Genomic DNA, 55,080 nt, shown 5'->3' with positions numbered 1-55,080 from the left:
CCTCCACCTCCACCTCCACCTCCACCTCCACCTCCACCTCCACCTCCACCTCCACCTCCACGCCCGCCGCCCCCCCCTCAACGTTTGGCTGTTGAGTTCCCCTGGATATCTCGGTAGCCGGAATCCAGCTGGCCGAGGGAATATGGGCTGCGACTGGCTTCTATGTGCTCTATCACGGTTTCATACGAAACGGGGATGGGGCGTCGGGAAAGCGTGAAACTGCATGAGCTGCTGCCGGTTTCAAAGACACCTTGTTAAGGTGCAAGATGAAACCGGAGGTGGTTCATGGAGAGAAGAAGTACATTCAGCCGAGAGTTCAAGCTCGAGGCTGTCAAGCTAGTCACTGAGCGCGGGGTGACCGTGGCCCAGGCGGCCAAGGAACTGGACGTACACCAAACGTGCTGCTGAAATGGGTTCGAGTTGCTTGAGGCGCTGAAGAGGGCTGTCCCGGGGAATGGCCGGCAGATGGTCCATTACGCCGGCATTGCCAAACTGCGCAATGAAGTGGCCAAGCTCAAGATGGAGTGCGATATCTTGAAAAAAGCCGCAGCCTACTTTGCGAAGGAGTCGATGTGAAGTTCGTTTCGTGACGATGCATCGAACGGTCTGGCTGGTCAATCTCTTGTGCGATGCGATTAGTGTCTCGAGAGGTGGCTTCTACGCTTGCCTGGTGCGCCCCAGCAGTCGGCGCAGCCTTGACGACGAGAAGCTGAGCGCTCGGGTCCGCCAGAGCTTCGTGCGCAGCGACCTCTCCTACGGTACCAGGCGTTTGTGGCGCGATGTACTGCAGCACGGCCAACTCTGTGGCCTGCACCGCATGGAGCGGCTCATGTGCGAGCAGCCTCTTCGTGCGCGTCCTGGGCGTCCGAGCCTGCCCAAGGCCGGGAGCGAGCGTTGCGCAGTGGCCGATAACGTGCTGGACCGTCAGTTCGGCAGAAGCACCTATCCAGAGTTAGGTGGCCGACTTTATTTACATCTGAACAGCAGAAGGCTGGCTGTACGTGGCAGCGGTGCCTAACCTGTACTCGCGAAGCACCATGGGCTGGTCGATGCAAGAGGGCATGACCTCGCAGCTCGTGGTGGACACACTGCTGATGACAGTGTAGCGCCGAGGAAAACCGGTGGTACTGCTGCATCGCTCGGACCATGGCGGTCAATACACCAGTGCACACTTCTGGCAACTGCTGGGCGAATAAGGCACCACTTACAGCATTAGCCGTGCGGGCGAGGTTTGGGATAACTCGGCAGTGGAGAGCTTCTTCAGCTCAATGAAGACCGAGCGCATGGCCAGTCACATGTACCGCTGCCGAGAGCAAGCTCGGGCCGACGTGTTCGACTACATCGAGCGGTTCTACAACCCGATGCGCCGGCATTCGACGCTCGGCTACGTCAGCCCCGTACAGTTCGAAAAAGCTCAAAAAGCTTAAGTCGGTGTCAACGCAACCGGCAGCACCCCAGTATGCCAACTACAGATCGAATTCTGCAGTTGTGGCCGGCCTTCATAGCTTGTAAAACGCCCGAATCAGGTCCCAGGCTTCCTGGGGCTCATCGGTGTAGTGAAACAGGTTGAGGTCCTGCGCAGAGATGGTGCCTTCTTCCACCAGCACATCGAAGTTGATGAGGCGCTTCCAGTAGTCCGTGCCGAACAGCACGATGGGCACGGGCTTGGCCTTTTTGGTCTGGACCAGGGTCAGCACTTCAAACAGCTCGTCCAGCGTGCCAAAGCCGCCAGGGAAGGCCACCAGCGCCTTGGCACGCATCATGAAATGCATCTTGCGCAGCGCGAAGTAGTGGAACTTGAAGGACAGCGAGGGCGAGATGAAACGGTTGCCGCTTTGCTCGTGGGGCAGGGCAATGTTCAGGCCCACGTTCAGTGCACCCGCATCATGAGCGCCCCGGTTGGCGGCCTCCATGATGCCGGGGCCGCCACCCGTGCAGATGTAGATGCGGTCGGCAGGGCGCTGGCGTTCGCTGTAGTCAGCCACCAGCTTGGCGAACTGGCGGGCCAGGTCGTAATAGCCCGCGTTGCGCACGGCCAGGCGCGCGCGGCGCACGCGCTCGGCATCGCCACTGGCTTCGGCGTCGGCCAGCTGGGCCGCGGCCTCGTCGGGCGCCACAAAGCGCGCGCTGCCGTACACCACCACGGTGCTTTCAATGCCTTGTTCGGCCTGGCCCAGGTCGGGCTTGAGCATTTCGAGCTGAAAGCGGATGCCGCGCGTTTCGCGGCGGAACATGAATTCGGGGTCGGCAAAGGCCATGCGGTTGGCATCGGCCTGCAGGGGGTTGCCGTTGTGGGCGTGGTTGTGCAGCTCGGCCCAGGCATCGGCCAGGCGGCGTTCGTTGAGTTGGGTGTTGGCTTCCATGAGGGGCTCGCGTATCAAGAGGTGAACAGAGAAGAAAGGGGCGGCACCGGCAGCAGTGGTAGCAGTGGGTGAGGGCCCATGCAGTGTGGCGTGGATTGATGACGAAATGACGTGCTAGTGCAGGAATATCAAGCGCGAGATGCTATGAAATACGAAGCACTTTGCATGCCAGCCACCGTAAGACTCAACGAGCCCACCAGGTGCAAAGCCGTGGTGCCCAGTGCCAGGGCGTAGCGCTGCACCATCAGCATCTCGACGACTTCGGCTGAGAAGCTGGAGAACGTGGTGAGCGCGCCCAGAAACCCGGTGACCAGCGCCAGCCGCCACACGGGGTCCAGCTGGGGCATGGCGTGGAACACGGCCACACACGCGCCAATCAGGTAGCCGCCCACCAGGTTGGCGGCGAGGGTGCCCCAGGGGATCAGCCCGCCAGGGCTGAGCCACAGGCCCAGGCGCCAGCGCGCCAGTGCGCCCACACAGGCCCCGATGCAGATGGCAAGAACGTTCAACATCGGACCATTGTCGCTGGATTTTGAGGCGTGGGACGGGCGGCTCTCCATCTCTCAAAACGCCAAGCGGGGCGTCCCCGGTGGGGGGCGCCCCGCTTGGTGGTGCCTGCTGGTGGCAGGTGCGTTCAGCGCGCCGACATCTGCTGTGGCAACCAGGTCACGATGCCAGGGAAGACATAGATCAACGCCACGGCGCCACACATCAGCAAGAACATGGGCATGGCCACCTTGGCAATCCAGGGCAGCTGGCGCCCCGTCATGCCCTGTAACACAAACAGGTTGAAGCCCACAGGCGGCGTGATCTGCGCCATCTCGACCACCAGCACGATGAAGATGCCAAACCAGATGGTGTCGATGCCAGCCGCCTGCACCGTGGGCATGAGCACGCCCATGGTTAGCACCACCATCGAGATGCCGTCGAGAAAGCAGCCCAGGATGATGTAGAAAACGGCCAGCGCGACGATGAGCTGGGCTTGGTTCAAGCCCAGCGACGCGATCCACTCCGCCAAGTGGCGCGGCAGGCCGATGTAGCCCATGGCCAGCGTGAGGAACGCAGCGCCCGCGAGGATCAGGGCGATCATGCAGTACAGGCGCGTGGCGCCCATCAGCGATTCCTTGAAGGTGCCCCAGGTCATCGAGCCCTGAACGGCCGACAGTACCAGCGAGCCCACCACGCCCACGGCCGCTGCCTCGGTGGCGGTGGCAAAGCCGGTGTAGATGCTGCCCAGCACGGCCGCAATCAGCAGCACCACGGGAATCAGGCTGCGCGATTCCGACAGCTTTTGCATGAAGCTCATGCGCACATCGGCGGCGGGCACCTGCTCGGGGTGGCGCAGCGCCCACAGCATGATGTAGCCCGAGAACAGCGCCGCCAGCAGGATGCCCGGCAGCACGCCCGCAATGAACAGTTGCGAGATCGACACCTCGGCCGACACGCCGTACACGATCATGATGATGGACGGCGGGATCAACAGACCCAGCGTGCTCGCGCCCGCCAGCGTGCCCACCACCATGTGCTCGGGGTAGCCGCGGCGCGTCAGCTCGGGCAGCGTCATCTTGCCGATGGTGGCGCAGGTGGCAGCGCTGGACCCCGACACAGCGGCAAAGATGGTGCAGCCCACCACGTTGGTGTGCAGCAGCCGGCCCGGCAGCGCCTGCACCCAAGGGGCCAGGCCCTTGAACATGTCTTGCGACAAGCGGGTGCGGAACAGGATTTCACCCATCCAGATGAACAGGGGCAGGGCCGTGAGCGTCCAGCTGGAGGCGCTGCCCCAGATGGTGACAGCCATCGCATCGCCCGCCGGGCGGGCAGAGAACAGCTGCATGGCGATCCAGGCGACGCCGGAGAGGGTGAGCCCGATCCATACGCCGCTGCCCAGAATCAGGAACAGCGACAGTACGAGCAGGCCGGTTATGGCGAGATCACTCATGGTAGGTCGTGCAGCAGGGGTTATTCATTGCGCAATGCTTCGCCAGAGGAGGCATCCACACGCTTGCCCATCATCTCCAGCACCAGCTCGTCCAGGAACGCGATGGCCAGAATCACTGTGCCCACGGCCATGGCGATCTGGGGAATCCACAGCGGTGTGGCGTCACTGCTGGTGGAGATGTCGTGGAACTCATGCGACTGCCAGGCCAGCTTGCAGCTGTACACCGCAAACAGCACGGCGAGCAGGGTGGCAATGGCCAAAGCCCAGATCTCGAACGCCTTCTTGGCGCCGCCCTTCAAAAAGTTGAGCAGCAGCGTGACGCGGATGTGCTCGCCGCGCTTCAAGGTGTGGGCGAGTGCCAGGAAGCCCGATGCGGCCATCAGATAGCCCGCATAGGCGTCCGTGCCCGGCACGTGAAAGTGGAACTGCCGGCTGGCGATGGACAGTAACACCATCCCCAGCAGGCCGACCATGAAAAGCGCCGCCAGGGCGGCGGCGCTGTCGTACAAAAAGTCCAGCAGACGACGCATGTGCGTAGGCGCCTGGGCTTACTTGCGGTAGGCGTCGATGAGCGCCTTGCCTTCGGGGCCGGCCTTGTCCAGCCATTCCTTGAGCATGGTGTCACCCACCTTGGCCATGTCGGCCTTCAGCGCGGCCGGTGGGGTCACCACGTCCATGCCATTGGCCTTGAGCTTGGCGACGGTATCGGTGTTGACCTTGGCACTGTTGGCCCAGCCGCGTGCTTCGGCGTCAGCACCGGCCTTCAGCAGCGCTTCCTGGCTGGGCTTGTCCAGCGCGTCAAACGCCCTCTTGTTCACCAGCACGGCGTTCTTGGGCAGCCAGGCCTGGGTGTCGTAGTAGAACTTGAGGTGTTCGTACAGCTTGCTGTCCACACCGGTCGCGCCCGAGGTCATCGTCGATTCGACCACGCCCGTGGCCAGGGCCTGCGAGAACTCCGCAGCCTGCACCGTCACGGGCTGGGCCCCGACCAGCTCGGCAATGCGGGCGGTGGCAGGGCTGTAGGCGCGCCACTTGATGCCCTTGAGGTCAGCGGCAGAGGCCAGCGGCTTCTTGGTGTAGATGCCTTGTGGAGGCCAGGCCACGGCGTACAGCAGCATCATTCCCTGCTCAGCCAGCTTCTTTTCCAGGAAGGGCTTTTGGGCGGCGTAGAGCTTTTTGGATGCGTCGTAGCTGTCGGCCAGGAAGGGCAGGCCATCCACACCAAACAGCTGCCATTCGTTCTGGAAGTTGGCCAGCAGGATCTCGCCCATCTGCGCCTGGCCGCCTTGCACGGCGCGCTTGATTTCAGGGGCCTTGAACAGCGCGGCGTTGGCATGCACCGTGATCTTGAGCTTGCCGCCCGTGGCCTTGTCCACATCGCTGGCCAGCTGCACCATATTCTCGGTGTGGAAGTTGGTGGCAGGGTAGGCGGCGGCCAGGTCCCACTTGGTCTGGGCGAATGCCGAGGTGGCAGACAGGCCCGCAGCCAGGGTCAGGGCGAGTGCGGTCACGGGGAAGATTCGACGCTTCATGGATATTGCTCCGCAGGGTTGTACGTACAAGGTTGGATGTAACAAATCACTGTATCGGAAGCCGATCCGATTGCGATAGGTGTTTTGCCTAAACGCTGACAAATTGCCAACAAATTACCATCGACTTGCCTACAATGCCCCATGCATATCCCGTGCCAATGACAGAACCCGCAGGCCTGAAACCGCCATGAAATCTGACGCCAAGCCCAAGGCCAAGTCCGCGCTTCCACCCAAAGCCGACTCCGGTCCCATCGTGTCATCGGCGCACTTGGTGTCGGCGCAGAGCGCGGAGATGAGCGAGTTCGAGTTTGGCCTCATCGTGGCGGGCAATGCGTTCCACCGCTGGGTGGTGCATTGCATGGCGGCGGCGGGCCTCAAGGACCTGACGCCGCTCGACGTGGTGGTGCTGCACCATGTCACGCACCGCGCACGCGACAAGCGCCTGGCCGACATCTGCTTCATCATGAACGTGGAAGACACGCACCTGGTGAACTACTCGCTCAAAAAGCTGCAGACCCTGGGCGTGGTGGCCTCGCAAAAGAATGGCAAGGAAGTGACCTATGCCGCCACCGACACCGGCCGCGCCTACGTGCAGCGCTACCGCGAGATCCGCGAGAGCTGCCTGATCGATGCGCTCAAGGCCGACGACGCGCTCAACCGCGACATTGGCGAGCTGGCCCGTTTGCTGCGTGTGCTCTCGGGCATGTACGACCAGGCGGCGCGCTCGGCTGCGTCGTTGTGACCCAGGGCCTCCGATTTTGAATTTTTGAATGAAAAGCGGCTGTAGCGCAGGTATTGAATGCGCTGGCAGCTATTGATTAGATAGCATCACCATGTCCCAACAAGCTTCTTCTTTGGCCCGCTGGCAGTTCTGGATCGACCGGGGCGGCACCTTCACCGATGTGGTGGGCAAGCGCCCGGACGGCACGCTGGTCACGCACAAGCTGCTGTCCGAGAACCCCGAGCAGTACAAGGACGCGGCCGTGGCGGGCATTCGCCACCTGCTGGGCCTGCAGCCCGGCGAGCCGGTGACGCCTGCGCTGGTGGAGTGCGTGAAGATGGGCACCACCGTGGCCACCAACGCTCTCTTGGAGCGCAAGGGCGAGCCCACGCTGCTCATCACCACCAAAGGCTTCAAGGACGCGCTGCGCATTGCGTACCAGAACCGCCCGCGCCTGTTTGATCGCCATATCGTGCTGCCCGAGCTGCTGTACGAGCGCGTGGTGGAAGCCCAGGAGCGCATGGGCGCGCAGGGCGAAGTGATCGAGCCGCTGGACGAAGCGCATTTGAAGGAACGTCTGTGGGCCGCCTACGACGCGGGCCTGCGCAGCGCGGCCATCGTGTTCATGCACGGCTACCGCTACACCGCACACGAAGAGGCTGCAGCCCGCATTGCGCGCGAGATCGGCTTTACGCAGGTGAGCGCATCGCATGCCACCAGCCCCATGATGAAGCTGGTGAGCCGGGGCGACACCACGGTGGTCGATGCCTACCTGTCACCCATCCTGCGCCGTTATGTGGACCAGGTAGCGAGCGAAATGCCGGGCGTGAAGCTGTTCTTCATGCAGTCGTCGGGCGGACTCACGGACGCACAGGTGTTCCAGGGCAAGGACGCGATCCTGAGTGGCCCCGCAGGCGGCATCGTCGGCATGGCGCGCACTGCCGGGTTGGCGGGGCACGACAAGGTCATCGGCTTTGACATGGGCGGCACCAGCACCGATGTGAGCCACTACGCGGGCGAGTTTGAGCGCGAGTTCGAGACCCAGGTGGCGGGCGTGCGCATGCGCGCGCCCATGATGAGCATCCACACCGTGGCGGCGGGCGGCGGCTCCATCCTCGGTTTTGATGGCGCACGCTTCCGCGTGGGCCCCGAAAGCGCGGGCGCCAACCCCGGCCCCGCCAGCTACCGCCGGGGCGGCCCGCTGGCCGTGACCGATGCGAATGTGATGGTGGGCAAGATCCAGCCCGCGCATTTCCCCAAGGTGTTTGGCCACGCGGCCAACGAGGCGCTGGATGGCCACGCCGTGGCGCACAAGTTTGGCGACCTTGCCACCCAAACCGGGCGCAGCGCCGAGGATGTCGCCCACGGCTTTATCCAGATCGCCGTGCAGCAGATGGCCAATGCCATCAAGAAGATCAGCGTCGCGCGCGGGTATGACGTAACGCGCTACACGCTGCAGTGTTTTGGCGGCGCAGGCGGCCAGCATGCGTGCCTGGTGGCCGATGCACTGGGCATGACGCGCGTGTTTGTGCACCCACTGGCGGGTGTGCTCAGTGCCTATGGGATGGGCCTGGCGGACCAGAACGTGATCCGCGAACAGGCCGTAGAAGCCAAACTGGTGCCCGATGCACTCGCAAGCATCGAAGCCACGCTGGACCAACTGGCCACCACCGCACGCACCGAGCTGGAGCGCCAGCAGGTGGGCGCGGGCACAGCCGTGGTGCACCGCCGCGTGCATGTGCGCTACGAGGGCAGCGACTCGGCGCTGATCGTTCCGTTCGGTTCATTGGCCGAGATCACCGCAGGCTTTGAAGCCGCCTACCGCCAGCGCTTTGCCTTTCTCATGCACGGCAAGGGCTTGGTGGTGGAGGCCGTATCGGTCGAGGCCGTGGTGCCCGGCGATGCGCCCGAGGAGCCACGCCATGCGCTGCAGGCCGCCCGCGAGGTGCCGCGCCGCAGCACCGTGCGCATGTACACCGGTGGTGTAGACGGCGTGCCCGCCTGGCACGACGCGGCGCTGGTGGTGCGCGAGGACCTGCGCCCCGGCGATGTGATCCCCGGCCCGGCCATCATTGCGGAGAAGAACGCCACAACAATAGTCGAGCCCGGCTGGGAGGCCGCGCTGACCGACCTGGACCACCTGCTGCTCAACCGCCGCGTGGCACGCGCCGTGCAGCATGCCGTGGGCACCACCGTGGACCCGGTGCTGCTGGAGGTGTTCAACAACCTGTTCATGAACATCGCCGAGCAGATGGGCTTGCAGCTGCAGAACACGGCGTACTCCGTCAACATCAAGGAACGCCTTGACTTCAGCTGCGCGCTGTTCGACACGGCGGGCAACCTGATTGCCAATGCGCCGCACATGCCCGTGCACCTGGGCTCGATGGGCGAGAGCATCAAGACCGTGATCCGCGAGAACAGCGGCAAGATGCAGCCCGGCGACGTGTTCGTGCTCAACGACCCGTACCACGGCGGCACGCACCTACCCGATATCACGGTCATCACGCCGGTCTACATCGCTGACGAGGCCACGCCCACGTTCTATGTGGGCAGCCGGGGCCACCACGCGGATGTGGGTGGCACCACGCCGGGGTCGATGCCGCCGTTCTCCACGCGCATCGAGGAAGAGGGCGTGCAGATCAACAACGTGAAGCTGGTGGAGCGCGGCGTGCTGCGCGAGGCGGAGATGGTTGCGCTGCTGGAGAGCGGCGAATACCCATCACGCAACCCTCAGCAGAACATGGCGGACTTGCGTGCGCAGATCGCTGCCAACGAGAAAGGTCAGCAGGAGCTGCGCCGCATGGTGGGCGAGTTTGGGCTCGATGTCGTGCAGGCCTACATGCGCCATGTGCAGGACAACGCGGAAGAATCCGTGCGCCGCGTCATCACACGGTTGAAGGATGGCAGCTTCACGCTACCGCTGGACAACGGCGCGCAGATCAGCGTGGCCGTGAAGGTGGATGCAGCGAGCCGCAGCGCCACCATCGACTTCACCGGCACCAGCCCGCAGCAGACCAACAACTTCAACGCGCCCACGGCGGTGTGTATGGCGGCGGTGCTGTACGTGTTCCGCACGCTGGTGGATGACGACATTCCGCTGAACGCGGGGTGCCTGAAGCCGCTCAACGTCATCATCCCGCCGGGGAGCATGCTCAACCCGAATCCGCCGGCCTCGGTGGTGGCGGGCAATGTGGAGACTTCCACCTGCATCACCAATGCGCTGTACGGCGCGCTGGGCCTGATGGCGGCGGGGCAGTGCACCATGAACAACTTCACCTTTGGCAGCACGCGCTACCAGTACTACGAGACCATCTCGGGTGGCAGCGGCGCGGGTGGGGTATGGGATGCGAACGGGCAACTGGCGGGCGGTTTTGACGGCACCAGCGTCGTGCAGTGCCACATGACCAACTCGCGCCTCACGGACCCGGAGGTGCTGGAGTTCCGCTTTCCGGTGCGGCTGGAGGGCTACGAGATTCGCAAGGGCTCGGGCGGTGCGGGGCAGTACAAGGGCGGGGATGGCGGCATTCGCCGCGTACGCTTCCTGGAACCGATGACGGCCAGCATCTTGTCCAACGGCCGCCACCATGGCGCGTTTGGCATGGCGGGTGGTCAGCCGGGCGCCGTGGGCATCAACAAGGTGGTGCGCAGCGATGGCCGGGTGGAGCTGCTGGACCACATTGGCCAGGCCGAGATGGCGCCGGGCGATGTGTTCGAGATCCACACCCCCGGCGGCGGCGGGTTTGGTGCGCCAGGGACGAAATAAGAGCCAAAACTGCTGCAGGCGCATGTTTCATATGCGCCTGCAGCTATCAAATCAGGAGTAATTGATCAAGGGTAAGTGATCAGGAGTCTTTGGCTTCTGTGCCGCCATCCACCTTGGGCCGGCTCAGGCTGGGTGGCACATCGCGCCCGGCCTGCCGGGCGCGGAACAACGCCGCACGCATCAGAAAGATCGACATGATGGGCACCGTGATCGCCACGAACACGGCAATCAGCAGCGCGTGCAACGCCAGGCTGCTGTCGGCCACCGAGAAGTACAGCACCGTGCCATGCATGATCAGCCAGCAGCCCAGCGTGGCGATGATGGAGGGCGCGTGTACCCGTTCAAAAAACGTGGGCAGCCGCAGCAGCCCGATGGAGCCCAGCAGGGCCAGGGCAGCACCGGCCAGCACCAGCACGGCGACGATGATTTCCAGCCATAGCGGAAGAACCGCGGTGGCGGTGGTGGCAGCGTCGGTCATTCGATCACCTCGCCGCGCAGCAAAAACTTGGCCATGGCCATGGAGCCGACAAAGCTGAACAGCGCCAGCAGCAGTGCCGCCTCGAAGTAGTTTTTGCTGCCGTAGAGCAGGCCCAGCACCAGCATCATCAGCATGCCGCTCAGGTACATGCAGTCCAGCGCCAGCACGCGGTCTTGCGCGGACGGGCCCTTGAGCAGTCGGATCAATGCACAGCCCATGGCCAGCGCGAGCATGAGCAGGGCGGCCGGCAGGGCCCAGTCCAGCACGGGGGTCATTCAAAAATCTCCATCAAGGGGGCCTCGTAGCGCTGCTTCACCTCAGCGATCACCGTGGCGGGGTCGTCCAGCTCCAGCACGTGCAGCAGCAGCATGCTGCGATCCAGCGAAATCTCGGCCCAGGCGGTGCCGGGCGTGATGCACACGATCATCGCCAGCACGGCCAGTGCGTTGGGGTCGCGCACGTCCAGCGGAATGTGCACAAAGCCCGCGGGGTGGCGACGGCGGCCGGGCGCCAGCAGCAGGCGGGCCACGGCCAGGTTGGACCGGGTGGTGTCTGCCACCACCGTGAGCGCCAGGCGCAAGACGGTGCCCGGCTTGCGGATGCGCACCGGCAGCGGGCGCAGCCCGGCCGTGAGCAGCGGGATGGCCAGTGCCAGCATGGTGCCCAGCACCAGGTGACCTGCACTCAGGCTGCGGTTGAGCAGCAGCCACAGGCCCAGCAGCGCCAGCGAGAGCAGCGGGGCCGGGACCAGGCGCCGCAACAGACTGGGGCGCGGGGGAACGGCGGGGGCGTTGGATGCCGTAGATGGGCCTGGCTGGGTCATGGCTTGCTCCCCGGGGGCATGGTTTCAGGCGCTGCCGCAGGCGAAGGTGCAACAGGCGCAGCGGTCATCACCGCACGCACATAGGTGCCGGGCGCATGCAGGGCATCGGCTGTGGCCTGGGTGTAGCGCATCACTGCACCGGCTTGCCATACCAGCGCCACGCAGGCCAGCAGCAGCAGGGCAATGGGCAGTCCCTCCAGCACCAGGAGCTGTGGGGAAGCCCGGCCCTGGGCCGACCAGAAATGGCGAATGCCTGCGCGCGTGAGCGCCAGCAGTGCCAGCAGCCCCGAGCCCACCAGCAGCGCCACCAGCGTCCAGCCCGCAGCGCCCAGGCGGAAGCCCTGGGCCGCGCCCAGCCCCAGCGGGTTGAGCAGTGCATGGACCATGGCGAACTTGCCCACAAAGCCGGGCAGGGGCGGCAGGCCCGCAATCACCAGCGTGCAGGCCATGAACGCCAGGCCCAGAAAGGCCGCAGCGGCGGGGATGACCTGGCCGATCAGCGCTTGTTCCTTGTCGTCCAGGTTCATGCCCTCGGTGGGCACCAGGTCGGCCGACAGAAAGGGCGCGTCGTCGGTCTGCTCGTACGGCGCCAGATTGGCCCCGTCGTTACGCCAGCGGTCAATCAGGTCGGTGAGCAGGAACAATGCACTCACAGCCAGCGTGGAGCTGAGCAGGTAGTACAGCAGCCCGCTGGTGAGCAGGTTTTGCCCGAAGCCCACAGCGGCCAGCAGCGTGCCCGATGACAACACGGCGCTGAACCCGGCCAGATGCCCCAGGCGCTGCGAGCCCAGCATGCCAATGGCACCAAACGCCATGGTCAGCATGCCGCCGCCGATGAGCCACTGACTGCCAAACAGCGCGGACTCACCGGCCTCCGCGCCGAACAGCAGCGTCCACAGCCGCAGCACGCTGTACACGCCCACCTTGGTCATGAGCGCAAACAGCGCACCCACGGGCGCGGTGGCCGCGCTGTAGGCGGGCACCAGCCAGAAGTTAAGCGGCCACACGGCGGCCTTGATGAGGAAGGCCACTGCCAGAATGGCAGCGGCCGCATGCAGCAGACCCCGGTCTGCCACGGCCACGCCCGCAATGCTCTGCGCCAGGTCGGCCATGTTGAGCGTGCCGGTGATGCCGTAGAGCATCGACACCCCGATGAGGAACAGCGACGACGCCGCGAGGTTGATGGCGATGTAGTGCAGCCCCGCCGACACGCGCGGGCGGCCCGAGCCATGCAGCAGCAGCCCATAGGACGCCGCCAGCATGATCTCGAAGAACACGAACAGGTTGAACAGGTCGGCCGTGAGAAACGCCCCGGCCAGCCCCATGAGCTGGAACTGGAACAGCGGGTGAAAGTGCACGCCCGCCCGGTGCCAGCGCGCGGCCGAGAACAGCACCGTGGCCAGCGCCACCGTGCTGGTCAGCACCAGCATCATGGCCGACAGGCGGTCGATGACCAGCACGATGCCGAACGGCGCGGGCCAGTTGCCCGGCAGGTACACGCCTAGGCTGGTCTGCACGCTGGGCTCCTTGGCCTGCACCAGCAGCAGCACGGCCACCACCAGGCCCACCAGGGTCGAGGTGATGTTGAGCGTGACCTTGGTGCGCTGGCGCTCTTCGCGCAGCAGCAGCATGAGCCCGGCCGTGAGCAGGGGCAGTGCAATGGGCGCAAGGATCAGGTGCGGCATCAGCCACGCGGTGATCGATGCGGTGATGCTCATGCCTCCCGTCATGGCATTTCCTGCACGTCTTTACCCTTGGTGCCGTCCACATGGTCGGTGCCCGCCATGCCACGCGATGCCAGCAACACCACCAGGAAGAGGGCGGTCATGGCAAAGCCGATCACGATGGCCGTCAGGGTGAGCGCCTGGGGCATGGGGTCGGCATAGTGGGCCAGGTCTTGCGGCACCCCGGGCTGCAGCACGGGCTCCTTGTCAATCGCGAGGCCGAGGCGGCCCATGCTGAAGATGAACAGGTTGACGGCGTACGACAGCAGCGACAGGCCCATGATGACCTGGAAGGTTCGCGGCCGCAGCAGCAGCCATACGCCGGAGCCGGTGAGCACGCCGATGGCCAGGGCCAGTATCAGTTCCATGGGCCTTCTCCTGGTGTGGCGGCGGCCTGGGCTTCTTCGGCCGCGCGTGCGTTGTTGTAGCGGTGGCTGCGCACCGACTGGTGGGCAATGCCGGTGAGGATGAGCATGGTGGAGCCCACCACCAGGGTGAACACGCCGATGTCGAAGAACAGTGCGCTGGCCACATGGATCTCACCCACCACGGGCAGCGAAAAATGCGCCGTGTGGCTGGTCAAAAACGGATAGCCCCAGGCCAATGCGCCCAGGCCCGTGGCCAGTGCGGCGAGCAGGCCCACGCCAATCCAGCGCCTTGGGTACAGCGGCAGGTGGGCCTCGACCCAGGACGTGCCCGACACGATGTACTGCAGGAGCAGGGCCACCGAGAACACCAGCCCCGCCACAAAGCCGCCGCCGGGCTCGTTGTGGCCGCGCATGAACAGGTAGACCGCCACCAGCGTGGCAAAGGGCAGCATCAGCCGCACCAGCACGGCGGGCACCATGAGGTAGCCCACGGCGGTGTCAGCGGTCTGGCGCGGGTTGGCCAGGTCGGTGTCCACATCGGCGGGCAGTGCGCGCTGCTGGGGCGGCAGATCCATCACCTCGCGCGCGGGGCGGAAGCGCCGCAGCAGCGCATACACCGTGAGCGCCACGATGCCCAGCACCACGATCTCGCCAAAAGTGTCAAAACCCCGGAAGTCCACCAGCATCACGTTGACCACGTTGGTGCCGCCCCCTTCGGTGAGTGCGCGTTCCAGGAAGAAGGTGGAGGTGCTGTCGGGAAAGGGGCGGCTCATCATCGCGAACGACAGCAGCGCCATGCCGCCACCGGCAGCCAGCGTCAACGCCATGTCGCGGTAGCGGCGCAGCTGGGTGCGGCGCTCTTCAGCCAGCGTGGGCACACGCAGGCTCTCGTCGCGCCGCGGCAACCAGCGCAGGCCCAGCAGGATGAGGATGGTGGTCACCACCTCCACCACGATCTGCGTGAGTGCCAGGTCGGGGGCCGAGAACCACAGGAAGGTCAGGCACACACACAGCCCGGAGCCACCGAGCAGCGTGAGGGCCGCCAACCGGTGGTATTTGGCCTGCCAGGCTGCCGCCACGGCGCACACGGCGCCCAGCAGCCACAGCAGCGTAAAGGCAGGCGACAGCGGCAGCTGCACCCGGTCGCCAATTGGCAGGCCCCGCGCCCACAGCGGCAGGGTGCCCGCCACCAGCGCGGCGCACACCAGCCACAGCATCTGCCACTGCAAGCGACCGGTGCCCAGCAGGCGGCGGCCATTGCGGCCCATCAGGCTGAGCAGGGTCAGCGTGGCCTCAAAGGCCCGCTGGCCGCTGATGCGGCGCATGACCGGTGGCGCATCGATGGCGCCCTTTTCGCGCTGCCAGCGCAGCAGCGCGTAGAGCGCAATACCCCCGCCCAAAGCGACCAGGCTCATCACAAAGGGTGTGTTGAAGCCATGCCAGACCGCCAGGCTGTAGGTGGGCAGCTCGCCACCCACCACGGGCCGTGCGGCGGCGGCCAGGTAGGCCCCCACCGACCACGCGGGCAGCGTGCCCACTACCAAGCAGGCCAGCACCAGCAGTTCGACCGGCACGCGCATCCAGTGCGGGGGCTCGTGGGGATGACGCGGCAGGTCCGTAGCGGGCGGGCCGAAGAACACATCCACCGTGAAGCGCAGCGAATACGCCACGCTGAACATGCCGGCCACCGTGGCGGCCACCGGCAGCAGCCATTCGAGCAATGGCGTGGTGTTCACGTACACCGTCTCGGCAAAGAACATTTCCTTGGACAGGAAGCCGTTGAGCAGTGGCACGCCCGCCATGGCCGCGCTGGCCACCATGGCCAGCGTGGCGGTGATCGGCATCATGGTGCGCAGGCCCGACAGGCGGCGTATGTCGCGCGTGCCGCTTTCATGGTCCACGATGCCCACCGCCATGAACAGTGAGGCCTTGAAGGTCGCGTGGTTCATGATGTGAAAGACCGCTGCGACGGCGGCCAGCGGGCTGTTCAGGCCCAGCAGCAGGGTGATCAGGCCCAGGTGCGAGATGGTCGAGTACGCCAGCAGCCCTTTCAGGTCGTTCTGGAACATGGCTGCATAGCCACCCACCAGCAGCGTGGCCAAGCCCGCGCCGCCCACCAGCCAGAACCACTGCTCGGTGCCCGCAAGCGCGGGCCACAGGCGCGCCAGCAGAAACACGCCCGCCTTGACCATGGTGGCCGAGTGCAGGTACGCCGACACGGGCGTGGGCGCGGCCATGGCGTTGGGCAGCCAGAAGTGGAACGGGAACTGCGCGCTTTTGGTGAGCGCACCCAGCAGAATCAGGACAAGCGCGGTGGTGTAGAGCGGATGGTTCTGGATGAGCTGGGCCGCAACCAGCACATGGTCCAGGTCGTAGCTGCCCACGATGTGGCCCAGCACCAGCATGCCCGCCAGCATGGCCAGCCCCCCCGTGCCCGTCACCGTGAGCGCCATGCGCGCGCCACGCCGGGCATCCTTGCGATGGTGCCAGTAGCCGATCAGCAGGAAGGAGAACAGGCTGGTCAGCTCCCAGAAGAACGCGATCTGGATGATGTTGCCCGACAGCACCACACCTGCCATCGCGCCCATGAAGGCCAGAAAAAACGAAAAGAAGCGCGGCACCGGATCGGCCGCAGACATGTAGTAGCGAGCGTACAGCACCACCAGGCTGCCCACGCCCAGCACCAGCATGCAGAACATCCACGCAAAGCCATCCATGCGGATGACGAGGTTCAGGCCCAGGGCGGGCAGCCAGGTCAGCTCTTGCCGGATCACGCCACCATCCGCAATCTCCGGGAAGTAGAGCGCCGCCTGCGCTGTGCAGAACACGGCGATAAGGCCCGCCAGGGTGGACTCGGTATTGCGAGCGTTGGACGGCAGAACCGCTGCCAGCAGGCTGCCGATGAAGGGGAGGAGGATGAGCGTGATCAGGGGCATGCGCGATTGATTTTAGGGGCAGCCCCTAAAAACCCTGCCCAGCCCTTGCCGTTGCACTCGCCCTACTGCAAAAAAACAAGCCCGCTGGAGCGGGCTTGCTGCTTGTGAAGCGTGCTTAGTTTTTGCTAGCGCCTGTTGCGGGGGCGGGCGTTAGCGCTGTCGGTGCCGCCGTCGCCGTGGCGGGTGATGTGGCTGGCGTGGTAGCCGTTGCGGCGTCCTTGTCAGCGCCGCCACGGGCTTTGCGGTCTGCTGCGTGGGGGCTGCTGTGCTTCTTGTTGTTTTTGGCTTCTGCCTTGGCGGCTGCCGCCGCACTGTACTTCTTGCCGTTGACGGTCAGGCCCTCTTTAGAGAAGTTGACGGCACTCTTGTTGCCCACGCCGCCCACACGGCCGATGAAGTCGGCCCAGTCCTTGAAGGGCGCGCTTTGGCGCTCTTGCAGGATGCGGCCCGACAGGCCGGGGCCGATGCCCTTGATGCCGTCGAGTTCAGCCTCGGTAGCGGTGTTCACGTCCACGGCGGCCCAGGTGGCGGTAGCGAGCAGCGTGGCAACCAGCAGGGTTAGCAGTTTCTTCAGCATGGCAAAGGTCTTACAGCGTTGGGGATGAATGCTTGGGTCAGAGTTCTTCGACCCGGCGTGCGGGGTAGCTGTCCCAGGTCTGGCAGCCGGGGCATTGCCAGAAATGCTGGCGCGCTTCAAAACCGCAGGCCGCGCAGCGATAGCGGGTGAGGGGTTTGACGGCATGATCCAGCGCACGTTGCACCTGGGGGTGGAATTCTTCGTGTTCCAGCTTTTCGGTGGCCAGCCATTTGGCGGCGGCGACCAGGGAGCGTTCCTTGTCCAAGTGCTCCACATAGCGCTGGCGGGCGGACGGGCGGGTGGCTTCGTCGGCAGCTTCCATGGCCACGATGCTTTCCAGCACGTCCAGCGAAGGAGCCTGTGCATAGTGGGCCTGCAGCAGGGCGTGGACTTCGGGGGTACGGCCGGTGGCTGTTGCGGCTTCGACCATCAGCGGGGCGGCCAGGGGCAGAGCGGCGGGGTTGCGCTCGCCCAGCGTTTTGAGGGTGGACAGCACGGCGGCCGGCTGGCCCATCAGGCGTTGCAGGCGCGCCAGTTCGATGCGTGCGCGCGCTGCCTCGGGGGCGGCAGCCACGGCCTGGTCGAGCAGAGCCTGGGCGCCCGGCAGGTCGCCTTGCGCAATGAGCGCCAAGGCCTGTTCGCACAGGTAGTGGGCCTGCCGCGTGCTGAAGTCGCCCTGGTCGGCGGTGTGCATCTTGCGGGCGATGCTGGCGGCATGGGGCCAGTCGCGCGAGCGTTCGTAAATAGCCAGCAGCGCCAGGCGGGCCTGCGCCTCGAACGGGGTGCCTTCCAGCCGCTGCAGCGCGTCTTCGGCGCGGTCAAGCAGCCCGGCCTTCAGGAAGTCGAGGGCCAGCGCATGCTGGGCGCGCTCGCGGTCGGTACGGGAGAGGTCGCCGCGCGAGAGCAGATGCTCATGCACCCGCACAGCGCGGTCGTATTCGCCCCGGCGGCGAAACAGGTTGCCCAGGGCGAAGTGCAGCTCGGAGGTGTCGGGGTCGTTCTGCACGGCCTCAATGAAGGCGTCGATGGCTTGGTCCTGCTGCTCGTTGAGCAGGAAGTTCAGGCCCTTGAAGTAGGCCTTTGGGGCGCGGCGGTTTTCGGCGCGCAGCTGGCGCAGGTCAAAACGCGACGCCAGCCAGCCCAGCACAAACGCCAGGGGCAGGCCCAGCAGTATCCAGCTCAGGTCAAATTCCATGGATCGAGGGCAGGTCAGGAGGTGGTGGGGGCACTGCTGGAGTGGGGCTCGCGGCGGGGGGAGCTGTGGGCGCTGGTGCCACCACGACGGCGGCCTGGGCGCGGCGTGCAGCGTTGCGGTGGCGCCACCAGCGCGGCACCATGCCCAAGGCCCCAACGACCAGACCTGCGGCAAATGCGGTCAGCACCACCAGCACCAGCGGCGCGCGCCATTGCGTGCCAAAGAAGAAATGCACGGTCGCATCCTGCTGGTTGTTCAGCGCGAAGGCGAAGAGCGTAAAAAAAATGGCTGCCTTGAGCAGCCACAGGAGGTATTTCATCGGTCTCCCCAGTGGTGGGGCGATTCTAAGAGCTTGGCGCAGGGGGCCTGCGTATGCCGTCTCTCAGGTCAATACAAGCTAAAACGGCAGCAGGCGCTAGTGAATCATGCACTTGCTGCTATCAATTTGATATCAGTTGCCCAGGGTGCCCGTTGCGGGCGGTGCCTTTTCTTCCATTTCGGCCGTGCGTTTGTCGACGGCTTCGCGCAGGGCCTTGCCCGGCTTGAAATGGGGCACACGCTTTTCGGGAATGGCCACGGCCTCGCCGCTGCGTGGATTGCGGCCCATGCGAGGAGGGCGGTGGTTGACCGAGAAGCTGCCAAAGCCCCGGATCTCGATGCGGTGCCCGCGCACCAGGGCCTCGCCCACGGCGTCCAGAATGGTCTTGACGGCGTATTCGGCATCGCGGTGGGTGAGCTGGCCGAAACGGGCGGCCAGTTCTTCGACGAGGTCTGAGCGGGTCATGGAATCTTGGGACATAGGCAGTCTTGGCTGAAAAAAGAGCGGGCGCCGAGGCGCCCGCTGTCTGACCGTTTAACGGGTCAGCGCTTTACTTTTCCGAGTTGTCCAGCTTGGCGCGCAGCAGGGCGCCCAGGCTGGTCGTGCCGGCGCTTTCGCGGCTCGATTGCTGGCTCAGGTTGGCCATGGCGCCTTGTTCGTCAGCCATGTCCTTTTGCTTGATCGACAGCTGGATGTTGCGGGTCTTGCGATCCACGTTCACCACCACGGCCGTGACTTCGTCGCCTTCCTTCAGCACGTTGCGGGCATCTTCCACGCGGTCGCGGGAGATTTCCGAAGCGCGCAGGTAGCCCACGATGTCTTCGCCGAGGTCGATTTCAGCGCCACGGGCGTCCACGGTCTTGACCTTGCCGGTCACCGTCTGACCCTTGTCGTTCACGGTCACGAAGGTCGTGAATGGGTCGCCGTCGAGCTGCTTGATGCCCAGCGAGATGCGTTCGCGGTCCACGTCCACGGCCAGCACGATCGCTTCGACTTCCTGGCCCTTCTTGTAGTTGCGAACAGCGGCTTCGCCGGGTTCGTTCCACGACAGGTCAGACAGGTGCACCAGGCCGTCGATGCCGGCAGCCAGGCCCACGAACACGCCGAAGTCGGTGATCGACTTGATCGGACCCTTGACGCGGTCGCCGCGCTTCGTGTCCTGTGCGAATTCTTGCCATGGGTTGGCCTTGCACTGCTTCATGCCCAGGCTGATGCGGCGCTTGTCTTCGTCGATTTCCAGAACCATGACTTCGACTTCGTCGCCCAGCGAAACCAGCTTGGCAGGAGCGATGTTCTTGTTGGTCCAGTCCATTTCAGAGACGTGCACCAGGCCTTCGATGCCGGGTTCGAGTTCCACGAATGCACCGTAGTCGGCAATGTTCGTGATCTTGCCGAACAGGCGGGTGCCTTGGGGGTAGCGGCGGTTCACGCCCATCCATGGGTCGTCGCCCATTTGCTTCAGACCCAGGGACACGCGGTTCTTTTCGGTGTCGAACTTCAGGATCTTGGCAGTGATTTCCTGGCCAGCGGTCACCACTTCGGAGGGGTGACGCACGCGGCGCCATGCCATGTCGGTGATGTGCAGCAGGCCGTCGATGCCGCCCAGGTCCACGAACGCACCGTATTCGGTGATGTTCTTGACCACGCCTTGAACGATGGAGCCTTCCTTCAGGGTTTCCATCAGCTTGGCGCGCTCTTCGCCCATGGAGGCTTCCACCACAGCGCGGCGGCTCAGCACCACGTTGTTGCGCTTGCGGTCCAGCTTGATGACCTTGAATTCCATGGTCTTGTTTTCGTACGGCGTCAGATCCTTGATCGGACGGGTATCGATCAGCGAACCGGGCAGGAATGCGCGGATGCCGTTGACCAGAACGGTCAGGCCGCCCTTGACCTTGCCGGACGTGGTGCCGGTGACGAATTCGCCGGATTCCAGGGCCTTTTCCAGGCTCATCCAGGAAGCCAGACGCTTGGCGGTGTCGCGCGACAGGATGGTGTCGCCGTAGCCGTTTTCGATGGAGCCAATGGCCACCGACACGAAGTCACCCACTTGGACTTCGACTTCGCCCTTGTCGTTCTTGAACTCTTCCAGCGGCACGTAGGCTTCGGACTTGAGGCCAGCGTTCACGACCACGAAGTTGTGCTCAACGCGCACGACTTCAGCGGTGATGACTTCGCCTGGGCGCATTTCCGTGCGCTGCAAGGATTCTTCAAAAAGGGCGGCAAAAGATTCGGACATGTGTTTCCTTGCCACAAACAGGATTCCGGCAGCACCATTGCTACCGTTTTTATAGCTGCTTGCGGTGGTTTTTTGCGGCAGAGCCGCGGGTTAGGTTATCGATCCACACAACCTGTGCGCTGACGCGCGATGGGGGCTGCGTGGGCCTGTGGCAAGGCCTTTCGGCACTGCCTGGAGCCCGAGGGCTCCACGTTGTCAGCGCTGCGCAGAAGCTGCGAAGGGCTGGCGCTCCTGCCACCAAGCCAAGACCTTTTCGACGGCTTGTTCAATCGTCAAATCGGAGTTGTCCAGGACCAGAGCGTCCTGCGCGGGCTTGAGAGGTGCAACGCTGCGGGAACTGTCCCGGGCGTCGCGCGCTTCCAGATCCGCACGAAGGTCTTCGATACTAGCCGAAAAACCCTTAGAAATCAACTGCTTATAACGGCGCTCTGCGCGACAGGCGGCGCTGGCCGTGAGATACACCTTCAAAGGGGCCTCGGGGAAGATCACGGTGCCCATGTCGCGCCCGTCGGCCACCAGCCCCGGCAGGCGCTGAAAGCTGTGCTGGAGATCGACCAGTGCCGTGCGCACGGCGGGCAGGGCGGACACGCGCGAGGCGTTCATGCCCGCTTCTTCGGTGCGGATGGCTTCGGTCACATCGTCGTTGCCCAGCCACACCTTGCCGCCCTCAAACCGCACCGGCAGCGTCTGGGCCAGGGTGGCGATCCGGGCTTCGTGGTCAGCGTCTATGGCCAAACCTGCCCGCAGCGCGGCCAGGGCGGTGATGCGGTACATCGCGCCGGAGTCCAAAAAGCGATAGCCCAGCCGCTGCGCCACCGCCGCCGCCACCGTGCCCTTGCCCGAGGCCGTGGGGCCGTCGATGCAGATCACCGGGATGTGGGCGGTCTCGACCTGGGCGACCGAGAACAGGGCCTCGAAGTAGTCCGGGAAGGTCTTGGCCACGCACTTGGGGTCTTCGATGCGCACCGGCAGACGCGCCGGGTTGAATGCGGCCAGCGAGAAGCACATGGCCACGCGGTGGTCGTCGTAGGTGTGGATGCTGGCAGCCTTCCAGTCGGTGACCTGGGCCGGGGGCGTCACGCGGATGTAGTCCGCGCCTTCCTCCACCGTGGCGCCGAGCTTGCGCAGCTCGGTGGCCATGGCGGCGATGCGGTCGGTTTCCTTCACGCGCCAGCTGGCGATGTTGGTCAGCGTGGTGGTGCCCTGGGCGTACAGCGCCATCACGGCCAGCGTCATGGCGGCGTCGGGGATGTGGTTGCAGTCCAGGTCAATGGCCTTCAGGGGCCAGGCGCCGCGTTCAATCTGCAGCCAGTTGGGGCCGCCGGTGACCACGGCGCCCATGGCCCTGGCCGCTTCGACAAAGCGGATGTCGCCCTGGATCGAATCCAGGCCCACACCTTGAATTTTGATCCATTTTTGGCCGCTAGCGCTAGAGGTAATTGCGCCAAGTGCTATGAAATAGCTAGCGGATGAGGCGTCTGCCTCCACATGGATGCTGCCGGGCGACTGATAGCGGCTGCCTGCCGGGATGGTGAAACGCTGCCAGTTCTGGTGCTCGACCACAATGCCAAAGCGCGCCAGCAGTTGCAGCGTGATGGCGATGTAGGGCTTGGAGATCAGCTCGCCCACCACCTCGATCACGATGGCCTGCGTGCCAGCCGCCAGCGGCAGCGCCATGAGCAGGGCTGTGAGGAACTGGCTGGACACGTCGCCACGTACGCGGATGGGCTCTGCCAGTGCCAGTGCAGGCACGCCTTGGCCATGGGCGATTTTGAGCGGCGGGTAGCCGTCGTTGCCCAGGTAGTCGATCTGGCAGCCCAGCTGGCGCAGCGCATCGATGAGGTCGCCAATGGGGCGCTCGTGCATGCGCGGCACGCCAGACAGCTCGAACTCGCCACCCAGCAGCGCCAGCGCCGCCGTCAGTGGGCGCATGGCCGTGCCCGCATTGCCCAGGAACAGCTTGGCGGGGGATTGGGGCAGGCGGCCACCCAGGCCGGTGATGCGCACCGTGCTTCCAGCCTCATCCACCGTGCACCCGATCTGGCGCAGAGCGTCCAGCATCACGCGCGTGTCGTCGGACGCCAGCAGGTCGTGCACGGTGGTGGTGCCGTTGCTCAGCGCTGCCAGCAGCAGCACACGGTTGGAGATGCTCTTGGAACCCGGCAGGTGGACTTCACCCGCAGCGGCTTGCAAAGGGGGGAGATCGAGGAATGCGGTGCTGTACATCGTTGTGTTGTGTCCAATTGCGGCTCAAAGAGCGTTCGTGCGGCCGGCAGCCTGCACAACTGGCGCGCCCCAACACCAGTGCACCCGTGGAGCTGGCTTCGCCAGGCCACCGGGTGCGTCCCCCTTGGGGGAAGGCGCCGAAGGCGACTCAGGGGGTCATTTCCGCTTCGCGCCCATGCGCCAATGCGCCCGGGTTTCGCTGGCCAAGGTCAGCATGTCTTCAAGCGCCTGGGCATTGCCTTTTTCCATGGCCTGCTCGATGTTGCGCAGGGCCTGCTGGAACAGCTTGGATTGGGCAATCAGCTCGTCGCGGTTGGACAGCAGGATGTCGCGCCACACTTTGGGATCGCTGGCGGCAATGCGGGTGAAGTCGCGGAACCCGGGGCCTGCGAGGGACAGGAAGTCATCGCCGTGCGTCTGGCCCGTGATGCTGTTCATCATTGCGAACGCCAGCAAATGCGGCAGGTGGCTGACGGCGGCAAAGGCCGCGTCGTGTGACTCCGGCGACATGCTGGTCACGCGGCAACCCAGTGCCGTCCAGATCTTTTCGGCGTCCTGCAACTGGGCGGTGAGGGTGCGTTCGGTTGGAGTCAGGATCACCTGGCGCCCGCTGTAGAGGTCGGCCTCGGCGTGTTCCACGCCCGACACTTCTCGCCCCGTGATGGGGTGTGCGGGCACGAAGGAGCCCACTTGGTCGCGTAGCGAGCGCTGCGCTGCCTGGACCACGTCGGACTTGGTGGAGCCCACATCCATGATCAGCATCTGGGGGGTGACAAGGTGCTTGATGGCCTTGAGGGTGGCTTCGGTGGCCGCCACGGGTACGGCCACCAGCACAATGTCTGCGCCTGCCACGGCCAGCAGGGCAGAGGGTGCCTCGACGTCGATCACGCCCAGCTGGCGGGCGCGGTCGGTGGTGGAGGGCGACTTGCTGTACCCCACCACGCGCTTGACCAACCCGGCCTTCTTCATGGCCAAGGCGAACGAGCCTCCCATGAGTCCGCAGCCGATCAGCCCCAATTGTTCGAACATGGCGACGGCTCCTTATGACGAGACAGGGTAGGTCCCCAGGACCTTGTAGAACGCGCACAGGCTGCGCAGTTCTTCCAGGGCCCGTGCCACATGGGGCTGGGCGGGGTGACCGTCGAGATCAATGTAGAAGTAGTATTCCCACTGGCCGGTGCGGGCTGGGCGCGACTCAAAGCGCGTCATGGACACACCGTGCGTCTTGAGCGGCACCAGCAGGTCGTGTACGGCGCCGGGCCGGTTGGGCACCGAGACCACCAGGCTCGTGCAATCCTTGCCGGATGGAGGCGGTGTCTGCAGCGTGTGTGGCAGGCAGATGATGGCGAAACGCGTGCGGTTGTATGCGTCATCCTGAATGGCGTGGGAGACGATGTGCAGGCCGAACTGGGTGGCCGCACGCTCGCTGGAGAGGGCCGCCCAGGCCGGGTTGGTGGTGGCCAGTCGCGCGCCTTCGGCGTTGCTGGACACCGGGCGGCGCTCGGCGTGCGGCAGGTGCTTGGACAGCCAGGCCTGGCATTGGGCCAGCGCCTGCGGATGGGCCAGCACCACCTCGATGCCATCCAGCGAATTGCTGGTGCGCAGCAGGTTGTGGCGCACCAGCAGGCTGACCTCGCCGACCACATGCGTAGGTGTGTGCAGAAACAGGTCGAGCGAGCGGGTGACCACACCCTCGGTGGAGTTCTCCACGCCCACCACGCCGTACTGCGCGCTACCCGCTGCCGTGGCGTGGAACACCTCGTCAAAGTTGGCGCAGTACATCAGGTCGGCAGCACCGCCGAAGAATTCAATCGCGGCCTGTTCGCAGAATGTCCCCTCCGGGCCGAGCACCGCCACGCGCTGGGGCGATTCGAGCGCCAGGCAGGCGGACATGATTTCGCGCCAGATGGCAGCCACATGCGGGCCCTTGAGCGGGCCGGGATTGGCGTTGGTGATCTTCTCAATGACCTGTGCCACGCGGTCGGGGCGGAAGAAAGGCGTGCCTTCGCGCTTTTTGACCTCGCCCACCTGTTCGGCCACCAGCGCCCTCTGGTTCAGCAGCGTGAGCAGTTGCTGGTCGATGCTGTCGATTTGCACGCGCAGGCTGGCGAGGTCGGGTGAGGCTTGCGGATTGTTCATGGACGATGGGGTAGCGGTGCGTGCTCGGGGAGCCGTTTTCTGTTGCTGTCGTGTCGGGTGCGCGCTCAGGCGTGCTTTTGCTCAAATTCTCGCATGTAGTCCACCAGCGCCTGCACGCCCGCCAACGGCATGGCGTTGTAGATGCTGGCGCGCATGCCACCCACGGACTTGTGGCCCTTGAGCTGCAGCAGTCCGCGCTCCTTGGCTCCGGCCAGGAAGGCTTCGTTACGGCTTTCGTCACGCAGGAAGAACGGAATGTTCATGCGCGAGCGGCAGTTGGCCGCCACTTTGTTGACGTATAGCTGCGATTGGTCGATGGCGTTGTACAGCAGCGTGGCCTTGGCAATGTTGCGCTGCTCCATGGCGGCCACGCCGGTCAGGCCACCTTCGGTCTGGCGCTTGAGCCACTGGAAGGTCAGTCCTGCGATGTAGATGCCCCAGGTGGGCGGCGTGTTGTACATGGACTGGTTGTCGGCCACGATTTTGTAGTCGAAGGCGCTGGGGCAGGCGGGGAGGGCGTGGCCCAGCAGGTCTTCGCGCACGATCACCAGCGTGAGGCCAGCGGGCCCCAGGTTCTTTTGCGCGCCGCCAAAAGCCAGGCCCACGCAGCTCCAGTCCACGGGCCGCGAGGCCACGTGCGAGGAGAAGTCGATCACCAGCGGCGCATCACTGCCCAGCGCCTTGAGGTCGGGCAGCTGGTGGAACTCGGTGCCGTGGATGGTTTCGTTGCTGCACAGGTGCAGGTAGCTCGCGCCCCGACTCACCGTCCACGAAGCTGGGTCCGGCACGGTGGTATAGCCCGTCTCTTCACCCGTGCCAACGATGTTGACTTCGGACGCATATTTGCGTGCTTCCTTTTGCGACTTCTGGCTCCAGCTGCCGGTCACCACAAAATCGACCACGCCGGCACGCGACAGGTTGAGCGGAACGATGGCGTTTTCGGCCAAGCCACCACCTTGCATGAAGAGGATCTTGAAATGCGACGGCACGGCCAGCAGCTCGCGCAGGTCGGCTTCCGCCTTTTCGTAGATGGACAGAAACTCCTTGCCGCGGTGGCTCATTTCCATCACGCCCATGCCGCTGCCGTGCCAGTCCAGCATCTCGGCAGCGGCTTGTTGCAGGACTTCGGAGGGGATGGCGGCGGGGCCTGCGGAGAAGTTGTAAGGGCGTGTCATGTTAGGGGCTAAAAATGCATCAGGCGCTTATTCAATAAGCGCCTGATGCTTTGCTTTTGATAGCGTTTGCAGGGCGTCTTCACGCCCCGCGGTGGTCAGGCGTCGGGGGCTTCAGGTACGGAGGAAGTGCCACCGTCCGGGCTTGCATCCCCATCAGCTTCTGCATCCGTCACATTGGCGTCGTTCTCAACAATGCGCTGCAAGCCACTGAGCTTGGAGCCTTCGTCCAGTGCGATCAACGTCACGCCCTGCGTGGCACGACCCAGTTCGCGGATCTCGCTCACGCGGGTGCGCACCAGCACGCCCTTGTCGGTGATCAGCATGATCTCGTCGTCCGCGTGCACCAGCGTGGCGGCAACGACCTTGCCGTTGCGCTCGCTCTGCTGGATGGCGATCATGCCCTTGGTACCACGGCCATGGCGGGTGTATTCGGTGATGCTGGTGCGCTTGCCGTAGCCGTTTTCTGTAGCAGTCAACACACTCTGCGTTTCGTCTTCGGCGACCAGCATGGCGATCACGCTCTGTCCTTCTTCCAGCATCATGCCGCGCACGCCGCGCGCCGCACGGCCCAGTGGGCGCACTCCGCCTCTGTCTTCGTGCTCGTTAAAGCGTACGGCTTTGCCACCATCGCTGAACAGCATCACATCATGCTGGCCGTCGGTGAGAGCGGCACCGATCAAGTAGTCACCGTCATCCAAGTTGACAGCGATGATGCCGCCCTTGCGCGTGTTGCTGAACTCGTCCAGTGCCGTCTTCTTCACGGTGCCCATGCTGGTGGCCATGAACACGTAGCGGTCCGCAGGGAAGCTGCGCATGTCGCCGGTGAGCGGCAGTACCACGTTGATCTTTTCGCCGTCCTGCAGCGGGAACATGTTGACGATGGGGCGACCGCGCGAGCCGCGCGAGCCTGCGGGCACTTCCCACACCTTGAGCCAGTACAGGCGGCCCCGGTTGGAGAAGCACAGGATGTAGTCGTGCGTGTTGGCGATGAAGAGCTGGTCGATCCAGTCGTCTTCTTTGGTCGCCGTGGCCTGCTTGCCACGCCCGCCACGCTTCTGGGCGCGGTACTCGGACAGTGGCTGGCTCTTGATGTAGCCGGTGTGGCTCAGCGTCACCACCATGTCGGTGGGGGTGATCAGGTCTTCGGTGGAGAGGTCCTGCGCACTGTATTCAACGATTGAGCGGCGTGCGCCCAGCTTGTGCTGGCCGAATTCCTGTTTGATGGAGGTGAGTTCGTCGCCGATGATGACCGACACGCGCTCGGGCTTGGCCAGGATGTCCAGCAGGTCTTCGATGACCGCCATGACTTCCTTGTACTCGGCCACGATCTTGTCCTGCTCCAGGCCCGTCAGGCGCTGCAGGCGCATCTGCAGGATTTCCTGGGCCTGCGTTTCGGACAGTCGGTACAGGCCATCCTGGCCCATGCCGAATTCTTTTTCCAGACCTTCAGGGCGGTAGTCGTCAGCGTTGATCACGCCGCCATCGGCGCGCGTGCGCGTCAGCATCTCGCGCACGAGTTTGCTGTCCCACGAGCGGGTCATCAGCTCGGCCTTGGCCACTGGGGGCGTTGGAGCGTTGCGGATGATCGCGATGAAGTCGTCAATGTTGGCCAGCGCTACGGCGAGGCCTTCGAGCACATGACCACGGTCGCGCGCCTTGCGCAGTTCGAACACCGTGCGGCGCGTCACCACTTCGCGGCGGTGCTGCAGGAAGACGCTGATCAGGTCCTTCAGGTTGCACAGGCGGGGCTGACCGTCGATCAGCGCCACCATGTTCATGCCGAACGTGTCCTGCAGCTGTGTCTGCTTGTACAGGTTGTTCAGCACCACCTCGGGCACTTCGCCGCGCTTGAGTTCGATCACCAGGCGCATGCCCGACTTGTCGGACTCGTCCTGAATGTGGCTGATGCCTTCGATCTTCTTTTCGTGCACCAGCTCGGCCATGCGCTCCTGCAGCGTCTTCTTGTTGACTTGGTAGGGCAGCTCGTCCACGATGATCGCCTGGCGCTGGCCACGGTCGATGTCCTCAAAGTGGCACTTGGCACGCATCACCACCTTGCCGCGTCCGGTGCGGTAGCCATCCTTCACGCCGTTGATGCCGTAGATGATGCCGGCGGTGGGGAAGTCTGGGGCCGGGATGATTTCCATCAACTCATCGATGGTCGTCTCGGGATTGCGCAGCATGTGCAGGCACGCATCGACCACTTCGTTGAGGTTATGTGGCGGAATGTTGGTGGCCATACCCACCGCAATACCTGCCGATCCATTCACCAGCAAGTTGGGCAGCTTGCTGGGCAATACGAGCGGTTCTTTCTCGCTGCCGTCGTAGTTGGGGCCGAAATCGACAGTTTCCTTGTCAATATCTCCCAGCATTTCATGGGCGATTTTGGCCAGGCGGATTTCGGTGTATCGCATGGCCGCAGCGTTGTCGCCGTCCACGGATCCGAAATTACCTTGTCCATCCACCAGCATGTGGCGCAACGAGAAGTCCTGCGCCATACGCACAATGGTGTCGTACACCGCAGAGTCCCCGTGCGGGTGGTATTTACCGATCACGTCGCCCACGATACGAGCCGACTTTTTATATGGCCGGTTCCAGTCGTTATTGAGCTCATGCATGGCGAAAAGAACGCGGCGGTGCACAGGCTTCAAGCCGTCACGCGCGTCGGGCAGTGCACGACCCACAATCACGCTCATCGCGTAATCGAGGTAACTGCGCCGCATCTCTTCTTCGAGGCTGATCGGCAGGGTTTCTTTGGCAAACTGGGTCATTGGGACGGCGGGGGCGGCAAAGGAGAGCCATTTTAGGCGTAAGACCGTGTAGCGACGGCGCAACATATCGAAGCAATTCAGGTTTTGTCCTACGGGGCCCGACCAGCGCGCGCAGCTTTTGCCCTGTTACGTATGGCACAATCGTTTGAACGCTTAGGGTGGTGGTCACCCCAGGCGTCCTGATTCGCAGCGCGGCTGCGGCTTTTTCCCCAAGAGGAGAACCATGAAGAAACTGAACAAAGTGGCGATGTTGTTTGCCTCTGCAGCGCTCGCAACCGCCGCTGGCGCACAAACCGTTGACAACTGGCGCGATGCTTCTGGCCAACTGGTCTGGAAGAACGGTACCAACGAATACTGCTGGCGCGATGCCAACTGGACGCCTGCTACGGCAGCTCCTGGCTGCGACGGCGCAATCGCTGCTCCCGCTCCTGCCGCTGCACCAGCTCCTGCTGCTGCTCCAGCACCCGCTGCCGCCCCTGCACCTGCTCCCGCACCAGCTCCTGCAGTCGCCACCAAGGTGACCTACGCTGCTGACGCCTTCTTCGACTTCGACAAGTCGGTGCTCAAGCCAGAAGGCAAGGCTAAGCTGGACGACCTGGTTTCCAAGGTCAAGGGCATCAATCTGGAAGTGATCATTGCTGTGGGTCACACTGACTCCGTCGGCTCTGATGCTTACAACCAGAAGCTGTCGGTGCGTCGTTCGGAAGCCGTGAAGGCTTACTTGGTGTCCAAGGGTATCGAAAAGAACCGCGTGTACACCGAAGGCAAGGGCGAAAAGCAACCCGTGGCTGACAACAAGACCGCCGAAGGCCGTGCGAAGAACCGTCGCGTGGAAATCGAAGTGGTTGGCACCCGCGCTTCCAAGTAATCTTCGGATTGCTTCACAAAAAAGCCCCGCTTGCGGGGCTTTTTTGCGTCTGGGGCTTTTCGCGTGCTCCCTTCATGGACAATCAGCGACATGATCGAAACCGTCAATGCAGATCCGGCCGAACTGGCCAAGTTTTCAGAATTGGCCCATCGGTGGTGGGACCCTGACAGTGAATTTCGTCCATTGCATCAGATCAACCCGCTGCGGCTTGACTGGATTCATGGGCTGAGCGCCTTGACCGGCAAACGTGTGCTGGATGTGGGCTGTGGCGGGGGCATTCTGGCCGACTCCATGGCGCGCAAGGGTGCGGATGTGCTTGGCATTGATTTAGCAACCAAAGCGCTGCGCGTGGCGCAACTGCACGCCTTGGAGGCGGGCACGCAAAATGTGCAATACCGTGAAATCAGCGCCGAGGCGATGGCCGCCGAACAGCCTGCTGGTTTTGATGTGGTGACCTGCATGGAGATGCTCGAGCATGTGCCCGATCCTGCCTCTGTGGTTCGCGCTTGCGCTACCTTGGTCAAACCCGGTGGCTGGGTGTTCTTCTCCACCATCAATCGCAACGCCAAAGCCTTCATGCTGGCCATCGTGGGGGCGGAATACGTGCTCAATATGCTGCCGCGCGGCACCCACGAATACGCCAAGATGATCCGTCCCAGTGAGCTGGCGGGGCATTGCCGCAGTGCAGGCCTGGATGTGCTGCACACCAAGGGACTGGAATACAACCCCCTCACGCGTCGTTATTGGCTCAGTGCCAACACCAGTGTCAATTACCTGTTTGCGACGCGTCGTCCGGGCTGATATGGCTACTGTTTTTTATGGCATTCGCGCAGTCCTGTTTGATCTGGATGGGACTTTGATCGATAGCGCCCCAGACATCGGCGCGGCCGCTGACAAAATGCGCACCGACCGAGGTCTGCCCTCGCTACCCCCCGCCCGATACCGCCCCATGGCGGGTGCAGGGGCTCGCGGCATGCTGGCAGAGGCCTTTGGCATGGGCCCAGACCACCCTGACTTTGCCGTTATGCGGGAAGAGTTTTTTGTGAACTACGAGTCCCGCATGACCGAACAGACCACCATTTTTGACGGTGTGCCTGAATTGGTTCGCCAGATTCTCGGTCGCAATATGGCATGGGGCGTGGTCACCAACAAGGCTGCCCGCTTTACGGACCCGCTCACGCAGGCCATCCCGCTGTTTGCCACCGCCTCGGCCGTGGTCAGTGGTGACACCACGCCGCACGCCAAGCCGCATCCTGCCCCTTTGCTGGAGGCGGCTGCCCGTTTGCGTGTGGCTCCTGAGCATTGCATCTACGTGGGCGACGACGAGCGGGACATCGTGGCGGGCCTGGCAGCGGGCATGGGCACAGTGGCCGCCACCTACGGCTACTTGGGCGCCAAGACCGATCCCTCGGAGTGGGGTGCACACGCCGCAATTAAATCTCCTGGCGAGCTCTTGCAATTGCTCGTGAGCGCCTAAAATAGAAGTTCTAGGGGCTGTCCTGGTTTCGACGTGGGTTCGGGATCAGTGTGGTGCATGTCGAGCTTGAGTCACGCTCGTAAATCTCGATTTAACAAACTAACTGCAAACGACGAACGTTTCGCACTCGCTGCTTAATTGCCAGTGAGCCTTGCAACAGTTGGCCGATGGGCTGGGCAAGGGGGTTCTGAGCAATCAGTGCCTCCCGGCTGCAAGGATAATTACATGGGCTGGCTTCCATCCGGGTACCTTGGGTGGAGGCGAGAAAATAGGGTGCTGGCGGCCCATGTAGCGTGCGACTGCGCGACATGGGTAGCGAGATCCAAATCAGACCGCTAAACATGTAGATCTGCCTGACGAAGGCTTGCGGACGCGGGTTCAATTCCCGCCAGCTCCACCAAATACAAACCCCCAACCGCTCACGGTTGGGGGTTTTTCCTTTTTCACGGTTTTGAGCGTCCGAGCGAGGCTTTTCGCGGTATCCGCTTGATCCGCTCATGCCCGCTGCTGCTTCCGCCATGGAAAGCCGTGATTCAGCCTCTCCGCGTCAATGTGCAGTGCTGCGTGTCTCGGCTTCGCACGGGAAACACCAGACAAAGCGAGCCCACATATTGGCATCCGCAAAATCGACGACCCGCCAGCCTCTTTCGCCAACGCCGCCCAAGAAACAAAATGAAATAAACCGAAACTGGGTCGAGACCACGTTCCAGGCCGCCGCGGGCACCATCAGGGTCATGTTCCATACCGTCTTTGAAAGGACTGCATCATGAAACCCTGGATCAAGAAAACGCTGATGGGCATTTTTGGTGTGTCCATTGCGGTGGGTGGGCTGACGGCCTGCTCCAGCGGGCACCATCAGCGCGGTCCGATGACTGCGGAAAAGATGGCCGAAGTGCGCGGCAAGATGGTGGACCGGGTGAGCAGCAAGCTTGACCTGAACGAGGCGCAAAAGACCAAACTCAATGCGCTGGCCGATCAGCTGGAGGCCCAGCGCGCGGCGTTCATCGGCAAGACGGCAGACCCCCGTGCCGAGGTGCAGGCCATTGTCGCGGGCGACAAGTTTGACCGGGCGCGGGCGCAGTCGCTGCTTGAAGACAAGACGCGCGCGGTGCAGGCCCACAGCCCGGCAGTGGTCAACGCGATGGCTGACTTCTATGACAGTCTGAACCCGGACCAACAGCAAAAAGTGCGCGAGCTGATGCAGCGGCGCAAGGGCTGGATGGCCCGCGGCTAAAGGGCAGGGAGCATTGCATGTCACCCACGCTGGAACCTATCCACCGCCTCGCCCAAGGCGTTCGTGTGCACGGGCCTGCGCTGCTGTCGGGGGTGCCGGAGCCTCACGATGAGCTGATGTCTCTGGTCTGGGGGCCGCGCTTTGACCGCGAGCATGCGATGGGCCTGGTAGCCCGCCAGCCCTCGGTGGCAGCCCACGCGCTGCCCGCCTTGCTGGCGGCTGCCGACCATTTTGACGCGCTGCACGCTGGTGCGCAGGGCCGTTTACGCCGGCTCATCGTGCGGCACCGCGCATTGTGTGCGGCAGGCGCTTCTGTCGATGAACCCCGTGGGGAGCGCGCCTGACGGTGTGAGAATTGCTCATGCACCGCATATTGCTGATTGACGACGACGCGCAGCTGGGCGCGCCCCTGGCCACTTACTTCCAGCGTTTTGAGCTGGAGCTAGTTCACGCCCTTCTGCCCAGCGATGGCCTGGCGCAACTGACAGCCGGCGGCTTCGACGCGGCCATCCTCGACGTCATGCTGCCGGAAATGGATGGCTTCGAGCTGTGCCGCACCATCCGCAAGCAGGGCGACCTGCCCATCGTGATGCTGACCGCACGCGGCGAGGTGATGGACCGTGTGGTGGGGCTGGAACTGGGGGCCGACGACTATCTGCCCAAGCCCTTCGAGCCGCGCGAGTTGGTGGCACGCCTGCAGACGGTGTTGCGTCGACGCCGGGCGCCAGGGCCCGGTGTTGCAGCGGGCTCGCTGGAGTTTGAGGGCCTGTCCATCGATGCCGCGCGCCGCAGCGTACAGCGCCACGGCGAGGTGGTGGAGCTGACCGGCACGGAGTTCGACCTGTTGCACCTGCTGGCGCGCGAGCCGGGCAAAGTTTTCAGCCGGGACGACATCCTGAACCAGCTGCGCGGTCATGAAGCCGAGCTGTACACCCGCGCGGTGGACATCGTGGTGAGCCGGTTGCGCAAAAAGCTGGAGCCGCTGGACTGCATCAAAACGCTGCGCAATGTGGGCTATTCCCTGGCCCTGCGCCGCGCTGCCCCATGAAGAAGATTTGTTCTCCCGTTCACGACCCGAACTGTCCCTGGCACCGCCGGGCGCGCCACGCGGTGGGGCATTCGCTGCGCATTCGGCTGGTGCTGGTGTTCATGGCTTTGGCCGTGGCCGTCGCCGTCACGTTCATGGGCGGTGTGCAAAAGGCCGTGTCGGTAGGTTGGCGCGAAGCCGCACGGCCGCTGTTGATGGACTATGTGGACCGCTTGGCGGACGAGATTGGCAGCCCGCCAAGCATCGAGCGCGCGCAGGCAATCGCCAACCGCCTGCCGCTGACCTTGCGCATCGACGGCCCGCAGATCCATTGGGCCTCGCACCCCGACCAGCAGAACCCTGACTGGATGAGCGACAAGGTCCGCCAAGAAGACCGCTGGACCGGTGACGAGAACGGGCACAGCCTGCTGCGCCGCACGACGGCCGATGGGCACCATATCGAGTTCGGGCTGAATGCGCTCTCCTGGGACAAGCGCCCGCGCATTGCGTGGGGCACGCTCACCGTGCTGCTGCTGCTCACGGCGCTGGCCTATGTGTATGTGCGGCATCTGCTGCGGCCGCTGGACGACATTCGCCAGGGCGCGCAGCGCTTTGGCAACGGCAACTTTGCCCAGTCCATCCCGGTGCGGCATGCCCACCGGCCGGACGAGCTGGGCCAGCTGGCCGAGACCATCAACACCATGGGGGACGACATCCACCAGATGCTGGAGGCCAAGCGCGCGCTGCTGCTGGCGATGAGCCATGAGCTGCGCAGCCCTCTCACGCGGGCTCGCCTGAACACCGAGCTGCTGCCCGAAACGGCCGACGTGCAACCCCAGCGCCTGGCGCTGATGCGTGACCTGGGCGAGATGGCAGGCCTCATCACCGACCTGCTGGAAAGCGAGCGCCTCGCGGGCCGCCATGCGGCGCTGCACCGCGAGCCCACCGATGTGGCCGAGCTGGCGCGCGAAGTGGTGGCCGACCTGTGCTCCCGCCACGCGGGCGCCGCCGACATTGCCTTGCACGCAGCGCCGGACTTGCCCGCAGTGCGGCTCGACCGATCCCGCCTGCGGCTGCTGCTGCGCAACCTGCTGGACAACAGCCTGCGCCACAGCGAGTCGGGAGCCTTCCCGCCCGAGCTGCATCTGCGGCTGGTGGATGAGGGCAGGGTGCTCGAGCTGGAGGTGCGTGACCATGGGCGCGGCGTGCCCCCCGAGCACCTGCCCCACCTGGCCCAGGCGTTCTACCGGCCGGACACCGCACGCCAGCGCGCCACCGGTGGCGTGGGGCTGGGCTTGTACCTGTGCCGCCTGGTGGCGCAAGCGCACGATGGGCAGCTGAACATGCGCAATGCAGAGCCCGGCCTGTCGGTCACCGTGCGTCTGCCGGTGGTGGAATAGGCCGCCAGCCGGCGGCATAGACAGGCTGGCCTGCGCGCCGGCAGGCGCCGTCGCACCGGCGCGGCCAGAGCAGCGCACAGGCCTGGTGCGCGGGAGAACTGGCCGCACCAGGGGCCATGGCAGGCCTTGCAAGGCAAATTCATAGTCTTTTTGCTCTGTAGCGCAGGTATTTATTGCGCTGATAGCTATCAAATCAGGAGTAATTTCTGCCACCCGGGGCCACCCTAGAAGTCGCCATCCTCCCTGGCCTCGTTCTTGCTCAAGATCGTCGCCCCCTCGCATGAGTCGGATTTTCAGTGTTTACCCTGTATATACAGGTATGCTGAAGCTGTCATCATGGCCTTCGGTACGCAGGCGCGTTCCGGTGGGCAGGGCCAAGGTACTTTCTTCAAACAGGAGCAGATGATGACTCGATCGGTTGTGAAATGGACGTCGCTGGCAGCGGCAGCAGCATGCATGATGGCCCTGGCCGCACCGGCCAAGGCGCAGGACACCAAAATCGTGCTGGGCATGTCCGGCTGGACAGGTTTTGCACCGCTCACGCTGGCCGACAAGGCCGGCATCTTCAAGAAGAATGGTCTGGACGTGGAGATCAAGATGATCCCGCAGAAGGACCGCCACCTGGCCCTGGCCTCCAAGTCCATCCAGTGCGCCGCCACCACCGTCGAGACGCACGTCGCCTGGAATGCCAACGGCGTGCCCATCGTGCAAATCTTCCAGATGGACAAGTCCTACGGCGCCGACGGCATCGCAGTGCGCGGCGACATCAAGAGCTTTGCGGACCTCAAGGGCAAGACCATCGGCGTGGATGCGCCCGGCACGGCACCGTACTTCGGCCTGGCCTGGATGCTGAGCAAGAACGGCATGAGCCTCAAGGATGTGAAGACCACCACGCTGTCGCCCCAGGCCGCAGCACAGGCCTTCGTGGCGGGGCAGAACGACGCTGCCATGACGTACGAACCCTACCTGTCCACCGTGCGCGAGAACCCCAGCGCCGGCAAGATTCTGGCCACCACACTCGACTACCCCATGGTGATGGACACCGTGGGTTGCGACCCCACCTGGCTCAAGGCGAATGGCAAGGCCGCACAGGCGCTGGCCAATTCGTACTTCCAGGCGCTGGACATGATCAAGGCCGACCCGACCAAGTCCAACGAGATCATGGGCGCCGCCGTCAAGCAGACGGGCGAGCAGTTTGCCAAGTCGTCGTCCTTCCTGCGCTGGCAGGACAAGGCTGCCAACCAGAAGTTCTTTGCGGGCGAGCTCACCAGTTTCATGAAGGACGCCACGGCCATCCTGCTGGAGGCCGGCATCATCCGCAAGGCGCCTGAAGACCTGAACGTCACCTTTGACGCCAGCTTCATCAAGTAAATAGACGGAAGAAGAGCGCTCCATGTCCGCCGTGCAACCCCTGTCCGTTTCTGAGCCAAAGGCCACCGTGCGCCGGCGCTCCCTGGCCCCGCTGGAGCCTGTGAGCAGCCGATCCCGCTGGATGCTGGGGCTGGCCTTTTTCGCCCTGTTCGTGGCGGTGTGGGCGTTCTTCACCCTGGGCGGCTTCGTGTCGCCCACCTTCCTGGCCAGCCCTGTCACCATGGTGAAGGAAGGCTGGCTGCTGTTCACCGAATACGGCTTCATCAAAGACATCGGCATGACCATCTGGCGCGTGGTCGGTGGCTTCATCCTGGCAGCGGTCATTGCCGTGCCGCTGGGCATTGCGATGGGCGCGTACAAGGGCATCGAGGCGTTCTTCGAGCCCTTCATCTCGTTCTGCCGCTACCTGCCTGCGTCGGCTTTCATTCCGCTGCTGATCCTGTGGGCGGGCATTGGCGAGGCGCAGAAAATCCTCGTCATCTTCATCGGATCGGTCTTCCAGATCACGCTGATGGTGGCCGTCACCGTGGGCGGTGCGCGGCGCGACCTCGTGGAAGCTGCATACACATTGGGCGCGGGCCACAAGGGCATCGTCACGCGGGTGCTCATCCCCGGCGCGGCGCCCGAGATCGCCGAGACTCTGCGCCTGGTGCTGGGCTGGGCCTGGACCTATGTGATCGTGGCCGAGCTGATCGGCTCGTCCAGCGGTATCGGCCACATGATCACCGACAGCCAGTCGCTGCTGAACACTGGCCAGATCATCTTCGGCATCATCATCATCGGCCTCATCGGGCTGGTGTCCGACTTCGCCTTCAAGGCGCTCAACCACCGTCTGTTTGCCTGGAGTTTTGTGCGATGAGCAGCGTATCCATCCAAGCCGTCTCGCGCACCTTTGAAGGGCGCAAAGGCCAGCGCACACAGGCGCTGCTGCCGGTGGACTTTGAAGTGCGTGACAACGACTTTGTCACCATCCTCGGCCCCTCGGGCTGCGGCAAGTCCACGCTGCTGCGCATCGTGGCGGGCCTGGACCACGCCAGCAGCGGCCGCGTGCTGCTGGATGGTGTGCCCGTGGAAGGCCCCGGTGCCGATCGCGGCATGGTGTTCCAGAGCTACACGCTGTTCCCCTGGCTCACCATCGAGCAGAACATCCGCTTTGGCTTGCGCGAACGCGGTATGCCCGAGGCACAGCAAAAGGAACGCGCCGCGTACTTCATCGCCAAGGTCGGCCTGCGCGGCTTTGAGCAGCATTTTCCCAAGCAGCTGTCGGGCGGCATGCAGCAGCGCACCGCCATTGCCCGCGCGCTGGCCAATGACCCCAAGATTTTGCTGATGGACGAGCCCTTTGGCGCGCTCGACAACCAGACCCGCGTGCTCATGCAAGAGCTGCTGCTGGGCATCTGGGAGGCCGAACGCAAGACAGTGCTGTTTGTCACCCACGACATCGACGAAGCCATCTTCATGGCCAACCGCGTGGCGGTATTCAGCGCCCGGCCCGGCCGCATCAAGACCGAGCTGGCCGTCGACCTGCCGCACCCACGCCATTACACGATCAAGACCAGCCCCGAGTTCATGGACCTCAAGGCGCGCCTCACCGAAGAGATCCGCGCCGAATCCATGGCGGCGGACCTGCACTGATCTGAACCCGCAACAGCTCCGCATCCACCCATGAGCGCCCGTCCATCCCGCCGCACCACCGCCGCTGCACCGCGCAGCGCCACGCCTGTCAAGGCCGTGGCCTCTGCGGCTGCGCCCGCGCAGGCCATGGCGCTGTACGAGCAGGTCAAGGACCACATTGCGCGCAAGATCCAGGAAGGCATCTGGCGCGCGGGCGACCGCCTGCCGTCCGAGAACGAACTGGTCACCCAGTTCGGCATCTCGCGCATGACGGTGAACCGCGCACTGCGCGAGCTGGTGGAGCAGGGGCGCATCGTGCGTGTGGCGGGCGTGGGCAGCTTTGTGGCCGAAGACAAGCCGCAGTCCACACTGCTGCAGATTGCCAACCTGGCGAGCGAGATCCGCCAGCGCGGGCACGACTACCGCTGCGACGTGCTGACGGTGGAGCGCACCTCTGCCACGCTGGAGGTTGCCGCCGCGCTGGACCTGCGCACCGGCGAGTCGGTGTTCCACTCGCTGTGCATCCACCGCGAAGACGGCCTGCCCGTGCAGCTGGAAGACCGCCACGTGAACCCACGCCAGGTACCCCAGTTCGCCGCGCAAGACTTCACGCAACTGCAACCTTCCGAATACCTGGTGCGCAACGTGCCTTTCGACCAGATCGAGCATGTGGTCGATGCCGTCATGCCCACCGCCGAGCAGGCCGCGCTGCTGGAGATGTCTCCGCAGGAGCCCTGCCTGCTGCTCACCCGCCGCACCTGGTCGCGCGGCGTGCCGATCACCGTGGTGCGCTGCCTGCACCCCGCCACCCGCTACCGCCTGGGCAGCCGCTTCCGAGCCGACGGCAACCCCGTCGCTGGTTGAATATGAAGCACCCCCTGAGTCGCTTCGCGCCTTCCCCCTCAAGGGGGACGACTCCCTCACTGCGGGGCGGCCCTTGCTCGGCGTCTCTCGCGGGTGCCGTGGCAGTTCCACCCGCAGCGGGATTGGCTGACAGGATTTGAAGAACAAAGTAACGCTGTTTATTTTTCGCTTGTACCTACTTGTATATACAGGATCAACGCCATGACACTGAACGCATCTCCCATCACCCTGCACCCCGGCCGCGTCACGCTGGCTGAGCTGCGCCGCATCCACGCTGGCCCCGTGCAACTGGTGCTCGATGCGTCGGCACGCGCGGGTTTGCAGAAGTCCCTGGCCGCGGTGCAGCGCATCGTCGATGAAGACCAGGTGGTCTATGGCATCAACACCGGCTTTGGCAAGCTGGCCAGCACCAAGATTGCCCACGACCGCCTGGCTGAACTGCAGCGCAACCTGGTGCTGTCACACAGCGTGGGCACGGGCGACCCGATGCCCGACGATGTGGTGCGCCTCATCCTGGCGACCAAGGCCGTGAGCCTGGCGCGCGGCCACTCGGGCGTTCGGCCCGAGTTGGTGGACGCGCTGCTGGCGCTGGCCAACGCCAACGTGCTGCCGGTGATCCCGGCCAAAGGCTCGGTGGGTGCATCCGGCGACCTGGCGCCGCTGGCGCACATGGCCTGCGTGCTGATCGGCGAAGGGCAGGCCAAGGTGGACGGCAAGGTGGTGCCGGGTGCCGAGGCCATGCGTTCCATCGGCCTGCAACCGTTTGTGCTGGGCCCCAAGGAAGGGCTGGCGCTGCTCAACGGCACACAGGTGTCCACCGCGCTGGCGCTGGCCGGGTTGTTCGGCGCCGAGAGCGTGTTTGCTGCCGCGCTGGTTGCCGGCTGCCTGTCGCTTGAAGCCATCAAGGGCTCGGTCAAGCCGTTTGACGCGCGCATCCATGAGGCGCGCGGCCAGGCCGGGCAGATCGCAGTGGCCGCCGCCGTGCGTGCGCTGCTGGACGGCAGCGCCATCGACCCCTCGCACCCCAACTGTGGCCGCGTGCAAGACCCGTATTCCATCCGCTGCGTGCCACAGGTGATGGGCGCGTGCCTGGACAACCTGCACCACGCTGCGCGCGTGCTGACCATCGAGGCGAATGCGGCGTCCGACAACCCTCTGGTCTTTGACAACGGCGATGTGATCTCCGGCGGCAACTTCCACGCCGAGCCCGTGGCCTTTGTGGCCGACATCATCGCGCTGGCCGTGGCCGAGATCGGTGCCATTTCCGAGCGCCGCTTGTCGCTGCTGCTGGACCCGGGCCTGTCGGGCCTGCCCGCGTTCCTGATCCGCGACAGCGGCGTCAACTCTGGCTTCATGATCGCCCAGGTCACCGCCGCAGCATTGGCCGCAGAGAACCAATGCCTGGCCAACCCCAGCAGCGTGACCAGCCTGCCCACATCGGCCAACCAGGAAGACCATGTCTCCATGGCCACCTACGGCGCGCGCCGCCTGGGCGACATGGTGCGCAATGCGGCGGTAATGGTCGGCATCGAAGCCATGGCCGCCGCACAAGGCATGGAGTTCGACCGCTCGCTCAAGAGTTCACCCCTCATCGAAGCGCAATTCGCCGCCATCCGCGAGCGCGTGGCCTACCTGGAGCAGGACCGTTACCTCGCTCCCGACATCGAAGCCATGCGCGCCTGGGCCCAGCAGTCCACATGGCCCGCAGCGCTCACGCAATGCCTGCCCAGCTTCGCCTGATTTTTTCCACTCACACCCACTGATTCACAGGAGCCCACCATGAACGCCAACGACGCCATCATCGCCGCCGCCTCCAACACTGACCCCCGCCACGACGCCAGCCGCGTGATCCGTGCGCCGCGCGGCAGCCAGCTGACCTGCAAGAGCTGGCTCACCGAAGCGGCCTACCGCATGATCCAGAACAATCTCGACCCCGAGGTGGCCGAGCGCCCGCAAGACCTGGTGGTGTACGGCGGCATCGGCCGCGCGGCGCGCAATTGGGAATGTTTTGACCAGATCCTCGCCTCGCTCAAAGACCTGAACGACGATGAGACCCTGCTCATCCAGTCCGGCAAGCCCGTGGGCGTTTTCAAGACCCACGCCAACGCACCCCGCGTGCTGCTGGCCAACTCCAACCTGGTGCCCAAGTGGGCCAACTGGGAACACTTCAGCGAGCTGGACCAGAAGGGCCTGTTCATGTACGGCCAGATGACGGCGGGCAGCTGGATCTACATCGGCACGCAAGGCATCGTGCAGGGCACGTACGAAACCTTTGCCGAGGCAGGCCGCAAGCACTTCGGCGGCTCGCTGGAAGGGCGCTGGATCCTGACGGCAGGCCTGGGCGGCATGGGCGGCGCGCAGCCGCTGGCCGCCACCTTTGCGGGCGCGGTGTCGCTGAATATCGAATGCCAGCAAAGCAGCATCGACTTCCGCCTGCGCACGCGCTACGTGGACAAGCAGGCGCGTGATATCGACCACGCGTTGGAGCTGATCCAGCAGCACACCGCAGCCAAAGAGGCCGTGTCGATCGCCCTGCTGGGCAACGCCGCAGAAATCCTGCCCGAGTTGGTGCGCCGTGCCAAGGCCGGTGGCCTCAAGCCCGACTTGGTCACCGACCAGACCTCGGCCCACGACCTCGTCAACGGCTACTTGCCCGCAGGCTGGACGGTGGCCCAGTGGCGTGCCGCGCAGCAGGACGTGACGCAGCACGAGGTGCTGAAGAAGGCCGCTGCCAAGTCCTGCGCCGTGCATGTGCAGGCCATGCTCGACTTCCAGCACATGGGCATCCCGGTGGTGGACTACGGCAACAACATTCGCCAGGTGGCGTTTGACGAGGGTGTGAAGGATGCCTTCGACTTCCCCGGCTTTGTGCCCGCCTACATCCGTCCGCTGTTCTGCGAAGGCAAGGGCCCCTTCCGCTGGGTGGCCCTGTCGGGTGACCCGGAGGACATCCGCAAGACCGACGCCAAGATCAAGGAGCTGTTCCCCGAGAACAAACACGTGCACCGCTGGCTCGACATGGCGGGCGAGCGCATCGCCTTTCAGGGTCTGCCCGCACGCATCTGCTGGTTGGGCCTGGGCGAGCGCCACATCGCGGGCCTGGCCTTCAACGAGATGGTGAAGAACGGCGAGCTCAAGGCCCCCATCGTGATCGGCCGCGACCACCTGGACACCGGCAGCGTGGCCAGCCCCAACCGGGAGACCGAAGGCATGAAGGACGGAACTGACGCCGTGAGCGACTGGCCGCTGCTCAACGCGCTGCTCAACACCTCGGGCGGCGCCACCTGGGTCAGCCTGCACCACGGCGGCGGCGTGGGCATGGGCTACTCGCAGCACTCGGGCATGGTCATCGTGGCCGACGGCACGGATGCGGCAGCTGCACGGCTGGCCAATGTGCTGGTCAACGACTGCGGCAGCGGCGTGATGCGCCATGCCGATGCAGGTTACGAGCTGGCCGTGGAAACGGCCAAGAAGCAAGGGCTGAAGCTGCCGATGGTGAAGTGAATGGCCAGCTTTGCCCAACGCCTGCATGAGCGACTGAGCGACGCGCAAGTCGCCGACTTCGCCCGCGACGGCGCCATCTGCATCAAGCAGCTGCTCACGCCCGATGAAGTCGCTCTGCTGCGCGACGGCATCGACGCCAACCTGGCCGCGCCCAGCCCGCGCGCCAAGGTGGCCAGCCGGCCGGATGACCCGGGCCGCTTCTTCGAGGACTTCTGCAACTGGCAGGACATCCCGCAGTTTGGCCGCTTTGTGCGCGACACGCCGCTGGCGCTGGCCGCGCAGCGCCTGATGCAGTCGCGCACCGTGCGGCTGTACCACGACCACGTGCTGGTCAAAGAGCCGGGCACGCGGCAGAAGACGCCCTGGCACCAGGACCAGCCTTACTACAACATCGAAGGCATGCAGAACGTGAGCATGTGGATTCCGGTAGACCCGGTGTCCCGCGCGGCCACGCTGGAGTTTGTGGCGGGATCGCACAAGGGCCCGTGGCTCATGCCGCGCACCTTCATGGACAACCAGGCCAAGTGGTTCCCCGAGGGCAGCCTGCAGGACCTGCCCAACGTGGAGGCTGACCGCGATGCCTTCCCCATCGTGGGCTGGGAGATCGAGCCCGGTGACGTGGTGTGTTTCCACATGCTCACGCTGCACGCAGCGGGTGGGGTGGAAGGGCCCCGTCGCCGTCGGGTGTTCTCGGTGCGCTTTCTGGGCGACGACACGCGCCATGCGCCCCGGCCGTGGAAGACCTCACCCGAGTTCCCCGGCCTGGCCGATGAGCTGCCCGCCGGGGCTGAGATGGACCACCCGCTGTTCCCCCTGCTGGTGGATGGCAACGATGCGCCGCAGGGTGAACGCGCGTGAAGCAGTTTCTGGACTTGGCCTCCACGCCCCCGGTGCCCTGGAAAAACGGCGGTGGCAGCACGCGCGAGCTGGCGTGCTGGCCGCCCGGCGCGGGCATGGACAGCTTTGCATGGCGCGTGAGTGTGGCCACCATCGCCCGCCCCGGGCCGTTCTCAGCCTTTCCGGGCGTGGACCGGCAGATCATGCTGCTGGAGGGCGATGGCGTACAGCTGCAAGCCGGAGCAGGACAATGGCAGCACGCGCTGACGCAGCGCTGGGAGCCGTTTGCGTTCTCCGGCGAAGAGCCGGTGGACTGTCGCATGCTCGGCGGTGTTTCTACCGACTTCAACCTGATGCTGCGCCGGGGAGAGTGGGGCGGGAGCCTGCAGGTGCTGCGCGATGTGCCGCCCGCAGAGGGGGCTGCCGCTGGCCTGTGCATGGTGCTGCAGGGCACGTGGCGATATGAGGACAGCGATGGCCGCCCAGCGCGGATGTTGGCAGCGGGGCAGGGCCTGTGGTGGGTGAGCGAAGAGGGCGAAGCTGCGCCGTTGATCACTCCCGTGCGCCGCGCCGAAGGCGCCATGTCTGCCGATGACGCACCGGTGCTGGCCTGGGTGGCCTTGCACAGGGGCTCAACACCATAATTTGAATCAAATGGGCTGCAAGCGCTAGTGGAATATGCGCAAGTAGCTATATAAAAGATAGCAAATTGATCCATGAACACAGCAGCAAGTAGCAGCTCGCAGAGCGTGGTCCCGCCAACATCTTCCGCGCCCAGTGCCGATGGCGTGTGGACTCACCTGCGGCCCGTGGCCGCGTTGTGGTCGGCGGATGTGCCGGTGCCCGAGGGCGCGCTGGCGTGTGTGGTGGTGCAGGGCGGCGCTGTGCAGTGGGTGGGCCCGCAGGCCCAGGTGCCTGCAGCGTTTGCCGCCTTGCCCCGCTTTGACGGTAAAGGCGCCATCACCACACCCGGCCTGGTCGATTGCCATACCCACCTGGTGTACGGCGGGCAGCGCGCCAACGAGTTTGCGATGCGGCTCGCAGGCGCCACGTATGAAGAGGTGGCCAAGGCGGGCGGGGGCATTGTGTCGTCGGTGCGCGCCACGCGCGAGGCCAGCGAAGACGAGCTCTTTGCGCTGGCTGCGCCGCGCCTACAGGCGCTGCTGGATGAAGGCGTTTGTGCGGTTGAGATCAAGTCCGGCTACGGCCTGGCGCTGGAGCACGAACGCAAGCAGCTGTGCGTGGCCCGTCGTCTGGGCGAGGCCTTTGGCGTGACGGTGCACACCACCTTCCTCGGCGCGCATGCGCTGCCGCCCGAATACGCTGGAAAACCTGGAGGTAGCCAGGACTACACCGACCTTGTTTGCAACGAGATGCTGCCTGCGCTGGCGGCCGAGGGTCTTGTCGATGCCGTGGATGTGTTCTGCGAACGCATTGCCTTCACGCTGGCGGAGACCGAGCAGGTGTTCGAGGCCGCGCAACAGCTGGGCATTCCCGTCAAGCTGCATGCGGAGCAACTGTCCGACATGGGGGGCTCGGCACTGGCTGCGCGCTACGGTGCACTGTCGTGCGACCACATCGAACACCTGTCGGCCGACGGCATCGCTGCCATGAAGGCCGCAGGCACCGTGGCCGTGCTGCTGCCCGGCGCCTACTACACGCTGCGTGACACGCACCTGCCACCCATCGCGCAGTTGCGCGCAGCCGGCGTGCCCATGGCCGTATCTACCGACCACAACCCTGGCACCTCGCCCGCGCTCAGCCTGCTGCTCATGGCCAACATGGCCTGCACGCTGTTCCGCCTGACGGTGCCCGAGGCGCTGGCCGGCATCACCACCCACGCCGCGCGCGCGCTGGGACTGCAAGACACGCACGGTCTCATCGCATCTGGCAGACCGGCCAACTTTGTGCTGTGGCCCGTGGGCGAGGCGGCCGAGCTGGCCTACTGGCTGGGCCAGAAGCCCACCTGCACCATCGTGCGGCAAGGGCGCATTCACGGAGTCATGCCATGACGCAACAGCTGTTCGCCACCGATGCCTTGCTGCCCACGGGCTGGGCGCGCAATGTGCTGATCACCTGGGATGGGGCAGGGCGCATCACCTCCGTTACGCCCAACGCGCAGCCCGCCAGTGCCGCCCTGGCCCCGGGCCCCGTGGTGCCCGGCATGCCCAACCTCCACTCGCACGCCTTCCAGCGCGCGTTTGCGGGCCTGACCGAGTACCGGGGGGAAAGCCAGGACAGCTTCTGGAGCTGGCGCAACCTGATGTACCGCTTTGCGGCGCGCATCACGCCCGAATCGCTGGAGGCCATTGCGAACTGGCTGTATGTGGAGATGCTGGAGGCGGGCTACACCAGCGTGTGCGAGTTCCACTACGTGCACCACGACCAGGGCGGCACGCCCTATGCCGATGACGCCACGCTGTCGCAGGCACTGCTGCGTGCTGCGCAGCGTGCGGGCATCGGCATCACGCTGCTGCCGGTGCTGTACCAGACGAGCGGCTTTGGCGCCAAGCCACCGCGCGCGGACCAGGCACGCTTCATCCGCAGCACGGACAACATGCTCTCCTTATTGGAGCGCCTTGCGCCCGCTGCACAAGCGCAAGGGGCCGTTTTGGGCCTGGCACCGCATTCATTGCGTGCAGTGCCGCCCGACAGTCTGGCGGCTGCCGTGCAGGGCCTCACGGCGCTCAATGCGCAGGCTCCCATCCACATCCACATTGCCGAGCAGACGCAGGAGGTGGATGACTGCGTGGCATGGAGCGGTCAGCGCCCGGTGCAGTGGCTGCTGGAGCACGCACCCGTGGACGAGCGCTGGTGCCTGGTGCATGCCACTCACATGACGCCGCAGGAATACCAGGACGCAGCGCGCACGGGCGCCGTGGCGGGCATCTGCCCCACCACAGAAGCGAACCTGGGCGACGGCATCTTCGACATGCCGCTGTGGCTGCAGCACGGCGGGCGCTGGGGCGTGGGCTCGGACAGCCATGCCTGCGTGAATGCGGCGGAAGAATTGTTGATGCTCGAATACGGCCAGCGCCTGTCGCTGCGCCAGCGCAATGTGCTGGCCACCGCCGCGCAACCCGAGGTGGCCACGGCCATGACCTTGCAGGCCGTGCAGGGCGGGGCGCAGGCCGCGGGCCGCGCCATTGGTGGTCTGGCCGTGGGTGAGCAGGCCGACCTGGTGGCGCTGGGTGCGCAGCATGTAGCGCTGCGCGATCTGCCCGCACCCAGCATGTTGTCGGCCCATGTATTCGGCAGCCACCGCACCTCGGCCATCGACAGCGTGTGGGTGGCGGGCCAGCAGCGCATTACGGGTGGCCGGCACACGCTGCACGATGCGGCGGCCCATGCGTTTGTGGTGGCACGCTCGGCCACCATTGCACCCGATTGAAGCGACCGATTGAATTCATACCCGTGAGCTTGTGATGACCGATACCTCTCCACCTCCTTTTGTCTTTTACCCCGGCACTGCGCCGCTGCTGGTGTCCATGCCCCATGCAGGCACCTACGTGCCGCCCGCGCTGGCTGCGCGCTTCACCGATGAGGCCCGCCAGGTGCCCGACACCGACTGGCACATGGAGCGCCTCTACGCGTTTGCCAAAGACCTGGGGGCGTCCATCCTCGTGGCCACGCACTCGCGCTATGTGGTCGACCTGAACCGCCCGCCCGATGGCGCCAGCCTGTACCCTGGGCAGAGCGTCACCGGCCTGTGCCCGGTCGATACGTTCGACGACACGCCCATCTACGCAGCAGGCGATGTACCCGATGACGCAGAAATCGCTGCGCGCCGTGAGGCCGTCTGGGCGCCGTACCACGCGCAACTGCGTGCCGAGCTGGACCGCATCCGTGCGGAACACGGTGTGGCGGTGCTGTGGGACGCCCACTCCATACGCTCGGTGCTGCCGCGCTTTTTTGAAGGCAAGCTGCCCGACCTGAACCTGGGCACGGCCAACGGTGAAAGCTGCGACCCGGCGCTGGCGCAGGAACTGCTGTCCATCGCCAAAGAGGCCCAGGGCTACACCGCCGTGCTCAATGGCCGCTTCAAGGGTGGGCACATCACGCGCCATTACGGGCAGCCCGCGCAGAACATTCACGCGGTGCAGCTGGAGATGACGCAGTGCAGCTACATGCAGGAGGCCCTGCCGTTTGACTACCTGCCCGAGGTGGCTGCGGGCGTGCAACCCCACCTGCGTAGTATGTTGGAGGCCGCGCTGGCCTTTGCGGCAGCGCAATCGGCGTGAGGCTTACGCCCCAGGGCGGGAAGTATCGGTGCTAGTATGGGCTGGTCGGTCCGCCATGGACCGCCGCCCGGGCCCACCCCACATCCACGCAGGGGCCCGTCATCGCGGGAGGAGCCGCACCCCATGGACCCCACCGCGTACTACTACATGCCTTTGTTCAAGCCAGGCACCTTCGTGCAATGGAACCACCAGCGCGAAACCGTGAGCCACGTGGTGGTGCGCCGCCACGCTCTCATGGTGTATCTGGTGGGGCATGAATCCCCTGTGTACCCTGAAGCGCTGCACCTCGCGCCCACCGCCTTCCGGCTCACGCGCACGCCCGACGCCGACGGTTTGTGAGCGCGTCGCGTCGGCCAAGGGGCTGAAGGTCAGCCCCCAGAGCGCTGTGCCATGGCTTCACCCAGCTGGATGGGGCGCGTGGGTGACCACTGCGGGTTGAATTGCAGCGGCCCTTGTGGGAACAGCATCACCACGGTGGAGCCGAGCAGGAAGCGGCCCATTTCTTCACCCTGCTGCAGACTCACCTGGCCCTTCGCGTAGTCCCACTGCCGCAGCACACCGGTGCGCGGCGGGTTCACCTGCCCGTGCCACACGGTGGCCATGCTGCCCACAATGGTCGCACCCACCAGTACCAGCACAAACGGGCCGTGGGCCGATTCAAAAAAGCACACCACGCGCTCGTTGCGCGCAAACAGGCCGGGCACGCCGCGTGCAGTGGTGGGGTTCACCGAAAACAGGTCGCCCGGCACATGCACCATGCGCGTCAGCTCGCCCGCGCACGGCATGTGGATGCGGTGGTAGTCGCGTGGGCTCAGGTACAGCGTGGCGAAGTGGCCGTTGTCAAAACGTGCCGCAGCAGCGGCGTCGCCACCCACGAGGGCGGTGGTGGAGTAGGTGTGCCCCTTGGCCTGAAAGACCTGGTCCTTGGCGATGGGGCCGAACTGGCTGATGGCGCCATCCACGGGGCAAATCAAATCGGCTTGGGCCAGTGGGCGGGCGCCGGGCTTGAGCGCCCGCGTGAAGAAGTCGTTGAACGAGGTGTAGCTGGCGATGTCGGGGTTGGCCGCCTCGGCCATGTTGACGTTGTAGCGGCCCACAAACCAGCGGATCACCGAGGTGGTGAGGCCGCCCAGCCGGGCCGATGCAAACTTGCCAGCCAGGGTGGTCAGTGCCTGCTTGGGCAGGAGGTATTGCGGCAGAACTGCCAGGCGATCAGACACGGGCGAACCCCTCAAAGACGAAAGCGGACGATTCTATCGGCGGGGCGCTATCGCCCGCACGGGGTCATACCCCGAGGTACTGCTCCAGCAGCAGGGGCTGCGCATGCAAGGCGTCCGAGCTGCCGTCAAACACCACCTGGCCCTTGACCAGGATGACGTTGCGGTCGGTGATCTGCGTGACGTGCTTCCAGTTCTTGTCCACGATCACGCTGCTGATGCCGCTGTCCTTGATGAGGCTGCAGATACGCCAGATCTCGCGTGCGATCAGCGGCGCCAGGCCTTCGGTGGCTTCGTCGAGGATGAGCACATCGGGGTTGGTCATCAGCGCGCGGCCGATGGTGAGCATCTGCTGCTCGCCGCCGCTGAGCTGCTGGCCGCCGTGGCCCAGGCGTTCCTTCAGGCGCGGAAATGTCTCCAGCACGCGCTCGTAGGTCCAGTCCCGCTGGCCGCGCGTGCCTGCGCGGGCGGCCATCTGCAGGTTCTCGACCACGCTCAGGTTGCCGAAGATGCCCCGGCCCTCGGGCACGTAGGCGATGCCCAGACGCGCCACCTCGTAGGGCGGTTTGCCGGTCATGTCGCGGCCTGCCACGGCCACGCTGCCCGAGCGGGGCTTGACCAGGCCCATCAGCGACTTGAGCAGGGTGCTCTTGCCCATACCGTTGCGGCCCATGAGGCCGATGGTCTCGCCCTGGCCCACGGTGAAATCAATGCCGTGCAGGATGTGGCTGCTGCCGTAGAAGGTGTGGATGCCCTTGGCATCGATCCATGGAGTGGTCATGTCAGTGGTCCTCTCCCAGGTAGGCGGCCTGCACGGTGGCATCGGCGCGTACCTCGGGCGGTGTGCCGTGCGCAATCACCTCGCCGTTGACCATCACCGTCAGACGGTCGGCCAGCGCAAACACCGCATCCATGTCGTGCTCGACCAGCATCATGGCGTGGGCGGGCTTGAGGCGCTGCAGCAGCTCCACCATGCGTTCTGCCTCGGCCACGCCCATGCCAGCCAGGGGCTCGTCGAGCAGCAGCACCTGCGGCTCGGTGGCCAGGGTCATGGCAATTTCGAGCTGGCGCTGCTCGCCGTGGCTCATGGCTCCCGCGATGGCCATGCGCCGGTCTTTGAGGCCTGACAGCTCGATAGCGCTTTCAAGACGTGCGCTGGTTGCTCTGTTTTTGATAGTGTCCGAGCGGGTGTCCTGCCACCAGCGCAAGGGGTTCCAGGGTTGCTGCGCATCGCGCGACTGGGCGGCCAGGCGCACGTTTTCGTGCACGGTGAGCGGCAGGAAGATGTTGGTCTTCTGGTAGCTGCGACCCAGGCCCTGGCGTGAGATGCGTTCAGGCGCCCAGCCGGTCACATTGGTGCCACCCAGCAGCACGGTGCCCGAGGTGGGGGGCAGGTCGCCCGAGAGCAGGTTGGTCAGCGTGGACTTGCCCGCGCCGTTGGGACCGATCACCGCGTGGATCTTGCCCCGCCACAGGTCTACCGAGACACCATTGACGGCGGCCAGGCCGCCAAAGCGCTTGGTGACCTTCTGTGCAGACAACAGGACTTCAGCCATGGTGCGATCCCTCCGAGGCCTTGGCTGCGCCCCGCTGCGCAAACATGCCCAGCAGCCCGCGCGGTGCTGCGACCACCACCAGCACGATGAAGCCGCCCATCAGCAGTTGCCAGTGTTTGCTGATGTCCTTGAACACGTGCAGCAGGTACTCGAACGCAAACGCACCCACGATGGCGCCTGCAAAGTTGCCCATGCCGCCCAGGATGACCATCATGATGGCGTGGGCGCTCATGTGAAAGCCCATGAGTTCGGGGTTCACATAGCCGGTCTGCGCGCCCCACAGGTACCCCGCCAGGCCCGCCAGCGCCCCGGCAATGGTGAAGGCGGTGAGCTTGTAGCCCCGCGTGCCAAAGCCCATGGCGCGCATGCGGTGCTCGTTGATGCGGATGCCTGCCAGCGCGCGGCCGAGTGGGCTCCACAGCAGGCGGCGCAGCAGCACATACACCAGCACCACCAGCGCCAGTGTGAAGTAGTAGAAGGTCTTGCGGCCCTCCAGATCGAACGGCAGCCAGCCGAACAGCGCCGCATCAGGCCGGAAGTTGATGTACAGGCCGTCCGATCCCCCCAGCACCTTGTTGTCGAAGAACAGGTAGAACACCATCTGCGCAAAGGCCATGGTGACCATGATGAAGTAGATGCCGTGGGTGCGCACCACAAAGAACCCGATCACCAGCGCCACCAGGCCCGACACAGCCACTGCCAGCGGCAGCGACCACCACAGGCTGACCGGCATGTCCGCCGGGGTGAGAAAGGCGAGGGCGTAGCCCGCCACACCAAAGTACGCCGCGTGGCCCAGCGATACCAGCCCGGTCACGCCTTGCAGCAGATCCAGGCTCATGGCAAAGATGGCCATGATCATCATGCGGGTGACCATTTGCACGTAGAAGTCGCTGCCCACCACGGGGAAAAGCAGCAGCGCAGCCAGCCCCAGTGCCAGGGAAAACTGCACGCTGCGCGGCAGCACTTCGATATTGGCGCGGGGGGTGCTCATGAGTTGCCGCCGGGCCGCCCCAAGGCAGCGAAGGCCCCCTCGGGGGGCAGCGAGATACACGAAGTGACGAGCGTGGGGGGAGTCATTGTTTAAACAGGCCCTCGGGTTTCCACAGCAGCACCGCCGCCATCAGCATGTAGACCAGCATGCCCGCTGCCTGTGGCAGCAGCACCTTGCCAAACGTATCGACAAAGCCCACCAGCAGCGCCGCAATGAGCGCACCGCGTACCGAGCCGATGCCACCGATCACCACCACCACAAAACACATGATGAGCACCGATGAGCCCATGTTGGGATACACGCTGGATACGGGTGCAGCCACCATGCCCGCAACCGCCGCCAGGCCCACACCGAGCGCAAACACGATGGCATGGATCAGCTTGATGTTCACGCCCAGGGACTCGGCCATGTCGCGGTTGAAGGCACCGGCGCGGATCTTCATGCCCAGGCGGGTCTTGGAGATCAGCAGGTACAGCGCCACAGCCAGCGCAATGCACACGCCCGAGATGAACAGCCGGTAGACCGGGTAGGAGAGGGTGTCTGTGAGCGGAATCGACCAGTCCAGTACCTTGGGGATGGGCACGCCATGCACATCGTCGCCCCACAGGATGGAGCGCAGTTCTTCAAAGATGTAAATCAGCCCGAAGGTCAGCAGCACCTGGTCCAGATGGTCGCGGTGGTAGAAGTGGCGGAACAGCAGCCATTCGAGCGCCAGCCCGAAGACCACCGACAGCAGCGCGCCGCCTACGATGGCGAGTGCCAGGCTGCCGAAATGCCCCGACAGCGAATATGCGAGGTAAGCCCCCAGCATGTAAAAGCTGCCGTGCGCCAGGTTCACCACGCCCATGATCCCGAAGATCAGCGTGAGCCCGGCCGCCAGCATGAACAGCAGCAGGCCGTATTGCACGCTGTTGAGCAGCTGGATCAGGAACGTCGCGAAATCCATGGAGGGCTGGGTTTGGAGTGCAAAAAATCAACCCGCGCAGAACGAGGCCGGCGGAGGAAGCCCGGCACGCAAGCCGGGCGGTTGGGGCGGAAAATGGGCCGACCGAACGGCTTAGCCCATGCGGCAACCGGCGCCGCTGTCGGCCAGTGCCTTGGCGGCCACGCCGATCACCTTGTTTTCCTTGTTCTCCACCCGGCGCAGGTAGATGTCCTGCACGGGGTTGTGGGACTTGCTCATCGTCCACTTGCCGCGTGGGCTGTCGATGACGGCGCTTTCCATCGCCTTGATGACGGCTGGTTTGGCAGACAGGTCGCCCTTGACCGCGTTGGCGCCCTGCACCAGCAGCAGGCCGGTGTCGTAGCCTTGCACGGCGTACACATCGGGCTGGCTGCGGAAGGCCTTGGCGTATTCCAGGCGGAACTGCTTGTTGCGCGGTGTGTCGAGCGAGTCGCTGTAGTGCATGGTGGTGATGATGCCGTCGGCCGCTGGGCCCGCAGCGTCCAGCACGCCTTCGGTCAGGAAGCCCGAGCCATACAGCGGAATCTTGTCCTTGAGGCCGGCGGCCGCGTAGTCCTTGATGAACTTGGCCGCGCCACCACCGGCAAAGAAGCAGGCCACGGCATCGGGCTTGAGCGCGGCAATCTCGGTCAGCAGCGCCTGGAATTCGACGTTGGGGAAGGGCAGGCCCAGTTCCTTGACGATGGTGCCACCCGCCTTGGTGTAGCTTTCCTTGAAGCCCTCGAAGGCCTCATCGCCAGCCGCGTACTTCCAGGTGATCCACACGGCCTTCTTGTGGCCCTTTTCGACCATGGCCTTGCCCAGCGCCAATGTGGGCTGGGAATTGCTGAACGAAGTGCGGAACACGTTGGGGGCACACAGCGCGCGGGTGGCTGCGTGTACGCCTGCGTTGGGGATCAGGTTGAGCACGCCGGTGTCGCGCGCCACCTTCTGGATACCCATCTGCACGCCCGAGTGCACGGTACCGATCAGCACATCCACCTTGTCGCGCTGCACCAGCTTGCTGGCGTTTTCCACGCCCTTGCTGGGCTCGGACTCGTCATCCACCTTGAACCATTCGATCTCGCGCCCGCCGAGCTTGCCGCCTTGCTGGTCGATGGCCAGGCGCACGCCGTTTTCAATGGCCACGCCCAGCTGGGCAAATGTGCCGGTGTAGGGCAGCATGAACCCCACGCGCACTTTGCCGCTTTGCGCACGCACGATGGAGGGCAGCAGCAGGCCCGTGGATGCTGCGCCAACGAGGGCGGCACTGCGGCTGATGACGAGGCGGCGGGTGGTCATGGGGCTTGTCTCCTTTGTTTAGGCTTAAAGTAATTTACTGCAAGCGTTCGGTGGTGAATACCTATGGGTTACCCGTACCAGCGCTCGTTTCGGGCTTCACGAGCGGGGGTGGCTTCACGGCTTTTTTTGTCTTCGCTGCTGAGAGGCCTGACGGATCGGTGCGGCATGGGTGCCAATGTGGATGGTCACTACAGCCCAACGGAAAATTTGAAACATGAATTAAAATGCATGTATTGAATTTTTGTGCAGTATAGAGCGTGTTTTCGGATTGGGGTGGCCGATTTGGGCTTGCGTTCTAGGTAGTTTCCAGCACGGGGCGCAGCAACTCCCCGTCGCACCGAAAACCTCCCGCACCCCAGCAGCATGGCGCTGCCTGCACAATCGTGGTCTGATCATCCGGTCCGTCGCATATGGTCAGACGGCCTAGCCGGGCGATAGCGTTGTGGACTGCACCGTAGCCCACCATCCCGCAGTCTGCGCCGAGTTGATGCAGCTTGCCGCTGTATCCGCATTTTTATTCTGTATGTCTTCTTCTCCCTCCGACCTGTCACCTTCCGCCCCATCCCGGCCGTCTTGGGCGGCTCGCTTGACCGAATGGCTGCGTCATTTCTGGCCCGCCCCGTTGGGCATTGATGGCAAAGAGCGCCTGCGGTTTGTGGTGGGCGCGGTGATCGGTGTGCTGCTCACGGCATGGCTCAGTCGCTGGTGGGCCGAGGGCAATGGCTCGGGCCCGTGGATGGTGGCTTCACTGGGCGCCAGTGCCGTGCTGGTGTTCGGCATGCCTTCCAGCCCGTTGGCCCAGCCCTGGCCGGTTTTGGGGGGCAGCACGTTGTCGGCGCTGGTCGGGGCGGTCTGTTCTGCGTTGATTTCAGACAAGGCGTTGGCGGGGGCTGTGGCTGTGGGGCTGGCGATTGCGCTCATGGTGCCTTTGCGTTGTCTGCATCCGCCAGGCGGGGCCATGGCCTTGTACGTGGTGCTCACTTCGGGCGATGGCTGGCACCTGGCCGCGTTTCCGGTGCTCTTCAACGTGGTGCTGCTATTGATTGCCGCTGTGGTCTACAACGGGTTGACGGGCCGCCGCTATCCACACCCCCAGCGCGTTGCGCCGAAGGCGGCAGCGAGCCAGGGGGGCTTCACCGCATCGGACGTGGATGCGGCGCTGGCTCATTACAACCAGGTGCTCGACGTGAGCCGTGCGGACCTGGAAGGGCTGTTGCACCTGGCGGGTCGTGCGGCTTTCCAGCGGACGCTGGGGGAATTGCGCTGCGCGGACATCATGTCGAGCCCGCCGTACGCTGTGGAGGCCGGCGTTTCGCTCAAAGAGGCGTGGGCGCTGATGCGGCTGCAGC

General features: G+C 64.7%; 50 protein-coding genes, 1 other RNA gene and 1 pseudogene (1 of these 52 cut by a window edge). 24 read left to right on the top strand and 28 right to left on the bottom strand.

The window, feature by feature from the left end:
* Nucleotides 1–285 precede the first annotated feature (285 nt).
* Nucleotides 286–1,427, top strand: a pseudogene (locus ACODSU_RS14000) (IS3 family transposase).
* A gap of 72 nt (nt 1,428–1,499) precedes the next feature.
* Here the strand turns inward: ACODSU_RS14000 and ACODSU_RS13995 are convergent.
* From ACODSU_RS13995 to ACODSU_RS13975, 5 genes are all read right to left on the bottom strand, one after another.
* The gene (locus tag ACODSU_RS13995; protein WP_015014451.1) at nt 1,500–2,363 is read right to left on the bottom strand and encodes an LOG family protein; all 864 of its coding nucleotides are present in this window, start codon (nt 2,361–2,363) and stop codon (nt 1,500–1,502) included.
* A 128-nt stretch (nt 2,364–2,491) separates the two neighbouring features.
* A complete protein-coding gene (crcB, locus tag ACODSU_RS13990; protein ID WP_488842730.1) occupies nt 2,492–2,875 on the bottom strand; it encodes a fluoride efflux transporter CrcB in 384 nt (127 codons plus the stop codon).
* A gap of 122 nt (nt 2,876–2,997) precedes the next feature.
* The gene (locus ACODSU_RS13985) at nt 2,998–4,302 is read right to left on the bottom strand and encodes a TRAP transporter large permease (RefSeq protein WP_488842729.1); all 1,305 of its coding nucleotides are present in this window, start codon (nt 4,300–4,302) and stop codon (nt 2,998–3,000) included.
* Between the two features lie 20 nt (nt 4,303–4,322).
* Nucleotides 4,323–4,832, bottom strand: a complete 510-nt coding sequence (locus ACODSU_RS13980) for a TRAP transporter small permease (protein ID WP_015014448.1) — start codon at nt 4,830–4,832, stop codon at nt 4,323–4,325.
* An 18-nt stretch (nt 4,833–4,850) separates the two neighbouring features.
* Entirely contained in the window at nt 4,851–5,834 is a 984-nt protein-coding gene (locus ACODSU_RS13975; RefSeq protein ID WP_488842728.1) for a TRAP transporter substrate-binding protein, read from the bottom strand.
* A gap of 187 nt (nt 5,835–6,021) precedes the next feature.
* Between ACODSU_RS13975 and ACODSU_RS13970 the strand changes: the two genes are divergently transcribed.
* Together ACODSU_RS13970 and ACODSU_RS13965 are read left to right on the top strand one after the other, a co-directional pair.
* Nucleotides 6,022–6,576: a winged helix DNA-binding protein gene (locus ACODSU_RS13970; protein ID WP_110961965.1), complete on the top strand. Its 555-nt coding sequence runs from the start codon at nt 6,022–6,024 to the stop codon at nt 6,574–6,576.
* 91 nt (nt 6,577–6,667) lie between these two features.
* On the top strand, nt 6,668–10,318 hold the full coding sequence (locus ACODSU_RS13965; protein WP_488842727.1) for a hydantoinase B/oxoprolinase family protein: 3,651 nt from the start codon (nt 6,668–6,670) through the stop codon (nt 10,316–10,318).
* Nucleotides 10,319–10,397: 79 nt separating this feature from the next.
* On the opposite strand, the gene mnhG is transcribed toward ACODSU_RS13965, so the two are convergent.
* From mnhG to gyrA, 16 genes are all read right to left on the bottom strand, one after another.
* On the bottom strand, nt 10,398–10,796 hold the full coding sequence (mnhG, locus tag ACODSU_RS13960; protein WP_488842726.1) for a monovalent cation/H(+) antiporter subunit G: 399 nt from the start codon (nt 10,794–10,796) through the stop codon (nt 10,398–10,400).
* Nucleotides 10,793–11,071, bottom strand: a complete 279-nt coding sequence (locus ACODSU_RS13955) for a K+/H+ antiporter subunit F (protein ID WP_015014443.1) — start codon at nt 11,069–11,071, stop codon at nt 10,793–10,795. The genes mnhG and ACODSU_RS13955 overlap by 4 nt, the downstream gene beginning before the upstream one ends.
* Entirely contained in the window at nt 11,068–11,559 is a 492-nt protein-coding gene (locus ACODSU_RS13950; protein WP_488842734.1) for a Na+/H+ antiporter subunit E, read from the bottom strand. The genes ACODSU_RS13955 and ACODSU_RS13950 overlap by 4 nt, the downstream gene beginning before the upstream one ends.
* Nucleotides 11,560–11,615: 56 nt before the next feature.
* Nucleotides 11,616–13,337, bottom strand: a complete 1,722-nt coding sequence (locus ACODSU_RS13945; RefSeq protein ID WP_488842725.1) for a monovalent cation/H+ antiporter subunit D — start codon at nt 13,335–13,337, stop codon at nt 11,616–11,618.
* Nucleotides 13,338–13,345: 8 nt separating this feature from the next.
* The gene (locus ACODSU_RS13940) at nt 13,346–13,711 is read right to left on the bottom strand and encodes a Na+/H+ antiporter subunit C (RefSeq protein ID WP_015014440.1); all 366 of its coding nucleotides are present in this window, start codon (nt 13,709–13,711) and stop codon (nt 13,346–13,348) included.
* The gene (locus ACODSU_RS13935; RefSeq protein WP_488842724.1) at nt 13,702–16,647 is read right to left on the bottom strand and encodes a monovalent cation/H+ antiporter subunit A; all 2,946 of its coding nucleotides are present in this window, start codon (nt 16,645–16,647) and stop codon (nt 13,702–13,704) included. The genes ACODSU_RS13940 and ACODSU_RS13935 overlap by 10 nt, the downstream gene beginning before the upstream one ends.
* Before the next feature lie 115 nt (nt 16,648–16,762).
* Nucleotides 16,763–17,224 carry a ComEA family DNA-binding protein gene (locus ACODSU_RS13930; protein WP_488842723.1) on the bottom strand — a complete coding sequence of 154 codons (462 nt, stop codon included), beginning with the start codon at nt 17,222–17,224 and terminating at the stop codon, nt 16,763–16,765.
* A 37-nt stretch (nt 17,225–17,261) separates the two neighbouring features.
* Nucleotides 17,262–18,419, bottom strand: coding sequence for a lipopolysaccharide assembly protein LapB (gene lapB, locus ACODSU_RS13925; RefSeq protein ID WP_488842722.1), 1,158 nt, complete (start codon nt 18,417–18,419; stop codon nt 17,262–17,264).
* The gene (locus ACODSU_RS13920; RefSeq protein ID WP_295942745.1) at nt 18,409–18,738 is read right to left on the bottom strand and encodes a LapA family protein; all 330 of its coding nucleotides are present in this window, start codon (nt 18,736–18,738) and stop codon (nt 18,409–18,411) included. The genes lapB and ACODSU_RS13920 overlap by 11 nt, the downstream gene beginning before the upstream one ends.
* Nucleotides 18,739–18,870: 132 nt before the next feature.
* Complete coding sequence (locus tag ACODSU_RS13915; RefSeq protein ID WP_056065071.1) at nt 18,871–19,203, bottom strand: integration host factor subunit beta; 333 nt, start codon at nt 19,201–19,203, stop codon at nt 18,871–18,873.
* Between the two features lie 85 nt (nt 19,204–19,288).
* Entirely contained in the window at nt 19,289–20,974 is a 1,686-nt protein-coding gene (gene rpsA / locus ACODSU_RS13910) for a 30S ribosomal protein S1 (protein WP_056063647.1), read from the bottom strand.
* A 195-nt stretch (nt 20,975–21,169) separates the two neighbouring features.
* Complete coding sequence (locus tag ACODSU_RS13905; protein ID WP_488842721.1) at nt 21,170–23,200, bottom strand: bifunctional 3-phosphoshikimate 1-carboxyvinyltransferase/cytidylate kinase; 2,031 nt, start codon at nt 23,198–23,200, stop codon at nt 21,170–21,172.
* A 156-nt stretch (nt 23,201–23,356) separates the two neighbouring features.
* Nucleotides 23,357–24,229, bottom strand: coding sequence for a prephenate dehydrogenase (locus tag ACODSU_RS13900; RefSeq protein WP_015014432.1), 873 nt, complete (start codon nt 24,227–24,229; stop codon nt 23,357–23,359).
* A 12-nt stretch (nt 24,230–24,241) separates the two neighbouring features.
* Complete coding sequence (pheA, locus tag ACODSU_RS13895; RefSeq protein ID WP_015014431.1) at nt 24,242–25,339, bottom strand: prephenate dehydratase; 1,098 nt, start codon at nt 25,337–25,339, stop codon at nt 24,242–24,244.
* Between the two features lie 65 nt (nt 25,340–25,404).
* Nucleotides 25,405–26,514, bottom strand: a complete 1,110-nt coding sequence (gene serC, locus ACODSU_RS13890; protein ID WP_488842720.1) for a 3-phosphoserine/phosphohydroxythreonine transaminase — start codon at nt 26,512–26,514, stop codon at nt 25,405–25,407.
* Nucleotides 26,515–26,609: 95 nt separating this feature from the next.
* Nucleotides 26,610–29,285 carry a DNA gyrase subunit A gene (gene gyrA / locus ACODSU_RS13885; RefSeq protein WP_488842719.1) on the bottom strand — a complete coding sequence of 892 codons (2,676 nt, stop codon included), beginning with the start codon at nt 29,283–29,285 and terminating at the stop codon, nt 26,610–26,612.
* Nucleotides 29,286–29,508: 223 nt separating this feature from the next.
* Here gyrA and ompA point away from each other — a divergent pair, with 223 nt between their 5' ends.
* The 4 genes from ompA (at nt 29,509) to ssrA (ending at nt 32,030) form a co-directional block, all read left to right on the top strand.
* Nucleotides 29,509–30,153, top strand: a complete 645-nt coding sequence (ompA, locus tag ACODSU_RS13880; protein ID WP_060986328.1) for an outer membrane protein OmpA — start codon at nt 29,509–29,511, stop codon at nt 30,151–30,153.
* 90 nt (nt 30,154–30,243) lie between these two features.
* Nucleotides 30,244–30,954: a bifunctional 2-polyprenyl-6-hydroxyphenol methylase/3-demethylubiquinol 3-O-methyltransferase UbiG gene (gene ubiG / locus ACODSU_RS13875; protein WP_015014427.1), complete on the top strand. Its 711-nt coding sequence runs from the start codon at nt 30,244–30,246 to the stop codon at nt 30,952–30,954.
* A 1-nt stretch (nt 30,955) separates the two neighbouring features.
* Nucleotides 30,956–31,630: an HAD family hydrolase gene (locus ACODSU_RS13870; RefSeq protein WP_488842718.1), complete on the top strand. Its 675-nt coding sequence runs from the start codon at nt 30,956–30,958 to the stop codon at nt 31,628–31,630.
* A gap of 13 nt (nt 31,631–31,643) precedes the next feature.
* Nucleotides 31,644–32,030, top strand: a transfer-messenger RNA (tmRNA) gene (gene ssrA / locus ACODSU_RS13865).
* Between the two features lie 147 nt (nt 32,031–32,177).
* On the opposite strand, the gene ACODSU_RS13860 is transcribed toward ssrA, so the two are convergent.
* Entirely contained in the window at nt 32,178–32,366 is a 189-nt protein-coding gene (locus ACODSU_RS13860; RefSeq protein WP_488842717.1) for a hypothetical protein, read from the bottom strand.
* 30 nt (nt 32,367–32,396) lie between these two features.
* On the opposite strand from ACODSU_RS13860, the gene ACODSU_RS13855 reads away from it, so the two are divergent.
* From ACODSU_RS13855 to ACODSU_RS13780, 16 genes are all read left to right on the top strand, one after another.
* A complete protein-coding gene (locus tag ACODSU_RS13855; RefSeq protein WP_291442587.1) occupies nt 32,397–32,864 on the top strand; it encodes a Spy/CpxP family protein refolding chaperone in 468 nt (155 codons plus the stop codon).
* Nucleotides 32,865–32,881: 17 nt separating this feature from the next.
* Entirely contained in the window at nt 32,882–33,208 is a 327-nt protein-coding gene (locus ACODSU_RS13850) for a hypothetical protein (protein ID WP_015014424.1), read from the top strand.
* A 17-nt stretch (nt 33,209–33,225) separates the two neighbouring features.
* On the top strand, nt 33,226–33,912 hold the full coding sequence (locus tag ACODSU_RS13845) for a response regulator transcription factor (RefSeq protein WP_488842716.1): 687 nt from the start codon (nt 33,226–33,228) through the stop codon (nt 33,910–33,912).
* The gene (locus tag ACODSU_RS13840) at nt 33,909–35,291 is read left to right on the top strand and encodes a sensor histidine kinase (protein WP_488842715.1); all 1,383 of its coding nucleotides are present in this window, start codon (nt 33,909–33,911) and stop codon (nt 35,289–35,291) included. Before ACODSU_RS13845 ends, ACODSU_RS13840 begins: the two co-directional genes overlap by 4 nt.
* A gap of 405 nt (nt 35,292–35,696) precedes the next feature.
* Nucleotides 35,697–36,662, top strand: coding sequence for an ABC transporter substrate-binding protein (locus tag ACODSU_RS13835; RefSeq protein WP_309824553.1), 966 nt, complete (start codon nt 35,697–35,699; stop codon nt 36,660–36,662).
* A gap of 22 nt (nt 36,663–36,684) precedes the next feature.
* Entirely contained in the window at nt 36,685–37,521 is an 837-nt protein-coding gene (locus tag ACODSU_RS13830) for an ABC transporter permease (RefSeq protein ID WP_015014420.1), read from the top strand.
* Nucleotides 37,518–38,297, top strand: coding sequence for an ABC transporter ATP-binding protein (locus tag ACODSU_RS13825; RefSeq protein WP_476016873.1), 780 nt, complete (start codon nt 37,518–37,520; stop codon nt 38,295–38,297). Before ACODSU_RS13830 ends, ACODSU_RS13825 begins: the two co-directional genes overlap by 4 nt.
* Nucleotides 38,298–38,327: 30 nt before the next feature.
* Nucleotides 38,328–39,140: a histidine utilization transcriptional repressor HutC gene (hutC, locus tag ACODSU_RS13820; protein ID WP_488842714.1), complete on the top strand. Its 813-nt coding sequence runs from the start codon at nt 38,328–38,330 to the stop codon at nt 39,138–39,140.
* 201 nt (nt 39,141–39,341) lie between these two features.
* On the top strand, nt 39,342–40,880 hold the full coding sequence (gene hutH / locus ACODSU_RS13815; protein ID WP_488842713.1) for a histidine ammonia-lyase: 1,539 nt from the start codon (nt 39,342–39,344) through the stop codon (nt 40,878–40,880).
* 39 nt (nt 40,881–40,919) lie between these two features.
* A complete protein-coding gene (hutU, locus tag ACODSU_RS13810; protein WP_488842712.1) occupies nt 40,920–42,644 on the top strand; it encodes a urocanate hydratase in 1,725 nt (574 codons plus the stop codon).
* On the top strand, nt 42,645–43,502 hold the full coding sequence (locus ACODSU_RS13805; protein ID WP_488842711.1) for a phytanoyl-CoA dioxygenase family protein: 858 nt from the start codon (nt 42,645–42,647) through the stop codon (nt 43,500–43,502).
* Nucleotides 43,499–44,125: a HutD/Ves family protein gene (locus ACODSU_RS13800; RefSeq protein WP_488842710.1), complete on the top strand. Its 627-nt coding sequence runs from the start codon at nt 43,499–43,501 to the stop codon at nt 44,123–44,125. The genes ACODSU_RS13805 and ACODSU_RS13800 overlap by 4 nt, the downstream gene beginning before the upstream one ends.
* Nucleotides 44,126–44,197: 72 nt before the next feature.
* Nucleotides 44,198–45,493, top strand: coding sequence for an imidazolonepropionase (gene hutI, locus ACODSU_RS13795; protein ID WP_488842709.1), 1,296 nt, complete (start codon nt 44,198–44,200; stop codon nt 45,491–45,493).
* Entirely contained in the window at nt 45,490–46,872 is a 1,383-nt protein-coding gene (locus ACODSU_RS13790) for a formimidoylglutamate deiminase (RefSeq protein ID WP_488842708.1), read from the top strand. The genes hutI and ACODSU_RS13790 overlap by 4 nt, the downstream gene beginning before the upstream one ends.
* Before the next feature lie 34 nt (nt 46,873–46,906).
* Entirely contained in the window at nt 46,907–47,722 is an 816-nt protein-coding gene (hutG, locus tag ACODSU_RS13785) for an N-formylglutamate deformylase (protein ID WP_488842707.1), read from the top strand.
* A gap of 123 nt (nt 47,723–47,845) precedes the next feature.
* Nucleotides 47,846–48,061 carry a hypothetical protein gene (locus tag ACODSU_RS13780; protein ID WP_488842706.1) on the top strand — a complete coding sequence of 72 codons (216 nt, stop codon included), beginning with the start codon at nt 47,846–47,848 and terminating at the stop codon, nt 48,059–48,061.
* Nucleotides 48,062–48,090: 29 nt separating this feature from the next.
* Here the strand turns inward: ACODSU_RS13780 and asd are convergent, their stop codons facing one another.
* From asd to ACODSU_RS13750, 6 genes are all read right to left on the bottom strand, one after another.
* Nucleotides 48,091–48,942 (bottom strand): archaetidylserine decarboxylase, encoded by an 852-nt coding sequence (gene asd, locus ACODSU_RS13775; RefSeq protein WP_015014409.1) that lies wholly within the window; start codon nt 48,940–48,942, stop codon nt 48,091–48,093.
* 64 nt (nt 48,943–49,006) lie between these two features.
* Complete coding sequence (locus ACODSU_RS13770) at nt 49,007–49,720, bottom strand: ABC transporter ATP-binding protein (protein WP_015014408.1); 714 nt, start codon at nt 49,718–49,720, stop codon at nt 49,007–49,009.
* Nucleotide 49,721: 1 nt separating this feature from the next.
* On the bottom strand, nt 49,722–50,495 hold the full coding sequence (locus ACODSU_RS13765) for an ABC transporter ATP-binding protein (protein WP_291442611.1): 774 nt from the start codon (nt 50,493–50,495) through the stop codon (nt 49,722–49,724).
* Nucleotides 50,488–51,486 (bottom strand): branched-chain amino acid ABC transporter permease, encoded by a 999-nt coding sequence (locus ACODSU_RS13760; RefSeq protein ID WP_291442613.1) that lies wholly within the window; start codon nt 51,484–51,486, stop codon nt 50,488–50,490. Before ACODSU_RS13760 ends, ACODSU_RS13765 begins: the two co-directional genes overlap by 8 nt.
* 82 nt (nt 51,487–51,568) lie before the next feature.
* The gene (locus ACODSU_RS13755) at nt 51,569–52,432 is read right to left on the bottom strand and encodes a branched-chain amino acid ABC transporter permease (RefSeq protein ID WP_015014405.1); all 864 of its coding nucleotides are present in this window, start codon (nt 52,430–52,432) and stop codon (nt 51,569–51,571) included.
* A 111-nt stretch (nt 52,433–52,543) separates the two neighbouring features.
* Nucleotides 52,544–53,731: an ABC transporter substrate-binding protein gene (locus ACODSU_RS13750; protein ID WP_015014404.1), complete on the bottom strand. Its 1,188-nt coding sequence runs from the start codon at nt 53,729–53,731 to the stop codon at nt 52,544–52,546.
* Between the two features lie 523 nt (nt 53,732–54,254).
* Between ACODSU_RS13750 and ACODSU_RS13745 the strand changes: the two genes are divergently transcribed.
* Nucleotides 54,255–55,080 carry the 5' portion of an HPP family protein gene (locus ACODSU_RS13745; protein WP_295938588.1) on the top strand. The gene runs 344 nt beyond the window's last position, so the window shows 826 of its 1,170 coding nt (coding positions 1–826); the start codon lies at nt 54,255–54,257; its stop codon lies off the right edge, out of view.

It is taken from the genome of Acidovorax sp. FG48, from assembly GCF_057809085.1.
Note: the sequence above shows the minus strand (reverse complement) of the source record. Positions and strands in the feature narration are given on the sequence as shown.

Bases quoted from the DNA above. Each gene is read 5' to 3' on its own strand.
- ACODSU_RS13760 (WP_291442613.1), bottom strand. From the start codon at position 51,486: ATGAGCACCCCCCGCGCCAATATCGAAGTGCTGCCGCGCAGCGTGCAG.
- mnhG (WP_488842726.1), bottom strand. From the start codon at position 10,796: ATGACCGACGCTGCCACCACCGCCACCGCGGTTCTTCCGCTATGGCTG.
- ACODSU_RS13790 (WP_488842708.1), top strand. From the start codon at position 45,490: ATGACGCAACAGCTGTTCGCCACCGATGCCTTGCTGCCCACGGGCTGG.
- ACODSU_RS13985 (WP_488842729.1), bottom strand. From the start codon at position 4,302: ATGAGTGATCTCGCCATAACCGGCCTGCTCGTACTGTCGCTGTTCCTG.
- ACODSU_RS13920 (WP_295942745.1), bottom strand. From the start codon at position 18,738: ATGAAATACCTCCTGTGGCTGCTCAAGGCAGCCATTTTTTTTACGCTC.
- rpsA (WP_056063647.1), bottom strand. From the start codon at position 20,974: ATGTCCGAATCTTTTGCCGCCCTTTTTGAAGAATCCTTGCAGCGCACG.
- ACODSU_RS13860 (WP_488842717.1), bottom strand. From the start codon at position 32,366: ATGACCCTGATGGTGCCCGCGGCGGCCTGGAACGTGGTCTCGACCCAG.
- serC (WP_488842720.1), bottom strand. From the start codon at position 26,514: ATGACACGCCCTTACAACTTCTCCGCAGGCCCCGCCGCCATCCCCTCC.
- ACODSU_RS13900 (WP_015014432.1), bottom strand. From the start codon at position 24,229: ATGTTCGAACAATTGGGGCTGATCGGCTGCGGACTCATGGGAGGCTCG.
- hutH (WP_488842713.1), top strand. From the start codon at position 39,342: ATGACACTGAACGCATCTCCCATCACCCTGCACCCCGGCCGCGTCACG.
- ACODSU_RS13965 (WP_488842727.1), top strand. From the start codon at position 6,668: ATGTCCCAACAAGCTTCTTCTTTGGCCCGCTGGCAGTTCTGGATCGAC.
- ACODSU_RS13750 (WP_015014404.1), bottom strand. From the start codon at position 53,731: ATGACCACCCGCCGCCTCGTCATCAGCCGCAGTGCCGCCCTCGTTGGC.
- ACODSU_RS13995 (WP_015014451.1), bottom strand. From the start codon at position 2,363: ATGGAAGCCAACACCCAACTCAACGAACGCCGCCTGGCCGATGCCTGG.
- gyrA (WP_488842719.1), bottom strand. From the start codon at position 29,285: ATGACCCAGTTTGCCAAAGAAACCCTGCCGATCAGCCTCGAAGAAGAG.
- ACODSU_RS13970 (WP_110961965.1), top strand. From the start codon at position 6,022: ATGAAATCTGACGCCAAGCCCAAGGCCAAGTCCGCGCTTCCACCCAAA.
- pheA (WP_015014431.1), bottom strand. From the start codon at position 25,339: ATGAACAATCCGCAAGCCTCACCCGACCTCGCCAGCCTGCGCGTGCAA.
- ACODSU_RS13975 (WP_488842728.1), bottom strand. From the start codon at position 5,834: ATGAAGCGTCGAATCTTCCCCGTGACCGCACTCGCCCTGACCCTGGCT.
- ACODSU_RS13770 (WP_015014408.1), bottom strand. From the start codon at position 49,720: ATGACCACTCCATGGATCGATGCCAAGGGCATCCACACCTTCTACGGC.
- ACODSU_RS13825 (WP_476016873.1), top strand. From the start codon at position 37,518: ATGAGCAGCGTATCCATCCAAGCCGTCTCGCGCACCTTTGAAGGGCGC.
- ACODSU_RS13905 (WP_488842721.1), bottom strand. From the start codon at position 23,200: ATGTACAGCACCGCATTCCTCGATCTCCCCCCTTTGCAAGCCGCTGCG.
- ACODSU_RS13930 (WP_488842723.1), bottom strand. From the start codon at position 17,224: ATGCTGAAGAAACTGCTAACCCTGCTGGTTGCCACGCTGCTCGCTACC.
- ACODSU_RS13835 (WP_309824553.1), top strand. From the start codon at position 35,697: ATGACTCGATCGGTTGTGAAATGGACGTCGCTGGCAGCGGCAGCAGCA.
- ACODSU_RS13855 (WP_291442587.1), top strand. From the start codon at position 32,397: ATGAAACCCTGGATCAAGAAAACGCTGATGGGCATTTTTGGTGTGTCC.
- ACODSU_RS13755 (WP_015014405.1), bottom strand. From the start codon at position 52,432: ATGGATTTCGCGACGTTCCTGATCCAGCTGCTCAACAGCGTGCAATAC.
- lapB (WP_488842722.1), bottom strand. From the start codon at position 18,419: ATGGAATTTGACCTGAGCTGGATACTGCTGGGCCTGCCCCTGGCGTTT.
- ACODSU_RS13845 (WP_488842716.1), top strand. From the start codon at position 33,226: ATGCACCGCATATTGCTGATTGACGACGACGCGCAGCTGGGCGCGCCC.
- ompA (WP_060986328.1), top strand. From the start codon at position 29,509: ATGAAGAAACTGAACAAAGTGGCGATGTTGTTTGCCTCTGCAGCGCTC.
- ACODSU_RS13765 (WP_291442611.1), bottom strand. From the start codon at position 50,495: ATGGCTGAAGTCCTGTTGTCTGCACAGAAGGTCACCAAGCGCTTTGGC.
- ACODSU_RS13780 (WP_488842706.1), top strand. From the start codon at position 47,846: ATGGACCCCACCGCGTACTACTACATGCCTTTGTTCAAGCCAGGCACC.
- ACODSU_RS13915 (WP_056065071.1), bottom strand. From the start codon at position 19,203: ATGACCCGCTCAGACCTCGTCGAAGAACTGGCCGCCCGTTTCGGCCAG.
- ACODSU_RS13805 (WP_488842711.1), top strand. From the start codon at position 42,645: ATGGCCAGCTTTGCCCAACGCCTGCATGAGCGACTGAGCGACGCGCAA.
- ACODSU_RS13830 (WP_015014420.1), top strand. From the start codon at position 36,685: ATGTCCGCCGTGCAACCCCTGTCCGTTTCTGAGCCAAAGGCCACCGTG.
- ACODSU_RS13940 (WP_015014440.1), bottom strand. From the start codon at position 13,711: ATGGAACTGATACTGGCCCTGGCCATCGGCGTGCTCACCGGCTCCGGC.
- ACODSU_RS13850 (WP_015014424.1), top strand. From the start codon at position 32,882: ATGTCACCCACGCTGGAACCTATCCACCGCCTCGCCCAAGGCGTTCGT.
- hutC (WP_488842714.1), top strand. From the start codon at position 38,328: ATGAGCGCCCGTCCATCCCGCCGCACCACCGCCGCTGCACCGCGCAGC.
- hutG (WP_488842707.1), top strand. From the start codon at position 46,907: ATGACCGATACCTCTCCACCTCCTTTTGTCTTTTACCCCGGCACTGCG.
- ubiG (WP_015014427.1), top strand. From the start codon at position 30,244: ATGATCGAAACCGTCAATGCAGATCCGGCCGAACTGGCCAAGTTTTCA.
- ACODSU_RS13945 (WP_488842725.1), bottom strand. From the start codon at position 13,337: ATGAGCATCACCGCATCGATCACCGCGTGGCTGATGCCGCACCTGATC.
- ACODSU_RS13955 (WP_015014443.1), bottom strand. From the start codon at position 11,071: ATGACCCCCGTGCTGGACTGGGCCCTGCCGGCCGCCCTGCTCATGCTC.
- hutI (WP_488842709.1), top strand. From the start codon at position 44,198: ATGAACACAGCAGCAAGTAGCAGCTCGCAGAGCGTGGTCCCGCCAACA.
- crcB (WP_488842730.1), bottom strand. From the start codon at position 2,875: ATGTTGAACGTTCTTGCCATCTGCATCGGGGCCTGTGTGGGCGCACTG.
- ACODSU_RS13980 (WP_015014448.1), bottom strand. From the start codon at position 4,832: ATGCGTCGTCTGCTGGACTTTTTGTACGACAGCGCCGCCGCCCTGGCG.
- ACODSU_RS13840 (WP_488842715.1), top strand. From the start codon at position 33,909: ATGAAGAAGATTTGTTCTCCCGTTCACGACCCGAACTGTCCCTGGCAC.
- ACODSU_RS13870 (WP_488842718.1), top strand. From the start codon at position 30,956: ATGGCTACTGTTTTTTATGGCATTCGCGCAGTCCTGTTTGATCTGGAT.
- hutU (WP_488842712.1), top strand. From the start codon at position 40,920: ATGAACGCCAACGACGCCATCATCGCCGCCGCCTCCAACACTGACCCC.
- ACODSU_RS13935 (WP_488842724.1), bottom strand. From the start codon at position 16,647: ATGCCCCTGATCACGCTCATCCTCCTCCCCTTCATCGGCAGCCTGCTG.